Genomic DNA, 57019 nt, shown 5'->3' with positions numbered 1-57019 from the left:
GCGCGGCGGCAGGTCTGCTCGGCGCGCGGGTTGGTGCAGCGCAGCATATACATGTTGGCGGTCGGGCCGCCGAGATCGGAGATCACGCCGGTAAAGCCCGGCACCTTGTCGCGGATCTCTTCGATTTCGCGAACGATCGAATCTTCCGAACGGCTCTGGATGATGCGCCCTTCGTGCTCGGTGATCGAACAGAACGAGCAGCCGCCGTAGCAACCGCGCATGATGTTCACCGAGAAACGGATCATGTCATAGGCCGGAATGCGATCCTGGCCGTAGGACGGATGCGGCACGCGCTGATAAGGCAGCGCGAAGACGCTGTCCATCTCCGGCGTGGTCAGCGGGATCGCCGGCGGGTTGATCCACACGTAGCGGTCACCGTGTTTCTGCATCAGCGCACGGGCGCAGCCCGGGTTGGTTTCATGGTGCAAAATGCGCGAGGTGTGCGCATACAGCACCTTGTCGCCCTTCACTTTCTCGAAGGACGGCAGCAGCACGTAGGTCTTCTCCCACGGCTTCGGCTTGGCGGCGCGCACGGTGACAGGCTTGGCTTCCGGCTCTTTCGGCTTGGCGCCGTCGGCGCACGGCAGATCGTCGCCGTACGGGTTCGGGATAGCTTCGATGCGGCCCGGCTTGTCGAGACGGGTGGAATCCACGCCGCTCCAGCCCGGCAGCGCTTCTTTGCGCATCACCGCGGTATTGCGAATATCGTGGATGTCGCCGATCTTCTCGCCGGCGGCCAGGCGATGCGCCACTTCCACCAGCGGGCGTTCGCCGTTGCCGTAGATCAGCATGTCGGCTTTGGAATCCACCAGCACCGAGCGGCGCACGGTATCAGACCAGTAATCGTAGTGGGCGATGCGGCGCAGGCTGGCTTCGATGCCGCCCAGCACGATCGGCACGTCTTTGTAGGCTTCTTTACAACGCTGGCTGTAAACCAGGGTAGCGCGATCCGGGCGTTTGCCGCCGACGTTGCCGGCGGTGTAAGCATCGTCGTGGCGCAGTTTGCGATCGGCGGTATAGCGGTTGATCATCGAGTCCATGTTGCCGGCGGTGATGCCGAAGAACAGGTTCGGTTTCCCCAACCGCATGAAATCTTCTTTGTTGCTCCAGTCCGGCTGCGCGATGATGCCGACGCGGAAGCCCTGCGCTTCCAGCATGCGGCCGATGATCGCCATGCCGAAGCTCGGGTGATCGACATAGGCGTCGCCGCTGATGATGATCACGTCGCAGCTGTCCCAGCCCAGTTGATCCATCTCTGCTCGCGACATCGGTAAAAACGGCGCGGTGCCAAAACATTCCGCCCAATAAGGCTTATAGGAAAACAGTTCACGATCGGGTTGGATCAGGCTGGTGGTGCTCATTCTGCTGCTCTTTTTACAGGTTAATTAATCGCCGGGCGGCGATTATACGCACTAGCAGCAAAAAGAGCATGGTTATTTCGCTAACCGTTCACTTCGAATTCATAAACGTCGCTGCGACACAAAATATCGCTGAACTCCAGCGCCTCGCCCTGGGCATTGCGGCTGGTCTGGGTGATGTGCAACAACGGCGCGCCGCACGGCACGTTGAGCAGCTCGGCGACCTCGTCGCTGCAGGACACCGCCTTCAGCAGAAAGTGTTTATCTTCAGGCACGATGCCGCGCGATTGCCATAACGCATACAGCGAATGCTCCAACTGCCCCGGTTCGGGCAGGAAACGCGGCGGAATATAGGTGGTTTCCAGCGAGACCGGACTGCCGTTCAGCAAGCGCAAACGCCGCAGTTTGATCACCTCATCCCCCTCCGCCAGCCCCAGCGCCGCCGCGGCCTTGGCCGGCGCGCCGACCCGGGTGCGCAGCAACCATCGGTTACTGACGCTGCTGCCGTGGCGCAGCGCCTGAGCGGTGAAACCGCTGTCCTTATCGAGGGAATAGCCGATGCGCATCGCCACGCGGGTGCCAACGCCCTGCTGCCGCGAAATCAGCCCCTTCTCCTCCAGCAGCTTCATCGCCTTGCTGACGGTGACGCGCGACAGCCCCAGGCCTTCCGCCATCTGCCGTTCCGGCGGCAAAAACGCCTCCGCCGCCAACACCTGCTGCCTGATTGCGGTTTCTATCGCCGTCGCCAGCTGAATATAACGCGGCGCTACCGCCCCCTGCGCCAGATGGCCACGCAGCCAGGCCATAAAATCCGTCATTCGCCCGCCCTCTTACCTATGCCATTTGTCTGGATTTCGTTTTTTATCCTATCGCCGATCCGGCGATAAGCCCCTCACCTTAACTAAAATATCGCTAATGTTTTCAGAGTGGCATCACAATTTTTGCCTAATGGACTTTCATTGGATCTAGATCGCGCGTAATCTGTGCTTATTGATGTTGATACATCAATCGCACCAACACCAGGGACCCACTTTAAAAACAATAAAAAACCCGCTGCCAGCCCTAAAGGATACCCTTGATGGCCGGTAGCGGGGATATACTGTCAGCACAAACGGCCGAGAATAAGCAACGTAGCTAATGGATAGCTTGCTCACTGCTCATAGCCACATCACAGGATCCCCTTGCGGTGGGCGCAACGGATCGATGTCGGCAAATAGAAACGTTCCCGCTTCGCCAAACCCCGCTGCAGACCCACTCTTTGACTACACTCATTGGCGCCGTGCGGCCGACGTGCCTCACCCGATCAGGCGGATACCGCCCTCATTTTGACAGACCCGGCGGTCTCAGCCGCTACACAGTGCGCGGAATCGGCGTCTTCACCGACAACGGAATAGCCGGCGTCAACCGCGCCAACGGAATCGATTTTCAGTCAACTGCGGCGGCCCTCGCGGCCCTGCGCTACAGGGATCATTTGCTATGACCGATATCAATCGCAATGAAGCATGGAAGGTAGAAAGCACCGGTATCGATCGGGTGCCGGACGCGGAACAGACCGGCAAGCCCATCGAGCTGTTTTGGATCTGGTCGGCGGCCAATATCGGCATTCTCGGCGTGGTGTACGGCGCCATTATCGTCGGCTTCGGCTTATCCTTCCTGCAATCGGTACTCGCCGCGCTGGTCGGCGTCGCCAGCTTCGTGCTGGTCGGCCTCACCAGCTTCGCCGGCAAGCGCGGGCGCACCTCTACGCTGACGCTCTCGCGGGTGATTTTCGGCCTGAAGGGCAACGTGGCGCCCACCCTGTTCAGTTGGATCAACCTGATGGGCTGGGAAGCGGTCAATGTGATCACCGGCACCCTGACGCTGGCGGCGCTGTTCGAGGCCTTCGGGTTGGGTAGCAGCCACCTGCTGACCGCGCTCAGCCTGCTGCTGTTCGGCGGGCTCACTGTCGTCGTCAGCCTGCTGGGGCAAAATACCGTGGTCTGGATGCAAAGCTGGTTCAGCCGCATCTTCGGCACCATGACGCTGATCGTGGTGCTCTATATCCTGTTCAACACCGAGTGGAGCCAGGTGCTGGCGCTGCCTTCCGGCAGCTGGTTGACCGGCTTCCTGCCGGCGGTATCGGTGATCGCCGCCGGCACTGGCATCAGTTGGGCGATTGCCGGCGCCGATTACAGCCGCTATCAAAGCCCGAGCTCGTCGAGCAAAAGCATTTTCGCCGCGGTAATGGGCGGCGCCTGTTTGCCGCTGATGCTGCTGATGCTGGCCGGCATCCTGCTTTCCGTGCAGCTGCCCGATCTGGCCAGCGCCGCCAACCCCATCGCGCTGATAGGCTCCGTGCTGCCCGCCTGGATGGCGATCCCTTATCTGCTGGCCGCCACCGCCGGCATCGTCACCATCGCGGTGCTTAGCCTGTATTCCGCCAGCCTTAACCTGCTGACCATCGGCGTGCAGGTCAAACAATGGCTGGCGGTGTCGATCGACGCGGTCGTAGTGCTGGGCATCGCCCTGTATGTGCTGTTCATCTCCGGCGATTTCATGGGGCCGTTCATCTCCTTCCTGGTGTTCTGCGGCGTCTTCCTGGCGGCCTGGGAGGCGATTTTCCTGCTCGATTACCTGTGCCTGCGCCGCCGCCACGGGTATGATGGCAACGCTTTGTACGGCCTGCATGGCCAGAACCGCGGCGTGCGCAAAGCCCCGCTGTTCTGCTGGTTCCTCGGCGCCCTGTGCGGCCTGCTGGTCACCAAAACCGGTTTTATCGACGGCCCGCTGGCCAAAGGCTTGTTCGCCGATTCCAGCCTGGGGCTGTTTGTGTCGTTCGCGGTGAGTCTGATCGCTTACGGTCTGTACCTGACCCAACGCAGAGAACATCAATGAGTGAGTGGGAAGCTGTAACACCTGTCCTGGTTATTGGGGGCGCGGTCGGCGATCTGGTGATGACGCTGCCGCGCCTGCCGACCAGCGGCGAAGATATCGAAGCCCAGCCGCAGGCGCGGCAAATCGGCGGCTGCGCGTTCAACGTGGCGCGCGCGCTGGTGCGCCTGGAAACGCCGGTGATTAACGGCATGCCGGTTGGCAACGGCGAATGGGGCGCGGCTGCCGAAGCCGCCATGGGCGAGCTGGGGCTGGAGGTGCTGTTGCGCCACGGCCAGATGGACAACGGCTGGTGCCTGGCGCTGGTGGAGCCGGACGGCGAACGCACCTTCATCACGGTTTCCGGTTGCGAAAGCCAATGGAATAAAGCGCAGCTGGCGACGCTGCCGCTGACGGAGCACACCCTGATCTACGCCAGCGGCTACGAGCTGGCGGGCGAAAGCGGCGAAGCGCTGCGCGAGTGGCTGACGCGCATGCCGTTTGACCAACCGCGCCTGATCGATCCCGGCCCGCGCATTGCTCAGCTCAGCGAAGATTTCTTCGCCATGCTCAGCGACAGCCACACCCTATTGACGCTCAACCGCGACGAAGTGGCCGCGCTGTGCGGCGCCGGCGACGCCGTGGAGGCCGCGCAGCGCTATGCCGCCGCCCGTAATCTGACGCTGATCTGCCGCCTGGATCGCGACGGCGCATGGATCTGCGACGGCCGCACGCCGCCGCTGCACGTTCCCGCCTATCCGGTAGACGTGGTCGACACCATCGGCGCGGGCGATGCCCACTGCGCCGGTTTACTGACGGGCCTGTCCGCCGGCTGGCCGCTGCCGCAGGCGGTCGATCTGGCCAACCGGGTCGCTGCTTGCGTGGTGGCCAGCCTCGGGGCCGCCAATCCGCCGGACTGGCAGCAGTTGCAACAGCGCTTCCCGCAGGCCTGACGTTTCAGGGCGCAGCCAGGCTGCGCCCCCTGCCTTACTGCGCCGCCACCGCGCTCTCCTGCGGCGAGTGGCGGTAGTTGAAGGTCAACGCGAACACGATCCCCAGCACCAGCGTATACAGCGCAAACACCAGCCAGATGCTCTGCCAGTCTTTCACGCCGTCATGGCTGAAGAAGTCCACCACCTCGCCGCTGGCAAGCGCCCCGAGATAGGCGCCCAACCCGTTCACCATAGTCATGAACAGCCCCTGCGCGCTGGCGCGGATGCGGTGATCGGCCTCTTTCTCGACGAAGATGGCGCCGGAGATATTAAAGAAGTCGAACGCACAGCCGTAGACGATCATCGACAGCAGCAGCAGAACGAAACCAAAGCCGACCGGCGTGCCGTACGCCAGGAACAGGAAACGCAGCGTCCAGGCCGCCATGCTGATCAGCATCACCTGCTTGATGCCGTAACGGCGCAGGAAGAAGGGAATGGTGAGGATAAAGAACACTTCGGAGATCTGCGACAGCGACAGCAGCACCGCCGGATACCGGACGCTGAGGCTGTCCTGATACAGCGGATTGAGCGACAGATCGTGCAGGAACGGGTTGCCGAAGGTATTGGTTATCTGCAGCGCCGCCCCAAGCAACATGGCGAACAGGAAAAACAGCGCCATGCGCCGCTGGCGGAACAGCACCAGCGCATCCAGCCCCAACACGCTCACCCAGCTCTTTGACTCGGCCGCGCGGTTGGTCGGGCAGCGCGGCAGCGTCAGCGAATAGGCGGACAGCAGCAGCGACGCCGCAGAAGCCAGGTACAGCTGCAGATTGCTGAGCTCAATTTGGCTAAAGCCGACCAGCCACATCGCCAGAATGAACCCCACCGTGCCGTACACCCGCACCGGCGGAAAGTCCTTCACCGTGTCAAAGCCGTGCTTCTCGAGGCAAAAATAGGAAATGGCGTTGGAGAGCGCGATGGTCGGCATATAGACCATGGCGTTGAACAGCATCACCCAGAACATCAGCATCGGTTGCTCGACCTGCGCCGCGCAGTACAGCGCCAGCGCCCCGAGCAGGTGGCAAAGCGCATACAGAGAGTTGGCCTTCATCCACCGATCGGCAATGATGCCCGCCAGCCCCGGCATGATCAGCGCAGCGATGCCTTTGGCGCTGTAAACCATCCCCACCTGCATGCCGCTGAAATGCAGCGTGTTAATCATGTAGGAGCCCAGCGTGACCAGCCAGGCACCCCAGATAAAGAACTGCAGGAAAATCATGACTTTCAATCGTGTTTTTATCGCCATCGCCATCACCTTGTTATTATGCTTTCAACGATGATTGATGCGGCAGGCCCCCTGCAGCCCGCCGCCGGTTTGCTTGCGCTATTACAGCGTTTTGAACAGCTCGCGGATCAGGCGCATGAAATCGTCCGCCGCCAGCGCCGCGCAGCTGAGCGTTTGTTCATGGGAGAGCGGCGTATCCGACAGCCCTTCGGCGTAGTTGGTCATCGCGGATACCACCAGCACCTTGAGGCCGCAGTGGCGCGCCGTCAGGACTTCCGGCACGATCGACATCCCCACCACGTCGCAGCCCAGGGTCTGCATCATGCGGATCTCCGCCGGCGTTTCGAAATTCGGCCCGGTGTAGGCGGCGAATACCCCTTCCGCCAGCGGGATGCCCGCGCTTTCGGCCACCGCCGCCAGCTGGGCGCGCAGATCGCGATCGTAGGCGTTTGCCAGGCTGAAGAAGCGCGGCCCGAAGCGCTCGTCGTTGGCGCCGACCAGCGGCGATTCCGGCATGAAGTTGATGTGATCGGTAATGGCCACCAGGCTGCCCGGCGCCACCGAGCGGCGCAGCGAACCAGCGGCGTTGGTCGCCAGCAGGAATTCGCAGCCCAGCAGTTTGAAGGTGCGCACCGCGGTGGTCATCACCTGCATGCCGCGCCCTTCATAGAAATGACCGCGCCCTTTCATGCACAATACCGGTACGCCCTCCAGCTTGCCGGCGACCAGCTGCCCGGCATGGCCGGCGACGCCGCTCACCGGAAAGCCCGGCAGCTCCGCGTAGTCGATGGTGACGGTTTCGGTCATCACCTCCGCCAGGGCGCCAAGCCCGGAGCCGAGAATCAAGGCCGCTTTCGGCTGGAAATCCGGCAGGCGTGCGCGGACGACATCGGCGCAGGTAAAAGCATCTTCTTGATTAAACATCGTATTCTCTCTTTCAGCGGGGGATAATAATCCCCATAGTAGAGAGCGAGGCTCAGCCGAGACCAATACATTCTTGGCGGCCGATTTATTCCATTTACCTATAAGTTGAGCTGCGTCACAAGGAGACGATATCCCGGATGAATCAGCCCCATGCCCTGCCCGATCCCGGCCGGATTAACTTCCGCCTGCTGCACTATTTCCGCGTGGTGGCGGAAGAGATGAACTTCACCCAGGCGGCTCGGCGGCTGAATATGTCACAGCCGCCGCTCAGCAAGCACATCAAGGAGTTGGAGAGCCAGCTCGGCGTGGTGCTGTTCAAACGCACCACCCGCTCCATGACGCTGACGCCGGCCGGCCGCACGCTGCTGCGCAACGTCGAGCGGCTGCTGGATCAGGCCGACAGCGCGCTGCATCAGGTGCAACAGATGGGGCGCGGCGAAGGCGGCCACATGGTGGTCGGCATGGTCGGCACCTCGGCCTGGGGCGGCCTGATCGCGGCGCTGCGGCGGTTCAGCGAGCAAAGCGCCGGCGTCACCTGGTCGTTGAACGAGCTGACGCCCAGCCAGCAAATCGCCGCGCTGCAAAAGCGGCATATCGATATCGGGGTCTGGCGAGAGGCGCAGCAGCAGACGCTGCCGGGGTTGACCTGCCAACGGTTGGCAAGCGAAAGCATCGCCGTGGTGCTGCCGCTCGATCATCCGCTGGCGCAGCAGGAAAACATCCCGCTGGCGGCGCTGCAGAACGATAGCTTCATCGTGCTGCCGCCGCATGAGGCCAGCCTGGGGCTGTATCTGCACAATCTGTGTCTGCAGCAAGGATTCTTGCCGGACGTCGCTTATCAGGTCAACGAGCCGCAAACCCTGCTGGCGCTGGTGGCGGAAGGCTGCGGCATTACGCTGCTGCCGGACAGCTACGGCCGCATTCCGTGGCCCGGCGTCCGCTTTTGCTCGCTGCAACAGGCGCCGCCGGCGGATCTGTATGCGGTTTACCGCGCCGACAGCATCACACCGGTGGTGCAGGCCTTTTTGGAGATGCTGCGGGCGCCGTAAGCGGCCCGCAGCGCAGATTACATCGTCGGCTGCACCATCAGCTGGCCGGCGGTGCCGCGATCGGCCATTTCCAGCGTCTGGCTGTAATACAGGAACGGGAAGTGTTCGGAGGTAGGTTGGTTGAAATACACCAGCAGCTCGACGTCGCCATCGACCCAGACGGTGTCCTTCCAGCCGCGATCTTCCGCCATCGGCTGCGCGCCGTTGACGCGTTTGATCAGGAACTGCACGCCCTGAATATGGAATGACTGCGGCGTATCCGCATGAATGTTCCAGCGTTCCCAGGTGCCTTGCTGCGCCTGCACGTCGATGCGGTTCATATCCCAAATCGCGCCGTTGATGCCAACGCCGCCGTCGCCCAGGCGGAAATCGCGGGTGCGGCTGGCGCTGCCGTCCAACAGCTGATCCGCCAGCAGGCGCATCGGCAGGTTGTCGGTCACCAGCGGCAGCAGGCCGGTCGGGCGCAGCGTCAGCACCTGGGTGGACACCAGAATGCTCGACGGCTCGAACAGGCCGCGCAGGCGATCCATGATGCCCGCCGCTTCACCGGCGGTGATGGTCACCTCGTCGCCCTTCGACATGTCGATCAGCACTTCCCGGCGTTCGCCCGGCGCCAGCGACAGCTGCTGCACCGCGACCGGCGCGGGCAGGAAGCCCTGATCGCTGGCGATCACGTTGAATGGGCGCCCGTCGCTGAGCTGCAGGGTATAGCGGCGCGCGTTGGAGGCGTTAAGCAGGCGCAAACGCACCCAGCCGCGCGACACTTCGACATACGGGTTTTGCACGCCGTTGACCAACAGCGTATCGCCGACGAAGCCGCCCTGCGACGGCGCATCGTATTGCGGCGTGCCGAAGTTATCGAAGCGCTTGTCCTGAATGATCAGCGGGAAATCGTCGACGCCGTAGTGGTTGGGCAGCGGCAGCGCTTTGCTGACGGCATCTTCCACCAGCCACAGCCCGGCCAGCCCGTTGTAAACGTGCGGCGCCATGCGGTTCGGCGTGTTGGCGTGGTACCAGCAGGTGGCTGCCGCCTGACGAATAGGCAGCACCGGCGACCAGTCGACGTTCGGCGACATCATGCGCGGCGCGCCGCCCATCAGCGTGCCCGGCACCTGCAGCCCGCTGACGGTCATCGCCACCGGCTCCTGCAGGCGGTTGCTGTAGATCAGCTTGACGTCGTCGCCGCTGTAAACCCGCACCGTCGGCCCCAAATACATGCCGTTGACGCCCCACACCGCCGCTTTGCGGTTATCCATAAACGCCCAGTGGGCACGCTGCAGGGTCAGGAACAGCGGCTGACCGCGGCGAGACTCCAGCAGCGGCGGAATGGGTAATGGGGTCTGCGTTCCGCTCGCCTCTGCCCTCAGCGGCACGGCGCTCGCGCACAGCGCCAGGCCCGATGCCTGTAAAAACTGACGTCGACTGAGTGACATATTTTCTCCATGAAAAGCAATAACTAAACCGTGTGCAAAACCCAAACGCCCGCCAATCAAGATTAGCAGGCGCTCAGGCGTTAACGGCGCTGAACGCCAATTAAAAACGTATTCTTTGAAGCCGGTAGACTCTTATTTTTTGGCGGCGTTGCGCTGGGCGACTTCGGCGTCCAATTCGGCGATCTTCGCCTCCATCAGCTCGCGGCAATGGGCCGCCAGCTCGCGCACGTTTTCTTTACCGTATTTGCTGGTATCCACCGGCGCCAACATCTCGACGATCACATGACCGTTATTCCAGCGATTAAGATTTATATTACCGCTAGTGGTCGATACGCAGATCGGCACAATCGGCACGCCGGCGGCGATGGCCGCGTGGAACGCACCGGTTTTAAACGGCATCAGCCCGCGACCGCGGCTGCGGGTCCCTTCCGGGAACATCCAGATCGAAATGTCTTTCTTTTTGAACTGCTCCGCCACCTGGGCGATGGTGCCGTGCGCCTTGGCGCGATTATCACGATCTATCAGCAGATTACCGGTCAGCCAATACAGCGGGCCGAAAAACGGGATCCACACCAGACTTTTTTTACCGACGGTCACGGTGCGCGGCTGCACGATATTCGAGGCCGTCACCATGTCGTAGTTATTTTGGTGGTTGGCGATATAGATGCAGTTGCCGTTGTTGGCCGCATCGGCCGGCACGCGGGTTTCAACCTTGATGCCGAACAGCGTCGACAGGCGGCCGAAAAGGTGGCCGAAGGTCGCCACATGGCGGGGATTGCGCGGGCTGAACAAGCAATAAACAGAACCGAAAATACACACCAGAATACAGAAAAGAGTGGCGAGAACGGCACGCAAAATCAATAACATAACAACCTCATTAGCACACTGCCAACGCAGTTTACTTCGCTGCGCAGATTCCTTTACTCATTATTTGCCGGCCAGGCGATAAGCACGCCGATGTCGCCTGCCTTTCTCGCTATTTTCCCGCCAGCCGGCAATACGCACAATAATTTTATGCGCAGAAATGTTAACTATTTGGAAAATAAACGCCAGCAAAAATAAATAAGGCGGCCACAGCATGCTGCGACCGCCCGTTAACGCTAGCGCCAACGCTTACTCTTCGCTGTCGCCGCCCGACGCCCGCACCGGCGCATCCACTTCAACGCGATCGATACGCTGCAGGCCGCGCGGCAGCTGGGTGCCCTTGCGACCGCGCTCTGCACGGAACTTCTGCAGATCTTCCGGCCGCAGCGTCAGCTTGCGTTTGCCGACGTGCAGCGTGACGGACGCCTGCGGCGGCAGCACGAACAGCCAGGCCAGCTTGTCTTCACCGGCCGCCGCCTGGGCTGCCGGAATGGAGACGATCTTGTTGCCTTTGCCCTTCGACAGCTGCGGCAGATCGGCAACCGGGAACATCAGCATGCGCCCGGCGGCGGTGATCGACAGCAGCATGTCGTCTGCGCCGTGGATCTCCATCGGCGGCAGCGCCCTGGCGTTGTCCGGCAGCGTGATCATCACCTTGCCGGCGCGGTTGCGCGCCACCAGATCGTTGAAGGTGCAAACGAAGCCGTAACCGGCATCGGACGCCATCAGCAGCTTCTGATCGTCGGCCGCCATCAGCACCTGCTCAATGGTGGCGCCCGGCGGCGGCGTCAGCTTGCCGGTCAGCGGCTCGCCCTGCCCGCGCGCCGAAGGCAGCGTCATCGGATCGAGCGCGTAGCTGCGCCCGGTGGAGTCGATGAACACCACCGGCTGGTTGCTCTTGCCGCGCGCCGCGCCGCGGAAGCTGTCGCCGGCCTTGTAGCTCAGGCCGGCCGGATCGATGTCGTGGCCCTTGGCGCTGCGCACCCAGCCCATTTCAGACAGCACGATGGTCACCGGCTCGGACGGCACGAAGTCGTGCTCGCTCATCGCCTTGGCTTCCGCACGCTCGGTCAGCGGCGAACGGCGATCGTCGCCGTAGGTCTGCGCGTCGGCCTGGATCTCTTTCTTAATCAGCGTGTTCAGCTTGCGCTCGGACGCCAGTAGCGCCTGCAGCTGATCGCGCTCTTTCGCCAGCTCATCCTGCTCGCCGCGGATCTTGACCTCTTCCAGCTTGGCCAGGTGACGCAGTTTCAGCTCGAGGATCGCTTCCGCCTGGGTGTCGGAGATGCCGAAACGCTGCATCAGCACCGGCTTCGGTTCATCCTCGCTGCGGATGATGTGGATCACCTCGTCGATGTTGAGGAACGCCACCAGCAAACCTTCGAGGATATGCAGGCGTTTCAGCACTTTCTCGAGGCGGTAGTTCAGGCGGCGGCGCACCGTGTCGCGACGGTAGGCCAGCCATTCGGTGAGGATCTCCACCAGCCCTTTGACCTGCGGGCGGTTATCCAGACCGATCATGTTCATGTTGATGCGGTAGCTGCGCTCCAGATCGGTGGTGGCGAACAGGTGGTTCATCACCTGTTCCAGATCGATACGGTTGGAGCGCGGCACGATCACCAGACGCGTCGGGTTTTCGTGGTCGGATTCATCGCGCAGATCTTCGACCATCGGCAGCTTCTTGGCGCGCATCTGGCTGGCGATCTGCTCCAGCACCTTGGCGCCGGACACCTGGTGCGGTAAGGCGGTGATCACCGCGCTGCCGTCTTCTTTCTTCCACACGGCGCGCATGCGCACCGAGCCGCGGCCGCTCTGGTAAATTTTGCGGATTTCATCGCGCGGGGTGATGATCTCGGCTTCAGTCGGGAAGTCCGGCCCCTGCACGAATTCGAGCAGGTCATCGAGCGAGGCGCCCGGCTTGTCGAGCAGCGCCACCGCCGCCGCCGCGACTTCGCGCACGTTGTGCGGCGGAATGTCGGTCGCCATGCCGACGGCGATGCCGGTGGTGCCGTTCAGCAGGATATTCGGCAGGCGCGCCGGCAACATCTTCGGCTCTTGCAACGTGCCGTCAAAGTTCGGGATCCAGTCGACGGTGCCCTGCCCCAGCTCGGCCAGCAGCACTTCGGCATATTTGGAAAGGCGCGATTCGGTATAACGCATCGCCGCAAACGACTTGGGATCGTCCGGCGCCCCCCAGTTCCCCTGGCCGTCCACCAGCGGATAGCGGTACGAGAACGGCTGCGCCATCAGCACCATGGCTTCATAACACGCGCTGTCGCCGTGCGGGTGGTATTTACCCAGCACGTCGCCCACGGTACGGGCGGATTTCTTAAATTTGGCGCTGTTGTTCAGCCCCAGCTCAGACATGGCGTAGATGATGCGGCGTTGTACCGGTTTCAAGCCGTCGCCAATGTACGGCAACGCCCGATCCATGATGACGTACATGGAATAGTTCAGATAGGCGTTTTCAGTGAATGTGTGCAGCGGTAAACGCTCTACACCGTCATGAGTCAGATCACTCATTACTCAATTATCCTCAGACCGTGGCTTGGCAATCCCTGGACGACAATAAGGCATCGCTTGTCGATTCTGCCCGCGATAGTAACCCATCTGCGGGGTGGCTGTCACAGTTGGCGCAAGGATCGCCGGCCGAAGGCGCTGTCGCCGGGGCGTTTAGGCAAAATCCCACCGTGATTGTTGATTAAGAATCAACACTGTTGTGCCTGCCGTCACGTTTTTACTTGCCTGGCCAACGATTACACTCTCGTTCAGCAAGCTGTTTTTGCGCACCGCAGCGGAAAACGGCATCTATCTTAACTCTGACGGGAGCCGCAAAAGATGAGCAATATCCTGATTATCAACGCTAAAAAGCAATTCGGCCATTCCAACGGCGAACTCAACCAAACCCTGAGCGACGTGGCGGAAAGCTTCCTGCGCGATCTGCAGCACGATGTGCAGGTCACGGTGGTCGACGACGGCTATGACATCGAGGCCGAGGTGCAGAAATACCTGTGGGCCGATGCGGTCATCTATCAGATGCCGGGTTGGTGGATGGGCGAGCCGTGGATCCTGAAAAAATACATCGACGAAGTGTTCACCGCCGGCCACGGCAGCCTGTACGCCAGCGATGGCCGCACCCGCTCCGACGCCGGCAAGAAGTACGGTTCCGGCGGCCTGATTCAGGGAAAAAAATACCTGCTGAGCCTGACCTGGAACGCCCCGCTCGAGGCTTTCACCGATCCGAACCAGTTCTTCCACGGCGTCGGCGTCGACGGCGTTTACCTGCACTTCCACAAGGCCAACCAGTTCCTGGGGATGGAAGCCTTGCCAACCTTTATCTGCAATGACGTGATAAAACAACCGGATATCGAAACGGACATCGCACGTTATCGCGAGCATCTGGCGGAAATTTTTGCTTAACTGGCAGCGAAGGGCTTAACCAACGAGGTAATGATGATCACCGTAATCGCAGAAATCAAAGTCAAACCCGGCCACCGCGCCACCGTGTTACAAGCCATTGAAAAACTGGTGCCACTGGTGCTGGCGGAAGAAGGCTGCGGCGAATACACGCCGATGGTAGACAGCCACACCCAGGCCCCCTGGCAGAAACTGTCGCCAGACTCGGTGTTTATGCTGGAAAAATGGCAAAGCCAGGCGCATCTGGAAAAACACCTGCAGATCGACCATATGCTCAAGCACCGCGAGACCATCAAGGACTACGTGCTGGGCACCGAGATCTACGTGCTGGAAAACGCACTGTAATCCCCTCAGAGGCCCTCTGCGGCCTCTGGCGGTTCTCCCTCAAGGCGGGCGCTGACGTAGTCGAGAAAACAGGTGAGGCGCGCCGCCAGCTGGGCGTCGTGGTAATACACCGCGTGGATCGGTTGACGCACGTCCAGCGTCTCCCGCACCAGCAGCGGCACCAGCCTGCCCGCTTCCCGATCGCGTCGCGTCATAAAGTCCGCCAGCTGGACAATGCCCGCCCCACGCAGCGCCAACTCGCGCAGCGTCTCCCCGCTGGAGGCCGAGATCGTCGGTTCGATGGCGAAATGCCGCGCCTGCCGGTGGCGTAGCGGCCACTGGTTCAGCGACTCCGGATAGGTGAATCCCAACAGGCAATGGCGGTGCAGATCTTCCACGCCGCGCGGTTCGCCATGCCGTTGCAGGTAATCCGGGCTGGCGAGAATGCGCAACCGGCTGTTGCCCAGCAGGCGCGCGTGCAGCGTAGAGTCGCGCAGCGCGCCGATGCGGATCGCGATGTCGGCGCGTTTCTCCAGCAGGTCGATATTGCGATCGTCGGTGTCCAGCTCCAGCTCAATCTGCGGATAACGGCGGCGGAACTCCGCCACCATCGGCACCAGCACGTGCGCCATGAAAGGGGCGGCGGCGTTGACCCGCAGCCGACCGGCGGGCAGCCGGCGCCGCAGCGCCATGAGTTCTTCGGCCTGATCTACCGAACGCAGGATTTCGCGCGCAGGCGCCAGGAAGCTCTGCCCTTCTTCGGTCAGGCTCAGGCGACGCGTGGTGCGGCGCAAGAGCGTAGCGTCGAGCTTCGTTTCCAGACGGCTGAGTGCGCGGCTGACGCCGGAGGTGGTTTGGCCGAGCCGATCGGCGGCGGCGGTGACCGAACCGCTGTCGACCACCGCCGTGAACGCCAGCAGCTCTTCGAGGGTGATCTTCACGCGGTTCGCCCCAGGTTGACGGGCGCCGCATGCAACGCCCTGCGGGAAAGCAGGCCCAGCGTTTCACCGGGCCAGGGTCAGGCTCAGACCGCCAGTTCGGCCATGTCGCCCTTGTCTTGCAGCCAGTTGCGGCGATCTTCCGAACGCTTCTTGGCCAACAGCATGTCCATCACCGCCAGCGTCTGATCGACGTCATCCTCTGCCACCGTCAGTTGCACCAGACGGCGAGTGTTCGGATCGAGGGTGGTTTCGCGCAGCTGCAGCGGGTTCATCTCGCCCAGCCCTTTAAAGCGCTGTACGTTCGGCTTGCCCTTCTTGCGCTTCAGCTGTTCCAGCACGCCGGCTTTCTCTTCTTCATCCAGCGCGTAGAACACCTCTTTACCGAGATCGATACGGTATAGCGGCGGCATGGCGACATAGACATGGCCGCCTTTCACCAGCGAACGGAAGTGGCGCACGAACAGCGCGCACAGCAGCGTGGCGATGTGCAGGCCGTCGGAGTCCGCATCCGCCAGGATGCAGATTTTACCGTAGCGCAGCTGGCTGAGATCTTCGCTGTCCGGATCGATGCCGATCGCCACGGAAATGTCGTGCACTTCCTGCGAGGCCAGTACTTCGTCCGAGGAGACTTCCCAGGTATTCAGGATCTTGCCCTTGAGCGGCATGATCGCCTGATATTCACGATCGCGCGCCTGCTTGGCCGATCCGCCCGCCGAGTCCCCTTCCACCAGGAACAGTTCGGTCATGGCCAGATCCTGCGAGGTGCAGTCCGCCAGCTTGCCCGGCAGCGCCGGCCCGCTGGTCAGCTTCTTGCGCACCACTTTCTTGGCGGCGCGCAGACGGCGCTGGGCGCTGGAGATCGCCAGCTCGGCCAGCTGTTCCGCCGCCTGAACGTTCTGGTTCAGCCACAGGCTGAAGGCGTCTTTCACCACGCCGGAAACGAAGGCCGCGCACTGGCGCGACGAGAGACGCTCTTTAGTCTGCCCGGCGAACTGCGGATCCTGCATCTTCACCGACAGCACGTAGGCGCAGCGATCCCAGATATCCTCCGCCGACAGCTTCACGCCGCGCGGCAGAATATTGCGGAATTCGCAGAACTCGCGCATCGCGTCCAGCAGCCCCTGACGCAGGCCGTTGACGTGGGTGCCGCCCTGCATGGTCGGGATCAGGTTGACGTAGCTTTCGGTCAGCAGCTCGCCGCCTTCCGGCAGCCACAGCAGCGCCCAGTCCACCGCTTCGGTATCACCGGCGAAATTGCCGACGAACGGCGCTTCCGGCAGGGTAATCAGGCCGTTGACCGCTTCCATCAGGTAGTCGGTCAGACCGTCCTGGTAGCACCAGCGCTGTTCGGTGTTGTTCACCTTGTCGATGAAATAGATCTCGACGCCGGGGCACAGCACCGCTTTGGCTTTCAGCAGGTGAGTCAGGCGCGATACCGAGAAGCGCGGGCTGTCGAAGAACTGTTCGTCCGGCCAGAAGTGCACGCTGGTGCCGGTATTGCGTTTGCCGCAGGTGCCGGTCACCGTCAGATCTTGCACCTTGTCGCCGTTTTCGAAGGCGATGCCGTAGACGTTGCCGTCGCGGCGCACATTGACTTCCACCCGTTTCGACAGGGCGTTGACCACCGAGATGCCAACGCCGTGCAGGCCGCCGGAGAACTGGTAGTTTTTATTCGAGAATTTACCGCCGGCGTGCAGCCGGCACAGGATCAACTCAACCGCCGGCACGCCCTCTTCCGGGTGGATGTCCACCGGCATGCCGCGGCCGTCGTCGATCACTTCCAGCGACTGATCGGCGTGCAGAATCACGTCGATACGCTTGGCGTGACCAGCCAACGCTTCGTCGACGCTGTTATCGATCACCTCTTGGCCGAGGTGGTTTGGGCGCGTCGTGTCGGTATACATGCCGGGACGACGGCGCACTGGTTCTAGACCGCTGAGTACTTCAATGGCATCAGCGTTATAGCTGGATTGAGTCATCGTTGATTATTTTTTCGTGGTTAAAGGGAGGTGCCGGAACGGTCCGTCAGACCGCGTTTAGCCCTAAAAAATCCACAATCTGGGGGAAGTAGTGCTCGAAACCGACGAAGGCGTGGTTTCCACCCGACTCCACCGTTTGCCGACACGCGGTGTAATACGCCACTGCCTGGCCGTAATCGAGAATTTCATCGCCCGTTTGCTGCAGCAGCCAGATTAAATCCGGCGACTCCAAGGGATCGATCTGCATCACTTTCAGATCGTAAACGTGACGAGACTCTAACACATATTGCTGGCCGGTGTAGGGGTTCTCGTTGGCGCCGAGATAGTCGACCAGCAGCTCAAACGGCTTGACCGCCGGGTTGACCACCACCGCCGGCAGCGAAAAACACTGCGACAGCCAGGTGGCGTAATAGCCGCCGAGCGAAGAGCCGACCAACCCGAGCGTTTGGCCGGCGCGCTCCAGCACCAGATTCTCCAGCATCTCGGCGGCCTCCGCCGGAAAAGCCGGCAGCTGCGGCACCAGCATCTGGATATCGGGATGGTGCTCAGCCAGCCAGGCCTTGAAGGCCACCGCCTTGGCCGACTGCGGCGAGCTGTTGAAACCGTGCAGGTAGAGCAGTGTCGAAGGCATCAGTATCCATCCGAGTCCATATCGGGGCGGAAATCGTCGTTTTCCAGGCGGAACACCTGCGTCTCGACGCGGCCATCCGGCAACAGATCGAGGTAGCGCCAGCCGGGGGAGACGTCGTCGATGGTGAAGTTCGTGCAGTGCGGCTTGAATTGCACGCAGGTCGAGGGCGTCGCCAAAAGGCGCCGGCCCTGCCATTCCAGATCCAGATCCTGGTGAATGTGCCCGCACACTACGGTATTCACTTTCGGATAACGCAGCAAGATCGCACCCAGCATATGCGGGTTGCGCAGGCTGTGCTGATCAAGCCAGGTACAGCCGGAAGGCAGCGGATGATGGTGCAGCAGCAACAGCGTATAGCGCTCGGGGTGAGCCTGCAGGCAGCGCTCCATCCACTCGAGCTGGTATTCGCTCAATTCGCCGTGCGGCACGCCGAACACCTGGCTGTCCAACATCAGCACCTGCCAGTTATCGCCCAGCAGCACCTGTTTGGAAGGCGCGATACCGGCGGCGGCCAACGCGTCGACCATCGCCGGTTGAAAATCGTGGTTACCCGGCAGCCACACGCAGGGGGCCGGCAGTTGCGCGATGCCGGCGGCGAAGTGACGGTACGCCTCCTGCGAATGATCCTGCGCCAAATCTCCCGTGGCGACGATCAAGTCGACATCGCGGCGCTGCGCCTGGATGGCGTCCAGCACCGCGTGATAGCTGCGATAGGTATTGATGCCGAGCAACGTCTCGTGTTCGCCGGCAAAAAGGTGGGTATCTGTTATTTGTAGAATCCTGACCGCGGCCCCACTCGCCACGGGCAGTTTAAACAGGCTTTCCAAATGGTGTCCTTTGTTATTTCAGTCTGTCTAACAAACCGGAACCGCCATCGCTCCATGCGCCAAACAGTAGCGCAGCCAATCAGCAAGAAACTGGTTAATTTGATGCTTTTCGTCGCGTTGATGCAACTTTTTATTAGGATAATCATAACGCGCTTTAAAGCGGTAGATCTGCTGACTGGAACACACTTCCGCAACCATGGCGTCATGGTACAGCCGCACCGTCATCGCGGGCAGGCTCCAGTAGCTGACCGCCGGAAAGATCTGCTCGATCTCCACCAGCGACGTGTAACGCGTGGACTCAACGATGGTCAAACGATAGCCGGCGCCGTTCACCTGATAAGTCACCGTTTCGCCCGCTTCGTCGTTGCGCGGCAACAAGCGGCGCAATTGCGCGAAGTTGGTTTCGCACAATCTCATCATTTCGGGGAAATCAGGGGTATAGCGCTGTTTCATTAGTTGGCCCACTCTTTTCTCAACGATTCATGGTGCAACGCCAGCCATTGCAATGCAATCACTGATGCGGCGTTATCGATCGCGCCCTCCTCCACCCAGCGGTAAGCCTGCTCGCGGCTGACCACGTGGACGCGGATATCCTCATGTTCTTCCGCCAGGCCATGGATGCCTTCGGCGGTGCCGGCGTCTACCTCGCCGACCATGATCGACAGACGTTCGCTGGTGCCCCCCGGGCTGGCCAGATAGCTCAGCACCGGCTTGCAGCGCCCGACCACCACGCCGGCCTCTTCCTGCGCTTCGCGGCGGCACACGTCTTCGACGCTTTCGCCGGTTTCGATCATACCCGCCACCATTTCCAGCAGCCAGGGCGAATTACTGGTATCGACCGCGGCGATGCGCAGTTGTTCAATCAGTACCACTTCGTCGCGCACCGGATCGTAGGGCAGCAGCACCGCCGCATGGCCGCGCTCGAAAATTTCACGCGTGATTTCAGGACTCATTTCACCATTGAACAAGCGATGGCGAAACCGGTATAAATTGAGTGAAAAAAAACCACGATACAGCGTCTCGCGTGCAATAATTTCTACATCTTTTTTATCGAAAGTGACGGGTGACGGCTGCGAACGGTTCATGTGCGAATTCTCCTGCGTAGTATGCCGATAAAATAAACGGTTTTGATGACAGAAACAGTGGGACTCTCCGCCGCGGCTTTATGTTAGGCTGTTTTTCGCCGCCGGATGCGGCACGTTTGTGCGCTCGCATGTAATAGTGGGAAACAATCCGGATTGTCAGCCATAATATCAGCTGCAGCCGACCCGGGCAGTTTGCCAAGGTAAATGGGCGGTCTGAAAGGTAAAAGTTACGCGAGATGGCACATTCAGCCACCTGATGCGTACCGCAGACTCTGCTAGAATCGGCAACTATTTCGTCTATCGTCAGCGCTAACATAGCAATATTGCTGCACAACAAGGAATGCAAATGAAGAAACTGCTCCCCCTTCTTATCGGACTGAGCCTGGGCGGCTTCAGTGCAATGAGCCAGGCAGAGAACCTGCTGCAGGTCTACAAACAGGCCAGGGAAAGTAACCCGGATCTGCGCAAAAGTGCTGCTGACCGCGACGCCGCATTCGAAAAGATCAATGAAGCGCGCAGCCCGCTGCTGCCGCAGCTCGGTTTAGCCGCAGGTTACGATTACACCAACGGTTATCGTGACAGCAACGGCGTTAACAGCAACGTGACCAGCGGTTCGTTGACGCTGACGCAAACTATTTTCGACATGTCGAAATGGCGCCAGCTGACACTGCAGGAAAAGACCGCCGGCATCTCCGACGTCACCTTCCAGACCGCAGAGCAATCGCTGATTCTCAACACCGCCACTGCCTACTTCAACGTGCTGAAAGCGATCGACACGCTGTCCTATACCCAGGCGCAGAAAGATGCGGTATACCGCACGCTGGATCAAACCACCCAACGCTTCAACGTGGGCCTGGTGGCGATCACCGACGTGCAGAACGCCCGCTCGAACTATGACACCGTGCTGGCGGCGGAAGTCTCCGCCCGCAACGATCTGGATAATGCGCTCGAAACGCTGCGCCAGGTGACCGGTGCCTTCTACCCGGAACTGGCCTCGCTGAATACCGATCGCTTCAGTACCCAGCGCCCGGAAGCGGTGAACAACCTGCTGAAAGAAGCGGAAGCACGTAACCTGAGCCTGCTGTCCGCCCGTCTGAGCCAGGATCTGGCGCGCGAGCAAATCCGCGCAGCCCAAACCGGCTATATGCCGACGATTGACGTCAGCGCGTCAACCGGCATCAGCAATACCAAATACAACGGCTCCAACACCGGAGGCGCGAATGCCGCACGCTACAGCGATTCCGATGCGGGCCAAAATAAGGTCGGCATCAGCTTCAACCTGCCGCTGTACAGCGGCGGCGCGACCAATTCCCAGGTGAAACAGGCGCAGTACGGCTTCGTCGGCGCCAGTGAGCAGTTGGAAAGCTCACACCGCAGCGTGGTGCAGACCGTGCGTTCGTCGTTCAACAACGTCAATGCCTCGATCAGCAGCATCAACGCCTACAAACAGGCGGTGATCTCCGCACAGAGCTCGCTGGATGCGATGGAAGCCGGTTATCAGGTCGGTACCCGCACCATCGTCGATGTGCTGGACGCCACCACCACCCTGTATAACGCCAAACGTCAGCTGTCCGACGCGCGTTATACCTATCTGATCAACCAGCTGAACATCAAGTCGGCGCTCGGCACGCTGAACCAGAACGATCTGCTGCTGTTGAATGGCGCGTTGGGTAAACCGGTGTCGACCGCACCTGACGCCGTGGCACCGCAGAACCGCGCTCAGGACGCCTATGCGGACGGTTATCAGGACAATGCGCCAATGCAGCAAACCGCCGCGCCGGCACCAAGCGCCACACGCGCTGCGGCACCGGCCGTCAGCCAACCGGCACGCAACAGCGGCAACCCATTCCGCAACTGATGCGCGCGCGTTGATAAACACGGGGTCCGGCCTGCGCCGCGCCCCGTTTTTTTTGCCCCGATTTCCCCACTTCTGCCCGCCGCCTCACAGCCGTCGCTGCCTCAGGTGGTATCATCGTCACTCTCGTTTTCGCAGTCTGGATGAGGTTCGATGGACAACGATTCACGCTGGCAGCGCTTGATTAACGACGGCGAACTGCCGCCGCCGCTGCGCCCGGCACAGGCGATTTACGCCTCCTGGCTACGCTGCCGCAGCCTGATGCAGCCCGACGTTTGGCAGGCACCGCACCGCGCTCAGGGCGCCACCTTCGAATCGATTTGCCGCCGCAAGAACGACCTGCTGACGCTCGGCCAGGCGGCGCTGGAAGACGCCTGCGAATACATGGAGCCACGGCGTTGCCTGTTGATGATCCTCGACGAGAGCGGCTGCATGCTGTGGCGCTGCGGCGACACCCAGACCTGGGAACTTTTGCAGCCATTGGGGTTCGCCCCCGGCGCTTACTGGGCCGAGGGGCAGATCGGCACCAACGCCCCGGCGCTGGCGGCGACGGAAGGCCACCCGGTGCGGGTGAGCGGCGAGGAGCACGTGCGCCGGGCGCTGCACGGCTGGTCATTCTGCGCGACGCCGGTCTACGACAACAGCGGCCGCCAACGCGGCTCGATCGCGCTGGGCTGCCTGCTGGCCGACTGCGCCGCCGGCGATCTGTCGCTGACGCTGGCCATCGCCCGCGAAATCGGCAATTCGCTGAACGCCGACGGCCTGCTGGCGGAATCCAACCGCCATCTGAATCAGCTTTACGGCCTGCTGGACGGCGTGGACGACGGCGTTATGGCCTGGGATCACCGTGGCTACCTGCAATACATCAACCAGCGCGCCGCCGGCCTGCTGAAGCTGGACGAACAGCAGAGCCAGGGCAAACCGCTGGCGCAGCTGCTGACGCTGCCCGCCCTGCTCAAGCGCGCCATCGCCGACCGGCAGCCGCTGCAACACGTCGAAGTCACCTTCGAAAGTCAGCGGCAGTTTATCGCCGCCTTGCTGACGCTCAAGCCGATTTTCGACGGCGATCGCTGCAGTTTCATCGCCCTGCTGCACCCGCTCGAGCGGCTGCGCCAGTACGTCAGCAGCCAGCTGGGGCGCGTCAGCCACAGCTTTGAGCAGATGCCCTCCGCCTCGCTGGAGATGCGGCGGCTGATCCGTTACGGGCAGCAGGCGGCCAAGGGCCAGCATCCAATCCTGCTGCGCGGAGAGGAAGGGGTCGGCAAAGAGCGGCTCAGCCAGGCTATCCACAACGCCGGCGAACGCGCCGCCGGGCCGTATATCGCCCTCAACTGCCAGCTGTTGCCGCAGGCGCAGGGGTTGCGTGAGCTGCTGGGCAGCGACGCCAGCGAAGAAGAGGCGGGCCAGCTGAGCAAATTCGAATTGGCCAACGGCGGTACGCTGTACCTCGAACAGATCGAATACCTGCCGGCTGAGATGCAGTCGGCGTTGCTGCAGGTGCTGAAAACCGGCGTGGTGATCCGCCTCAATTCCAGCCGGGTGATCCCGGTCGATGTGCGGGTGATCGCCGGCAGCGCCGCCGATCTGCCGCTGCTGGTGCAGCAAAACCGCTTCCGCCGCCAGCTGTTTTACAGCCTGCAAGCTTTCGAGATCCAGATCCCGCCGCTGCGCCAGCGGCTGAGCGATATTCCGCTGCTGGTCAAACACCATCTGCGCGCGCTGGAGCAACACTTTCAGTGTCGCTTTCGGGTGGATGACGAAGTGATGGCCCAGCTGGCGCTCTACCTGTGGCCGGGCAACGATTTGGAACTGAAAGGGGTGGTGGAGCGCGCGGCGATGATCTGCCACGGCCACCACATCCAGTTAGCAGATTTGCCGGCACACCTGCTCGGCCAGCCATCGCTGCTGGAGAGCGATCCGCAGCCCGGCGCGCCGCTGTTGACGCTGACGGACATGGAGCGCCAGGCGATCCTCCGTGCGGCGACCGTCAGCCGTGGTCAGCTGACGGAGATGGCGCAGCTGCTGGGCATCGGCCGCACCACCCTGTGGCGGAAGATCAAACAGCACGGGATCGACATCCGCCAGTTCAAGCTGCGTGCCTAGTGGCTGAGCTGCAACACCCCGCGCGCGGCGTCCAGCATTGCCTTCTGCCCGCTGCGGGTTTTGCTCAGGCAATCCTGCATGCCGACCACCATCGGAATGCCCATCGCCTTCGCCAGAATGGCGCTGTGCGACAGGGCATTGCCACCGCTGAGGCAGATGCCGAGCACCAGCCGCCTGTCGAGCATCACCACTTCTGAAGGCATCAGCTCGTCCATCACCAGTATCGACGGCTCTGCCAGCGCGATGGCCGGCAGCGGCAGCCCCTGCAGGTGGCACAGCGTGCGGCGCAGCATGTCGCGCACGTCCAGTTCACGCGCCCGCATGTAGTCGTCATCCAGTTCGCGGTACTCTTCGGCGATCGCTTCCAGCACCTGCCGCCAGGCCTGTTCGGCGCAGCACAGCTGTTGCGCGATGCGGGTGTAAGCCGCCTGCTGCAGATCCGGATCGTCCAACAGCATGCTGTGGGCGCCGAAGATCGCCGCCTGCGGCTTGCCGATCAGCGTACCGGTACGTTCCGCCAGCCGGTTCAGATCGCTCAGGGTGTGCTGCAGCGCCTCCCGCAGGCGTTGCTGTTCGCCCAACACCTCGTCCGCGCCGATCCGTCGATCGACGGTTGACGGCCAGAAGCTGTGGGCCTGGAACAGCGGCCCGCTGGTGACGCTTTCCGCCACCGGGATACCGTGCAGCGAAGGCTGCTGCCGCTCGGAAACCGTCTCGCCGAAATGTTGTTCCGCCAGCGCTTTGAACGCCGCCAGCGCTTCGTCCGCCTGTGCGCCGTCGGCGATCAGGCGAATGGTGTCGCCGTGGCGCACCTGCAGCAGCGCCAGCTGATTGAGGCTGCGCGGATCGACGCACTGCCCCTGCTTTTCCAGCACCAGCTCGGCCTTGAACGGCGCTAACGTCTCAACCAACCGCGCAGCCGGGCGCGCATGCAGCCCATGCGGGTTTTGCACCGTCCAGGTTGCGCTTTTGCCCTGCGCCAGCGGCAAAGCCGCGCTTTTCGCCGTAGATGTGGCCTCGCCCAGCTGCGCCTGTTTAGCCTGCAGCGCACCCTGCGCCTCCGCCACTACCTGCTCCAGCGAGGCGCCGGAGTTGGCGGCGACCACCGCCGCCAGCGTGCCTTCGACCAGCGGCGCCGCACACAGCCGCACTTTGGCGGCCAAGCCCGGGTCCAGCAAATCGAGCGCAGTTTCCGCGCTGAGCAGCGCACTGCCCAAATCCATCAGCACCAGAACGCCGTCGCCGTCAGCAACCGCTTCAATCGCCTCCATCACTTTGACCGCGTCGGTACCGATCGGGTGTTCCTCGTCATCCACGCCCGCCGCCAGCGCCAGCTTGCAGCCATCGCCGCGCATCATCTGCCGCGCCAACTGCTCAACGCCGCGCGCCAGCAACGCACTATGCGAAACCACCACGATATTAATCATCTCGCCTCCTGCTACAGCTAACTACTGGCGACCTCGGCCAGCGTTTTCATCATCAGCATCACCGAAGTGGCGCCGGGATCCTGGTGGCCGATGCTGCGCTCGCCCAGGTAACTGGCCCGCCCCTTGCGCGCCTGCATCGTGATGGTGCTCTCCACCGCCCGCTCGGCGCTGTCGGCGGCGCGCTGCAGCGCCTCCGCCACGCTCAGGTTCTGCTGCGCGGACTGACCGAGGCTGTCCACCACCGGCCACCAGACGTCGCACATGGTTTTGTCGCCCGGCTCCGCTTTACCGCGCATCACCACGCCTTCCACCCCCTCCTGCATCATCTGATGCAGCTCCACCAAATCCAGGCTTTGCTTGGCGTTCGCCGCCTGCGCCGCGCGGATGAAGAAGGTGCCGAACAGCGGGCCGCTGGCGCCGCCCACGCTCGACAGCAGCGTCATGCCGGTGTTTTTCAGAATGAAGCCGATATCTTTGTCCGCCACCGACGGCAGTTTTTCTACCACCTTGTTAAAACCGCGATTCATGTTCAAACCGTGGTCGGCATCGCCGATCTCGGTATCCAACCGGGTCAGAAAATCGCGCTCCCGGCTGAACACCTCGCCGCAACGCATCAGCCAATCGACAACCTGTTGTTTGGTCAACGCCATGATTCCTCCTCAGCAACCCCAACGCAGCGCAGGCGTTTTCACCGGCGCATCCCACAAGGACAACAGCTCGTCGTCCACGTTCAACAGCGTGATGGACACGCCCTGCATATCGAGCGAGGTGCAATAAGAGCCCACCAGGTTGCGTTCGATAATGATGCCCGCCTCGGCGCAGCGTTCCGCCAATCGATGGTACACGCCATACAGCTCGGACAGCGGCGTGGCGCCCAGGTTGTTGACCAGCGCGATCGCCCGATCGCCGCGCGTCAGCGGCTGCTTAGTCTGCATCTCGTCGCGCCACTCGCCCTGCTGACGATCCCAGACGCGGATCGTGCGCTGATAGTGGCCGTGGTCGATCAGCGTATGGAACATGTCGTCCACCGCCGCGTTGAGCGTGGTAAACGGGCGGCGCGCAATGCCCGGCTCGCCGTGAATGCCGACGCCGAACTCCATTTCGTTCTCCGCCAGGGTGAACGACGGCTTGCCGGCGGCCGGCACGGTGCAAGCCCCCAGCGCGATGCCGATCGAATGCCCGTGGTTATTGATGCGATGCCCCAGCGTCACCACGCTGTCCAGATCGTCGCCGCGCGCCGCGGCGGCGCCCAGCAACTTCTCCATCAGCACGGTGTTGGCTACCCCGCGCCGCCCGGCGGTAAACAAGCTGTCTTTGACCGCCACGTCATCATCCACCAGCACCGTCGCCACCGCGACGCCGCTGTCGTGCAGCAGCTCGGTGGCGGTTTCGAAGTTGAGCACGTCGCCGGTGTAGTTCTTGATCAGCAGCAACACCCCGGCGCCGCCGTCGATCGCCTGGCCGCACTCGTACATTTTATCCGGCGTCGGCGAGGTAAAAATCTCGCCCGGACAGGCGCCGTCGAGCATCCCTTCGCCGACGAAACCGCAGTGCATCGGCTCATGGCCGCTGCCGCCGCCGGACAGGATCGCCACCTTGCCCGCCACCGGCGCGTCGGCGCGGGTCACGAACACCGGATCCGCGTGCACCAACAGCTCGGGATGGGCCTCCGCCAGCCCCTGCAACTGCTCTTCCAACACCGACTCGACCTGATTAATCAGTTTTTTCACGATGGTTTCCTCTGTAAGAACAGGGGCGCGGCGCACCGCGCCCCAAGGGTATCAATGACGCTGCAGCCAGGCGGCGCCCAGCCTATCCGCCGTCAGGATCGCCGCCTGCACGCCCGCTGGGGTGACCTTGAACGGCATGTTGTGAATGGTTTCGCCGGCGGCGCAGCTGGCCTCGGCCACCGCCATGATCTTCGCCGTCGCATCGCCGGTGACGCCCATCTGCGCCAGCGTGATCGGCAGGCCGATGCCATGACAAAACGCCAACACGGTTTCAATCTGCGCCATCGGGCTGTTCTGCAGCACCAGCTGTGCCAGGGTGCCGAACGCCACTTTCTCGCCGTGATACAGGTGGTGGCACTCCTCGAGCACGGTAAAACCGTTGTGAATGGCATGCGCCGCCGCCAGCCCGCTGCTCTCGAAGCCGATGCCGCTCAGATAGGTATTGGCCTCAATGATGCGCTCCACCGCTTCCGTCACCACGCCGGCCTCGACCGCCAGTTTGGCTTTTACCCCTTCCGCCAGCAGCGTGTCATAACACAGCCGCGCCAGGCTGAGCGCCGCCAGCGTCGATTTGCCTCCGGCCATGCTGGTGGCCTGGGCGTCGAAACAGGCCTGGGCTTCGAAATAGGTGGAGAGCGCGTCGCCCATGCCGGCCACCAGCAGGCGCACCGGCGCTTTGGCGATGATGGCGCTGTCCATCACCACCATGTCCGGGTTGCGCGGGTAAATCAGGTATTCGGCGAATTCGCCCTGTTCAGTGTAGAGGACCGACAGCGCGCTGGTCGGCGCATCGGTGGAGGCGATGGTGGGAATAAGCACCACCGGCAGCTGTTGGTAGTGCGCCACGGCCTTGGCGGTGTCGAGCGTCTTGCCGCCGCCGACGCCGATCACGCCGCGGCAGCCGTGAGCCTGCAGCTCATGGCCGAGCCGGTCTATCTCTTTGCGGCAGCATTCGCCGTTGAAGCGGGCCGCGTGATGTTTCACGCCGTGCTGCTGCAGGCTGCCCATCAGGGTGTCGCCCGCCAGCTGCATCACGAAGTCGTCTGCGATCACCAGGTAGTGATCGGCGAGGGATTTGGCATATTCGCCGACGGCGGCCAGCGCATTGGCGCCCTGAATATATTTGCCTGGTGACTGGATGATTCTCAACATAACCGGATCCTTGTAGGGAGTTGGCGATGGTAACGTTCAGATATCAGGTGATGACGCGCCGACTTCGCCGCCGGCTTGTTGTTGTGCTTCGACTATGAGCGCCCGCCGCCCGCCTGGCGAGCCTCGCGATTTTTGTTCCATTATGGAACATCATCATAGCGATAACGTTTCATGATGAAACGCCAACGCGCGTTTTTTCGCCGCGAAAGCGAACTGGCGCACACCCCAACGTATAACTGCGTAAAGAGTCGATTCTGCGGGCGTTTCAGCTTTAATTTTGACCATGTTTCCCCTATCCTTAGCGCCACTACTGGGAAAGGGCGAAAACAGCCCGCATGATGGGATTGATAACGATGAAACGGACAAAAAACATCAACCAAGAGACGTTCCGCAAATCCTGGCGCAGCTACCGTGTCGCGCCCGTGGCTTTGGCGATCAGCGCTGTCTTTATGCTGGCCGGCTGCGAGAAGAGCGATGAAACGGTCTCCCTGTATCAGAATGCCGATGACTGTTCGCGCGCCAATCCTTCGATGAGCGAGCAGTGCACCACCGCCTACAACAACGCCTTGAAAGAAGCGGCGAAAACCGCGCCGAAATACGCTACCCGCGAAGACTGCGTCGCCGAGTTCGGCGAAGCGCAGTGCACCCAGGCGCCGGCTCCGGCGCAGGCCGGCATGGCGGCGGAATCGCAAAGCAGCGGCAGCTTCTGGATGCCGCTGATGGCGGGCTACATGATGGGTCGCCTGATGGGCGGCTCCGGTTTCGCGCAGCAGCCACTGTTCACCTCCAAGAACGCCGCCAGCCCGGCGAACGGCAAGTTTGTCGACGCCAGCGGCAAGAGCTACGGCCCGGCCACCGCCGGCGGCCGCACCATGACGGTGCCGAAAACCGCCATGGCGCCGAAGCCTGCGGTCACCAACACCGTGACCCGCGGCGGCTTCGGCGAGACCGTGGCCAAGCAGACCAGCATGCAGCGCAGCAGCGCCACCTCCAACTCCGGCTCTCGCAGCATGGGCGGTTGATGCATGAAACGTATTGCTATTACCGAGCGCCCGGACTGGCGTGAAAAAGCGACCGAGTTCGGGTTCCGTTTCCACACCATGTACGGCGAGCCCTACTGGTGTGAAGACGCCTATTACCAGTTCACGCTGGCGCAGATTGAAGAGATCGAAAGCGCCACCGCGGAGCTGCACCAGATGTGCCTGCAGGTGGTAGAAAAAGTGGTCGGCAGCGACGAGCTGATGGCCAAGTTCTGCATCCCGAAACACACCTGGGAGTTCGTGCGCAGCTCCTGGCGCACCCACCAGCCGTCGCTGTACTCGCGTCTCGATCTGGCCTACGACGGCGTCAACCCGCCGAAGCTGCTGGAAAACAACGCCGATACGCCAACCTCGCTGTATGAGGCGGCCTTCTTCCAGTGGCTGTGGCTGGAAGACCAGATCAACGCCGGCAAGCTGGATCCGGAGTCGGATCAGTACAACAGCCTGCAGGAGAAGCTGATCGAGCGTTTCGCCGAGCTGAAAGCACATCACGGCTTCGGCCTGTTGCACCTGGCCTGCTGCCAGGACAGCGAAGAAGATCGCGGCACGGTGCAATATCTGCAGGACTGCGCGCAGGAAGCCGGTCTGCCGACCGAGTTCCTGTTCATGGAAGAGATTGGCCTCGGCGAGAAAGGCCAGTTTACCGATCTGCAGGATCAGGTGATCGGCAACCTGTTCAAGCTCTACCCGTGGGAATTCATGCTGCGCGAGATGTTCTCCACCAAGCTCGAAGACGCCGGCGTGCGCTGGCTGGAGCCGGCCTGGAAGAGCATCATCTCCAACAAGGCGCTGCTGCCGCTGCTGTGGGAAATGTTCCCGAACCACCCAAATCTGTTGCCGGCTTATTTCGCGCAAGACGATCATCCGCCGATGGATCATTACGTCACCAAACCGCTGTTCTCACGCGAAGGCGCCAATATCCAGATCGTCGAAAACGGTCAGGAAGTGGCGCGCGTCGATGGGCCATACGGCGAAGAGGGCATGATCGTGCAGCAGTTCCATCCTCTGCCGAAGTTCGAAGACAGCTACACGTTGATCGGCAGCTGGCTGGTGAACGATCAACCTTGCGGCATCGGTCTGCGCGAAGATCGCGAACTGATCACGCAGGATCTGTCGCGCTTCTACCCGCACACCATTCTCGGCTGATCGCCCCGCCGAAGACAAAAACGCCAGTCTCTGACTGGCGTTTTTCTTTACCCCACCTGCACCGACAGCATGCTCAGCGCCCCCATTTCGATACCGTCGATCGGCACGCTGATGGCCTCTTTTCCATCCCAACCGCCAAGCACGTACAGCAACGGCAGATAGTGTTCCGGCGTCGGATTCGACAGCGCCGCCCCCTCATGGCGCATGAAATCCACCAGCGGATGGTTATCACCCCGATAACGCAGGTTATCCCGGACAAAGTTATTGAACGATTCCGCCCACGGGTAGGCGCTGGTATCGCCCTGCCATTTCACCATGCGCAGGTTGTGCACCACGTTGCCGCTGGCGACAATCATCACCCCCTCATCGCGCAGCGCAGCGAGTTTGCGGCCCAGTTCATAGTGATAGGCCGCCGGCTGCGTGCCGTCGACGCTGAGCTGCACCACCGGGATGTCGGCATTGGGATACATCTTGATCAAGACGCCCCAGGTGCCGTGATCCAGCCCCCACTCGCCCAGATCGGCCGTTACCGGCACCGGCGCCAGCATTTGCTGCAGCTGCGCAGCCAGCGCGGGAGAGCCCGGCGCCGGATAACGGGTATCGAACAGCGCCTGCGGGAACCCGCCGAAGTCGTGAATGGTTTTGGGTTTTTCCATCGCGGTAACCGCAGTGCCGCGGGTATACCAATGTGCGGAAACCGCCACGATCGCCTTCGGGCGCGGCAATGACTCACCCAACGCACGCCATGCCCGGGTGTAACGATTGTCTTCCAGCACGTTCATCGGGCTACCGTGGCCAAGAAACAGTGCAGGCATACGAGAGGTGTTCATAGGGAGATCCTTAGTTCAAATTGTGCTATGCCGCTACATTACGCGCTTTGCCGCACCAACACAGCCGGATAACCGTGATGAAGATATTCAATAAATTTGAATTAAAAACGGAGGAATGCGCCGGCAGACAGAAAGATAAAAAATTTATATATTTCAATAGATTAATAACAAACATGAATGTCATGGCATTACTGCCACACAGATCCAATTTGTGAACAATTTATGTATTTTTTGTTAACACAATCTATACACTCCTCCTCTGCCGACGGGTGCCGACAGCCCCGCCGCGCAATGGGAATTACGTCTCACCAAGGAGGAATTCATGTTCAGACTCACACTGGCAACCCGCCTGGCGCTTTCCATGTCCTTATTCGCCGGCTGGACGGCAACCGCCGGCACAGCGGACAACGCGCAGCTGACGCAGCGCGAAGACCCTTACTTTCTTCAGGCGCAAGCTCAGCTGCAACAGCGGCTGAAACAGACGCCAAACACCAACCGCGCCAAAAACGTCATTCTGGTGGTCGGCGACGGCATGGGGTTTTCCACCGTGACCGCCGCCCGCATTTTTGAAGGGCAGCAGCGCGGCGTGGACGGCGAATCCAACGTGCTGGCCTGGGAGGCCTTCCCCTATCTGGCGGCGGCCAAAACCTACTCCGCCGACGCCCAAATCACCGACTCCGCGCCCAGCGCTGTGGCGATGACTACCGGCGTCAAAACCATCAACGATCTGATGGGCCTCAACCATACGGCGACCCTCAACAATTGCGAGGACCAGCAAACCAAGGCCGTCACCACGCTGTGGGAGATGGCCGCAACGCTCGGCATGTCCACCGGCGCCGTGACGACCGCGACCATCACCCACGCCACGCCGGGCGCGACCTATGCCCATATCGCCAACCGCGATTGGGAATCCGACGCAAAAATGCCGGCAGCGGCCCTGGCCGCAGGCTGCCGCGACATCGCGCGCCAACTGGTGGAAATGAAGTACGGCAACGGCCTCAACGTGGCAATGGGCGGCGGGCGCGCCAACTTCCTGCCCGACAGCGTGAGCGATCCGGAATACCCCGGCAAGACAGGCGCCAGAAAGGATGGCCGCGATCTGACGCAGGCCTGGCTACAACGCTATGGCGAGCGAGGGCAATACGTATGGAATCAGGCGCAGTTCGACAAAATCGAGCCGGGTAAGATCGACCACCTGTTGGCCCTGTTTGAGCCGTCGCACATGAACTTCGAGCACGATCGGCGGCAAGACGCGGCGGGAGAACCTTCGCTGGCGGAAATGACCGGCAAGGCCATCGATATTCTGGCCAAGAATCCCGAGGGCTACCTGCTGTTGGTGGAGGGTGGACGCATCGATCACGGCAGCCATAGCGGTAACGCCTACCGCACGCTGAGCGACGCGGTCGCCCTGAACGAAGCGGTGAAAACCATCGTCGACAAGGTCAATCTGGACGAAACCCTGGTAATCGTGACCGGCGATCACAGCCACACACTCACCATCGCCGGCTATGCCAAGCGGGGTAATCCTATCCTCGGTATTTCCGTGGGGGTCAACGGCAAACCGCTGCTGGGCAGCGACGGCAAGCCTTACACCACCGTCGGCTTCGCCAATGGCCCCGGCGGCACGATCCCACTGGCCGAACGCCCGGCATTGACCATGGAGCAGGCCACCGCGCCCGACTTTATTCAGCCGGCGCTGGTCCCGCTGAAAAGCGAGACCCACGGCGGGGAAGATCTCGGCATCTACGCCATCGGCCCCTGGGCCCATCTGTTCCAGGGCACGGTGGAGGAGAACTACACCTTCCACGTGATGAATTACGCCAGCCGCATCGGCGAACGCCTGTCAAAACGGTAGCCACAAAAAAAGCCGCGTTACGCGGCTTTTTTATCGTTGAAAGCGGCCGGCTATCAGCTGGCTTTTTTCTCGTGCGCCTGGCGGTAGGCCACCAGATCTTCGATGGTCAGCACCACCATGTCGTGCTGTTTGGCGAAGGCGATCACTTCCGGCGCGTGCGCCATGCTGCCATCGTCATTGGTCAGTTCACACAGCACGCCGGCAGGTTTGAAACCGGCCATGGAAACCAGATCGATGGTCGCTTCGGTGTGGCCGCGACGGCTCAGCACGCCGCCCGGCTGCGCGCGCAGCGGGAACACGTGGCCCGGACGGTTCAGGTCGCTCGGCTTGGCGCTGTCTGCCACCGCCGCACGGATGGTGGTCAGGCGATCGGAAGCGGAAACCCCGGTGGTCACGCCCTGCGCCGCTTCAATGGTCACGGTGAAGGCGGTCTGGAATTGGCTGGAGTTGTTGGTCACCATCATCGGCAGCTCAAGCTGCTGACGGCGTTCTTCGGTGATGCACAGGCACACGATACCGCTGCCGTGGCGAATGGTCAGCGCCATCTGCTCAACAGTCATGGTTTCCGCGGCGAAGATCATGTCACCTTCGTTTTCACGGTTTTCATCATCGAGCACCATTACGCCGCGCCCGTTGCGCAGTGCGTCAATCGCGCGTTCAACGCGTTCTGTCGGCGTGCCGAAGTCTGAAAGTAGCGTCTGATTCATGGTAAAAAACCTCATTAAAAATTATGGATTACCAGAACCAGGGCGATCTTGAGGAGTAGCTAGCAATAGCTAAAAAAATAACGCAAGCGGGCGCAAGCCCGGCAGATACCGTTACTCTCTCCCATCCGGACTATAACCGTCGGCCCCGGAATTACACCGGATCTGCTGACCTCTAACCGGCCCTGACAGGCTGGCTGAGCGCTCGCGGGCTTTCACCGTAGAAGGTGATTTACCGCCGGTGGGGACTTTCACCCCGCCCTGAGAATAAGCAGGATGACTATAACGCTAATGGGTAGGCAGGGCAATTGGCAAAAGCACAATTCGGCCACGCACGGCGAATGCGCTTAATGGTTTATCCGGCGGGCAACTCGCATTACACTAAGCGGCAGCTATTAAACTCTGAAAGGGATACGCCATGATTGACCCGAAAAAAATCGAACAAATCGCACGCCAGGTTCATGAGTCCATGCCTAAAGGCGTTCGTGAATTCGGGGAAGACGTTGAGAAAAAAATCCGTCAGGTCCTGCAGTCGCAGCTGACCCGCCTGGATTTGGTTAACCGCGAAGAGTTCGACGTACAGACTCAGGTGCTGTTGCGCACCCGCGAGAAGCTGGCGCTGTTGGAACAGCGCATGGCCGAGCTGGAAAGCAAACTGAGCGCGGCACCGGCCGCCAAGCAGGAAGACGAATAAATTCCCGCCAAGGGCGCGCACCGCGCGCCCTTGTTCTTTAGGTCGCCCGGCGTTAGCCGCGCCCGTCTTTGATCGCTTTGATGATGTTGGTGGTCGACAGCCCGTCTTCAAAGTTCAGCACTTTGACATCGCCGCCGTTGGCCCACACTTCCGCACTGCCGGCAATCTCTTCCGGTTTGTAATCACCGCCTTTCACCAGCAGATCCGGCAGAATGTCGGCGATCAAGCGCTGCGGCGTATCCTCTTCGAACGGCACTACCCAATCCACCGCTTCCAGCGCGCCCAGCACGATCATGCGGTTCTCCAGCGCGTTGACCGGGCGTGTTTCCCCTTTCAGGCGCTTGGTCGAGGCGTCGCTGTTCACCGCCACGATCAGGCGATCGCCCAGCTTGCGGGCGTTGGCCAGATAAGAGACGTGGCCGGCATGCAGAATGTCAAAGATGCCGTTGGTCATCACCACTTTCTCGCCGCGCTGGCGCGCCTGCGCCACGGCGTGTTTCAACTGCGCTTCGGTCATCACGCCAAAGCCGGTTTCGGCCCGGCCGCGCACCGCGTTTTCCAGCTCGATGGGCGACACGGTGGAAGTACCGAGCTTGCCCACCACCACGCCGGCGGCGGCGTTGGCCAGGAAACAGGACTCTTCCAGCGAATTGCCGGCGGCCAGCGAGGCGGCCAGCACGCCGATCACGGTGTCGCCGGCGCCGGTCACATCAAACACTTCCTGCGCCTGGGTCGGCAGGTGCAGCGGCTCAACGCCCGGCTGCAGCAGCGTCATGCCGTGTTCGGAACGGGTGACCAACAGCGCCGACAGCTCGAAATCCGCCACCAGCTTCATGCCGCGTTCCACCAGTTCCGCCTCATCCTTGCAGTGGCCCACCACCGCTTCGAACTCGGACAGGTTCGGCGTCAGCAGCGTCGCGCCGCGATAGCGCTCGAAGTCAGAGCCTTTCGGATCGATCAGCACCGGCACCTTGGCGGCGCGCGCCAGTTGGATCATCCCCTGCACTTGGCTGAGCGCGCCCTTGGCGTAATCGGACAGCACCAGCGCGCCAATCTGCGGCAACGCCTGCTGAATGCGCTCCAGCATCGGCTGCGGATCGACGTTGGAGAAGCCTTCTTCGAAGTCGAGACGGATCAGCTGCTGGTTGCGCGACAGCACGCGCAGCTTGGTGATGGTTGGATGGGTCGGCACCGAGACGAAGTCGCAGCGCACGTTGACTTCATTCAGCTTGGCGCTCAGCGCCCGCGCCGCATCGTCGATGCCGGTCAAGCCCACCAGACGGGAAGTGGCACCCAGCGAAGCGATGTTCATCGCCACGTTAGCCGCGCCGCCGGGACGCTCTTCGATGGTATCGACCTTGACCACCGGCACCGGGGCTTCCGGTGAAATGCGGCTGGTCGGCCCGTACCAATAGCGATCCAACATGACGTCACCGACCACCAGCACACCGGCGCGGCGAAAATCAGGCAGCGTAACTTTCATCCGATAACTCCAAAAAAGTACAAAATTTTAGTGGCGCAGATATTACCACAGACCGCCGGAATACCCGCAAAAAGGTATTAATCCAGCCATTTGGCCCAGCTGGCGCGCACCTGCTCGCGCTCGGCGGCGAACAGCCCGCTGCCGACCTTGCCGGAATGCTCCTGCAGCGCCAGATGGTGGATCTCGTCGCGCATGGTGACATAGGCCTGGGTCAGCGCGCGCGCCTCCTCTTCCGGCATGATGTCGTAATTGGCCATCAGCTCGAAGATGCGCACGTTGTCCGACCAACGCGTCAGCCGCGGTTCACCCGGCGCATAGCGTAAGACCAGATATTGGGCGATAAATTCGATGTCGGTAATGCCGCCCTCATCGGTTTTGATATCAAACAGATCGCGCTGCTTGTTGCCGAGATGGTTGCGCATCTTTTCACGCATCTCGCGCACTTCGCGCTTCAGGATCTCCGCATCGCGCGTTTTGCACAGGATCTCGCGCCGGATCGCATCGAACTGCTGATGCAGCGCCGGGTCGCCATGCACGATGCGCGCGCGCACCAGGGCCTGATGTTCCCAGGTCCAGGCTTCGTTTTGCTGGTAATCGGCGAACGCCTCGACGGTGCTGACCAGCATCCCCGCAGCGCCGGAAGGCCGCAGGCGCGCGTCCACCTCATACAGAATGCCGGAGGAGGTGCGGGTGCTGAACAGATGCATCACCCGCTGCGCCAGCCGCAGGTAGAACTGACGGCCGTCGATGCAGCGATCGCCGTCGGTCATCACCTCCGGCGGGCAATCCAGCAGGAATACCAGATCGAGATCGGAACTGTAACCCAGCTCCCAGCCGCCCAGCTTGCCGTAGCCGATCACCGCAAAGCCGCGCCCTTCGCGCTCCTGCAGATGGGTCGGTTGGCCGTAGCGCGCCACCATGTCGCTCCAGGCCTGCTGCACCACCGCGTCGATGATCGCCTCCGCCAGATAAGTCAGGTGGTCGCTCACTTTCATCACCGGCAGCGCGCCGGCGATATCCGCCGCGGCGATGCGCAGCTGCTGCGCCTGCTTGAACTGGCGCAGCGCCTCCAGCTTTTGCTCTTCGTCGTCTTCCGGCACCCGCAGCAGGTACTGGCGCAGCTCGCTGCGGTAGGCGTCCAGCGCCACCGGCTGATACAGCGTGGCCGGATCCAGCAGTTCGTCCAGCAACAGCGGGTAGCGCGACAGCTGGTTGGCAACCATCGGCGACGCGGCGCACAGGCGGATCAGATGGCTGAGCGCCGCGTGATACTCCACCAGCAGCTCGAGGTAGGTGGTGCGGGTGACGATGCTGAGCAGCAGCTGCGCCAGCCGCACCAGCGCGGTCGGCGCATCCTGGCGCGGGCACACCTCAGCCAGCAGGCGCGGCATCAGTTGATCGAGCACGTCGCGGCCGCGCGGGCCGATGGTGCGTTTGTCAACGTCGTGGCGGAAATCGGCGATGGTGCGCAGCATCTGTCGGCGCCCCTCTTCGTCCAGGTGCGGCGTCAGCGGCGCCAGCTCGTTTTCCTCCAGCGCGTCCTGCCACAGGCTGTGGTAGTGCTGATAGTCGGGATCTTCGCCGACATCCGGGCTATCGTCGCCGATCAGGTCATCGAACACCGCCCGCACCGCCTGCATGTGCAACTCCAGCGTCGCCATCAGCGCCGGCCAATCCGCCAGCCCCATGCCGTAGGCCAGCCGCGCCTGATCGAGCGCATCCTGCGGCAGCGTCTGGGTTTGCTGATCGCCGATCGCCTGCAGCAGATTCTCCAGCCGCCGCAGGAACAGGTAGGCGGCGCTCAGCGCCCGCACCTGCTCGGCCTCCAGCAGCCCCAGTTCACCCACCGCCTGCAGCGTCGGCAGCAGCGAACGCCCCTGCAGCGCCGGCTCGCGGCCGCCGCGGATCAGCTGGAATACCTGGGTGATGAATTCGATTTCGCGAATGCCGCCGGCACCCAGCTTGATGTTGTCCTTCAGGCCGCGACGCCGCACTTCACGGGCGATCATGCCCTTCATGTTGCGCAGCGACTGGATGACGCTGAAATCGATATAGCGGCGGAACACGAACGGCCGCAGCGTTTTGCGCAGCTCCTGGCTGTAGGCGTCTTCCGCGCCGCCCATCAGGCGCGCCTTCACCATCGCATAGCGCTCCCAGTCGCGCCCCTGCTCCTGATAGTAATCTTCCAGCGCCGCAAAGCTCATCACCAATGGGCCGCTGTCACCGAACGGCCGTAACCGCATGTCGACGCGATAGACGAAGCCGTCAATGGTCTGCTGATCCAGCGCCTTGATCAGCCGCTGGCCAAGGCGGGTGAAGAACTGGGCATTGTCCAGCTCGCGCCGCCCGCCCTGAGTCTGGCCGTTTTCCGGGTAGGCGAAGATCAGATCGATATCCGACGAGAAATTCAGCTCGCCGCCGCCCAGCTTGCCCATGCCGAGGATCAGCAGCGGCTGCGGTTCACCGGCGGCGTTGCACGGCGTGCCCCACTCGCGGCAACAGGTTTGGTACAGCCAGTCGCGCGCGCTGACGATCAGCGTTTCCGCCAATCCGCTCAGCTGCAGTAACGTTTCTTCGGTCGAACACAGCCCCTGAGCCTGCGCCCAGGCAATGCGCACCAGCGTTTCACGGCGAAACAGACGCAGCGTGCGCATCAGCTGCGCCTCATCGCGCACCTCTTCCAGCTCGTCCTGCAGCCAGGCGGCATAGTGTTGCCACTCGCCGGGCGCCGGTGGTTGTTCGCGCAGCGTCGCCAGCCAGGCCGGCTGAGCAAGCAGCGCGTCGCTGACGAAGTCGCTCGACGCCAGCACCCACTGCTCCTGTTCGCTAAAGGCGCTGTCCGCGCCGTGAACTTCCTGAAAACGCTGCACAACCTGCTGTGCCTGAGCCTGTAACGCGGCTGAAAGTGGCGACATAGTGTATGACCCGTTCTGCGGCCCACGGCTGGCGGGCCGGCTTGATTAACGAAGCGCGCCGTTTAACCAGAATGGCGCATGCGATAAGGCCTGTTTGCGGCTGGCTTCATACCAGCCCTGACGGCGCTCGCTCAGCGCCGCCTGCAGTTCGCGCCAGGCCTCGATATAAGGGCCGGTCTGCTCGTCGGGGTAGGCACCCGACAGCAGGACCAGCGCCGAAATCTGACGCGTCAGGCGCGGCAATTGTTCCTGATATTCATCTTCGTTCAGCGTACGGCTGAAGGCTTCTTTCAGCTCCGCACCGCTGCGCCCCAGCATGATGTCGCTGAAGCGTTTGAAAGAACCGTCCAGCTTGGCCTGCGCTTTGGCATCGATAAACGGCCGCCAGGCGCCGCTCACCAGCCATGATGTGAGCGCCAACTTACATTGCAGGTAGGTGGCGCTGTAGCACAGGGCCTCTGGTTGCGCGGCTTTGTCCGCCAACAGCGGCTCGAGCTCGGTCAGACGGGCGCGCAGATCGGCGCTGGCCTTGCGCGGCACCAAACCGCCGAAGATCACCAGCGCCTGGCGAATCGTTCCGACCGCCTCAATCACCGAAGCGCGCGCCTGCGCGTCGCCGCGCAGCCACAGCTCTTCGTGGTACTGCCAGTGGCCCAGCGCCAGCTCGAAGGCGGCGATCATCCCCTGCTCCACGGTCGCCTTCGCCGCCGGCTTCAGCACCCGCAGCGGGCGCACCTCGCGCGGCGGATTGCCCTGCGCCAGGTGGTAACCACGCGCCGCCTTGCTCAGGCTGCCCTGACGCAGCCCGCCGTGCGCCGCCAGCTCACCGGCCAACGCCAGCAGATCGGCGGTATTGCCGTTCAGCAGCTCCAGCTCTACCTCGCTCAGGGCTTCGCTGAGGTCACCGGCGCGCACCTCGCCCTGGTCCAGGCCAATCTCGATCTCGCTTTGGCCGTAAGTAACCACCCACTTCTCTCGCACGAAATCGGTACGGAACAGCGGCTGCAACGCCTGCTGCAGCGCCGCGATATCGCAATCCTGCGGCCAGATGTCGGCAGGGAACTGCGCCAACGCCAGCTGCGGCTCGGCGATAGCGACATTGTATTCCGGGCGCTGGTGCAGGCCGCCCACCACTTTACCGGCGGTTTTGATGGTCATCTCATAGCGATCGTCGAAACCGCGAATGCGCAGCCCCATGTCGTGACGGCGCAGGACGTTGTCGGCCGTTTCGAAGTAAATGTTGGTCAGCTTTTGCGGCGCGGAATGCTGATGCGGCCAGGCGGCGAGCCATTGTGGCAGAGCGGCCACCGCTTGCGGCGCGGCGATGAATTTCAGTTCAATTTCAACGGTCATAATTCTTTAACACCAATAAGTTACGCATTCGCGTCAGTTTCAGCGCGGCGCGTTCGGCCCGCCGTATGCTGCCCAATGACGCACAGTTGCCATTATCTTACCGCGATTCCCGGCGCCTTAACCCTGCTAACTGTAGAAAAAACCTGTTACGTTATAAAACGCTGCGCAACTCACAGAATCAGCCACAGTAAGATAGTTCTCATTCCGGTTTTGGCGTTGCGTCGTCAGACTGAACGCTCTACTATCGTTCCATAAATTCACCCAGAAACGATGAACTAATGCAGAAATTACGCCTGATTTGCCTTGCCGCGCTGAGCTTCAGCATCACTTGGGCCGCACATGCCGAAGATAAACGCTATATCTCCGATGAGTTAAGCACTTACGTCCATAGCGGCCCAGGTAATCAGTACCGTATTGTCGGCACTCTGAACGCCGGTGAAGAAGTCACCCTGCTGAGCGTCAACGACAGCACCAACTACGGCCAGATCCGCGATCCGAAAGGCCGCACCACCTGGATCCCGCTCGACCAGCTCAGCCAGACGCCAAGCCTGCGCACCCGCGTGCCCGAGCTGGAACAGCAGGTGAAAACCCTGACCGACAAGCTGGCCAACATCGACAACACCTGGAACCAGCGCACCTCGGAAATGCAGGAGAAAGTCGCGGGCAGCGACAGCACCATCAGCAGCCTGCAGAAGGAAAACCAGGATCTGAAAAACCAGCTGGTGGTCGCGCAGAAGAAGGTCAACGCCGTTAACCTGCAGCTCGACGACAAGCAGCGCACCATTATCCTGCAGTGGTTCATGTACGGCGGCGGCGTCGCCGGCGTCGGTTTGCTGCTGGGCCTGCTGTTGCCGCACCTGATCCCGCGCCGCAAGAACAACAACCGCTGGATGAACTGATCTCAGTATCGTTCAGTTTGAGTATGGGCGCCTGCGGGCGCCCTTTTCATTGGTGCCGACATCCCGCGGCCAATTCATGTAATCTGATAGACAGAGCCTTACACGATATTCAGGAGTCAACAGTGCAGATTTATCTGGTCGGCGGCGCCGTTCGCGACAGCCTGCTCGACATTCCGGTGGTCGATCATGATTGGGTGGTGGTGGGCGCCACGCCGGCGGAGCTGCTGGCATTGGGCTATCAGCAGGTCGGCAAAGATTTCCCGGTGTTCCTCAATCCCGATTCTCATGAGGAGTACGCGCTGGCACGCACCGAGCGCAAATCCGGCCAGGGGTACACCGGTTTTACCTGCTATGCCGCGCCGGACGTGACGCTGGAAGAAGATCTGCTGCGGCGCGATCTGACCATCAATGCCATCGCCCGCTCCGCCGAAGGGGAGCTGATTGACCCTTACGGCGGCGTGGCCGATCTGCAGGCGCGCGTGCTGCGCCACGTTTCCGACGCGTTCGGCGAAGATCCGCTGCGCGTACTGCGCGTGGCCCGCTTCGCCGCTCGCTTCGCCCACCTGGGTTTTCACATCGCCGACGAAACGCTCGCGCTGATGCGCCAAATGGCGCACGGCGGTGAACTGGCGGCGCTGACCGCCGAACGTGTCTGGAAGGAAACCGAAAAGGCGCTGCAAAGCCAGAGCCCGCAGGTCTATTTTCAGGTGTTGCGCGACTGCGATGCGCTGGCGGTGCTGTTCCCGGAAATCGACGCGCTGTTCGGCGTACCGGCCCCCGCCAAGTGGCACCCGGAGATCGACACCGGCGTGCACACGCTGATGGCGCTGGCGATTGCCGCCCGCCTCACGCCGGAGGTGGACGTGCGCTTCGCCACCCTGTGCCATGATCTCGGCAAAGGATTGACGCCGAAAGAATTCTGGCCGCATCACCACGGCCACGGCCCGGCGGGCGTGCGGCTGGTCGAAGCCCTGTGCCAGCGGCTGCGGGTGCCCAACCCGGTGCGCGATCTGAGCAAGCTGGTGGCCGAGTACCATGACCTGATCCACACCGTGAACAAGCTGCGGCCGGAAACCCTGCTGAAGCTGTTCGACGCCATCGACGTCTGGCGCAAGCCCCAGAGGCTGGAGCAGATGATCCTGACCAGCGAAGCGGACGCACGCGGCCGCACCGGCTTTGAGGAGAACCCTTATCCACAGGGTGACTATCTGCGCCAGGCGTATCAGGTGGCGAACGCGGTATCTATCAAAGAAGTGGTGGCCAGCGGGCTACAGGGCACCGCGATCCGCGACGAGCTCAAACGCCGCCGCCAGCAGGCGCTGGCCGATTGGAAGCTCAGCCAAACGATTATCAACGATCAGGCATAAAAAAACCCCGCAGAGCGGGGTTTTTTCTTGGCGTCGGGCTTACAGGAATACCATGTAAACCACGGCTGCCACGATAAAGCGGTAGATGGCGAACGGCACGAACGAGATGCGTTTGATCAGCGACAGGAAGGTCTTGATCGCAATCAGCGCCACCACGAAGGCCGTAATGAAACCGACGGCAAACATCGGCAGATCGCCCCAGGTCAGGAAGTGCAGGCTCTTGTACAGATCCAGGCCGCTGGCGCCAATCATCATCGGCACCGCCAGGATGAAGGAGAACTCGGACGCCGCATAGCGGTTCACGCCCACCAGCATACCGCCGGCGATAGTGGAACCCGAACGGGAGAAGCCCGGCCACAGCGCCAGGCACTGGAAGCAGCCGATCATGAACGCCTGGCGGTAGGTGATGTCATCCAGCCCTTCCGCGCTCGGTTTCTTCGGCTTCAGCCATTCCGCCGCCAACAGCAGCAGGCCGCCGACCACCAACGCGTACATCACGTTTTTCGGCGCGAACAGCGACTTGATGAAATCATGGAAGGCCAGGCCCAGCACCACCGCCGGGATCATAGCCAACAGGATGTGCCCCAGCTTCAGCTGGCCACTGGTTTTGCCCTCGTGCTCCACCGGCTTGCCGCCGAAATGGATGCCGATCAGGCCGAACAGCCGGCGCCAGAACATCACGACTACGGCCAGGATCGACCCCAGCTGGATAATGACTTCAAAGGTTTTGGCTTTGTCGCCGGTAAAGCCTAGCCACTCGCCGACGATGATCATATGCCCGGTGGAAGAAACCGGCAGAAATTCGGTTAATCCCTCGACAACCCCAAGAACAAACGCAATAAACAGTGAATGCATGTCTGCCATGTGCTTCGCTCACCCCATAAAATAACGGCTATCACATAAAAAAGCGGCAATGCTTAAAGACAATGCCGCTAAAACAATTCTCAGGATTAAGACCAGGTTAACGGTCTTTCGTTGCAAGCAGATGACATAAAATCATGCGGGACGAGTGCCGCGCTCAATGATCACGCCGACCCGACTGGCATGTGCTACAGCGCCCGGTTTGCTGACCTTAATACGGACCCAGGGGGAATTGAAGCGCTGAAGCAAAATTTCAGATATTTCCTCTGCCACTCGCTCCACCAGCGCAAAACGGTTCGACTCCACGTGCTGGATCACGGCGTCGCTGACGTCGGCATAGCTCAGACAGTCAGTTACGTCGTCGCTGGCGGCGGCCGGCCGGTTATCCCAGCCCATTTCGATATCGAACACCAGCTTCTGACGAATGCCCTGTTCCCACTCATAAACGCCAATGGTGGTAATTACGGTAAGCTCTTCAATAAATACGATATCCATCACGTCATTCTCTGTTTTTGGCCTTGCCGGATACCACTTCCAGCGGAATGTGCGTATTATCCATAGATGTTGCGAGTAAAACGACCATTATTAAACGGAACCGCGTTATGAGTGCTACCGCGCTTGGCATGATTATCTTCGCGTATCTGTGCGGCTCGATTTCCAGCGCGATCCTGGTTTGCCGGATCGCCAGGCTGCCGGATCCGCGTGAACATGGCTCAGGAAATCCCGGGGCGACCAACGTCCTGCGCATCGGCGGCCGGCTGGCGGCAGCGGCGGTGCTGGTATTCGATATTCTGAAAGGGATGTTGCCGGTCTGGCTGGCCTACAAACTCGATGTGCCGCCGCTGTACCTCGGTCTGACGGCGATCGCCGCCTGCCTGGGGCACATCTATCCGGTGTTCTTCCACTTCCGCGGCGGTAAGGGCGTAGCGACGGCGTTTGGCGCCATCGCGCCTATCGGTTGGGATCTGACCGGCCTGATGACCGGCACCTGGCTGCTGACGGTGCTGCTCAGCGGCTACTCTTCGCTCGGCGCCATCGTCAGCGCGCTGATCGCCCCGTTCTACGTCTGGTGGTTCAAACCGCAGTTCACCTTCCCGGTGGCGATGCTCTCCTGCCTGATCCTGATGCGGCATCACGACAATATTCAGCGCCTGTGGCGCGGCCAGGAAGGCAAGATCTGGGGCAAGTTCCGCAAGAAGAAAAACCAGGCAGATGCGGATAACGGCGATCGGCCGAAAGACGAATAACAGAAGGGCCGGATTATCCGGCCCTTTGCTTTATACCGCAGGCAGTTCCGCCAGCGGCCAGCGCGGCCGCACCGAAACGCTCAGTTCCGGGCTGGCGCCGCTCTTCAGGCGCACCATGCCGGCATAGGCGATCATCGCGCCGTTGTCGGTGCAAAATTCCGGGCGGGCATAGAATACTTCCCCACCGCGCTTGTGCATCATCTCCGCCAGCTTGGCGCGCAACGTGCGGTTGGCGCTCACGCCGCCGGCCATCACCAAGCGTTTGAAACCGGTCTGCTCCAGCGCGCGTTTGCACTTGATTGCCAGCGTGTCCACCACCGCATCCTCGAAGGCGCGGGCGATGTCGGCACGCGTCTGATCGTCGTTGCCGTTGGAGCGAATGGTGTTGGCGGCGAAGGTTTTCAGCCCGGAGAAGCTGAAGTCCAGGCCCGGACGATCGGTCATCGGCCGCGGGAAAGTGAAACGCCCCGCCGTGCCCTGCTGCGCCATCTTCGACAGCATCGGCCCGCCGGGGTAATCCAGGCCGAGCAGCTTGGCGGTTTTGTCGAACGCTTCGCCGGCGGCATCGTCGATCGATTCGCCCAGCAGTTCATACTCACCGATGCCGGTGACGCTGATCAGCTGAGTATGGCCGCCGGAGACCAGCAGCGCGACGAACGGGAACGCCGGCGGGTTATCTTCCAGCATCGGCGCCAGCAGGTGGCCTTCCATATGGTGCACCGGCACCGCCGGCACGTTCCAGGCGAACGCCAGCGCGCGCCCCACGGTAGCGCCGACCAGCAGCGCCCCCACCAGGCCCGGCCCGGCGGTGTAGGCCACGCCGTCGATGTCGGCCGGAGTCAGGTTGGCCTCTTTCAGCGCCGCCTGAATCAGCGGCACGGTTTTGCGCACGTGATCGCGCGAGGCCAGTTCCGGCACCACGCCGCCGTAGTCGGCGTGCAGCTTCACCTGGCTGTATAATTGGTTGGCCAACAAACCGGTTTGATCGTCATACACTGCAATTCCGGTTTCATCGCAGGACGTTTCTATACCCAGTACTCGCATTACATTTCCCATCATTCACGTGCGGCCGCCAGTCTACCACATTCCGCCGCATTTACCGCCAGCGCGGCGCATCTTGTCACCGGCTCGCACCTATGTCGATGATTCATCCAGAAAATGCCCAGGCGATTAAACACGAGCATTTTTTTCTGATTAGTCTATAATCAGCGCCCGGTGCAAAATTGCGCACGTTGCGGCAGAGCGACGCGGGTTTCAATTTGCGGTGATGCTTTACAAAGCAGCATCCATTGGAGTAAAATTCCGCACCATTTTGAAAAGGCTGGCGCTTGGCCAGCAACAAACCGAATTTTATTGAGGTGAGAGGCACATGCCGGTAATTAAAGTACGTGAAAACGAGCCATTTGACGTTGCTCTGCGTCGTTTCAAACGCTCTTGCGAAAAAGCAGGTGTTTTAGCTGAAGTTCGTCGTCGTGAGTTTTATGAAAAACCAACTACCGAACGTAAACGCGCTAAAGCTTCTGCTGTGAAACGTCACGCGAAGAAACTGGCTCGCGAAAACGCACGCCGCACTCGTCTGTATTAATTCTTCGGGGGCAACCCCACCGCGTGAATTTCTGATTTTCAAAATCGCGCAGACCGAGTAGTTGCATACGAAGGCCGTGCTTTCCGAAAGGAATGCGCGGCTTGTTCTCGTTTATAGGCTAATGAAGTAAGGGCTTATGGCTGGACGAATTCCGCGCGTATTTATCAATGACTTGCTGGCTCGCACCGACATCGTCGACTTGATCGACGCCCGCGTGAAGCTCAAGAAGCAAGGCAAGAACTACCACGCGTGCTGTCCGTTCCACCACGAAAAGACGCCTTCCTTTACCGTTAATGGCGAAAAGCAGTTTTATCACTGTTTTGGGTGTGGTGCGCACGGCAACGCCGTCGATTTTTTGATGAATTACGACCGACTCGAGTTTGTCGAAACCATCGAAGAGCTGGCGACCATGCACGGGCTGGAAGTGCCTTATGAAGCGGGCACCGGGCCAACCCAGATCGAACGCCATCAGCGCCAGAGCCTGTACCAACTGATGGAGCAGCTCAGCGCGTTCTATCAACAGTCACTGCAGCAGTCCTCCGGGGCACCGGCGCGCAGCTATTTGCAGCAGCGCGGATTAAGTGACGACGTTATTCGCCATTTCGCCATCGGCTTCGCGCCGGCGGGATGGGACAACGCCCTGAAGCGTTTCGGCCGCGACGCCGACTCGCGCCGCGCATTGAACGATGCCGGCATGCTGGTGACTAACGATCAGGGGCGTTCGTACGACCGTTTCCGTGAACGGGTGATGTTCCCCATCCGCGACAAGCGCGGGCGCGTGATCGCCTTCGGCGGCCGCGTATTGGGTGACGGTATGCCGAAGTACCTGAACTCGCCGGAAACCGAAGTTTTCCATAAGGGCCGCCAGCTGTACGGCCTGTATGAAGCACAGCAGAACCACCCTACCCTCCAGCGGCTGCTGGTGGTGGAAGGGTATATGGACGTGGTGGCGTTGGCGCAATTCGGCATCGATTATGCCGTCGCCTCGCTCGGAACCTCGACGACGGCTGAACACATTCAGCTGCTGTTCCGCGCCACCGACAACGTCGTCTGCTGTTACGACGGCGACCGCGCCGGCCGCGAGGCGGCATGGCGGGCGCTGGAAACCGCGCTGCCGTACCTGAACGACGGGCGCCAGCTGCGGTTCATGTTTTTGCCCGACGGCGAAGATCCGGACACCCTGGTGCGCAAGGAAGGCAAAGAAGCCTTCGAACAGCGAATGGAGCAGGCGCAGCCGCTGTCCACGTTCCTGTTCGAAAGTCTGCTGCCGCAGGTGGATCTGAGCAGCCCGGACGGGCGCGCCAAGCTGAGCACGCTGGCGCTGCCGCTGATTACTCAGGTGCCGGGCGAAACGTTGCGCTTGTACCTGCGTCAGGAGCTCGGCAACAAGCTGGGGCTGCTGGACGACAGCCAGCTCGACAAGCTGATGCCCAAGCAGGCGGAAAATGCGAATCCTTATCAGGCGCCCCAGCTAAAACGCACAACCATGCGTATACTGATAGGGTTACTGGTGCAAAATCCGCAGTTGGCTACACTTATCCCTTCGCTTGAAGGGCTGGAGCAGACCAAACAGGCGGGATTGCCGCTGTTCGTCGAACTGGTACAGACCTGTTTGGCGCAGCCGGGCCTGACGACCGGGCAATTGCTGGAGCTGTATCGCGACAACAAATTCAGCCAGCAGCTTGAAACCTTGGCGACATGGAACCATATGATCGTTGAGGACATGGTCGAACAGACCTTTTTGGATACGTTGGCCAGCCTGTACGACTCGGTGCTCGAGCAACGGCTGGAAACGCTGATCGCCCAGGCCAGAACGCGCGGCCTGAGCCCGGAGGAACGTGAAGAAGTCCGTTCTCTCAACCAGGTTTTAGCGAAGAAAAACTGAATACCAAACGGCTTAAGTGCCGATAATTGCGAGGGCAGAGCCCTGCACAGTGCCGCCATAGTGGGCCGCGGCGATAACGAAAACGCCCCAAATGCTATTGTTGGCGGTTTCGCCGACCGACACCAACCTAAATACTCTGAAGTGTGGATACCGTCTTATGGAGCAAAACCCGCAGTCACAGCTGAAGCTACTTGTCACCCGTGGTAAGGAGCAAGGCTATCTGACCTATGCTGAGGTCAATGACCATCTGCCGGAAGATATCGTCGACTCCGATCAGATCGAAGACATCATCCAGATGATTAACGACATGGGCATCCAGGTGATGGAAGAAGCACCGGACGCCGATGACCTGCTGCTCGCCGAAAACTCGAACAGCACGGACGAAGATGCGGAAGAAGCCGCCGCACAGGTTCTGTCCAGCGTGGAATCCGAAATCGGCCGCACCACCGACCCGGTGCGCATGTACATGCGCGAAATGGGTACCGTCGAACTGCTGACGCGCGAAGGCGAAATCGACATCGCCAAGCGCATCGAAGACGGCATCAACCAGGTTCAGTGCTCGGTTGCCGAATACCCGGAAGCCATTACCTACCTGCTTGAGCAGTACGATCGCGTCGAAGCGGGCGAAGCGCGCCTGTCCGATCTGATCACCGGCTTCGTCGATCCTAACGCGGAAGAGGACATCGCCCCAACCGCCACCCACATCGGTTCTGAACTGTCGAGCGAAGAGCAAGACGACGACGAAGAAGATGAAGACGACGAAGACGACGATACCGAAGACGACAACAGCATCGATCCTGAGCTGGCGCGTCAGAAGTTCGCCGAGCTGCGCGATCAGTATGAAGCGACGCGTCTGGTGATCAAGAAGAACGGCCGCAGCCACGCCAGCGCCGCGGACGAGATCCTGAAGCTGTCTGAAGTGTTCAAGCAGTTCCGCCTGGTGCCGAAGCAGTTCGACTTCCTGGTCAACAGCATGCGCACCATGATGGACCGGGTTCGCACCCAGGAACGCATCATCATGAAGCTGTGCGTTGAACAGTGCAAAATGCCGAAGAAAAACTTCGTCACCCTGTTCGCCGGCAACGAAACCAGCGATTCCTGGTTCGAAGCCGCGCTGGCGATGGCCAAGCCATGGTCGGAAAAGCTGAAAGACGTGGCTGAAGACGTGCAGCGCAGCCTGCAGAAACTGCGTCAGATCGAAGAAGAAACCGGCCTGACCATCGAGCAGGTCAAAGACATCAACCGTCGCATGTCGATCGGTGAAGCGAAAGCTCGCCGCGCGAAGAAAGAGATGGTTGAGGCCAACCTGCGTCTGGTTATTTCCATCGCCAAGAAATACACCAACCGCGGCCTGCAGTTCCTGGATCTGATCCAGGAAGGCAACATCGGCCTGATGAAAGCGGTAGACAAGTTCGAATACCGCCGCGGCTACAAGTTCTCGACGTACGCCACCTGGTGGATCCGTCAGGCTATCACCCGCTCCATCGCCGACCAGGCGCGCACCATCCGTATCCCGGTGCATATGATTGAGACCATCAACAAGCTCAACCGTATTTCGCGCCAGATGCTGCAAGAGATGGGCCGCGAGCCGACGCCGGAAGAGCTGGCCGAGCGCATGCTGATGCCGGAAGACAAGATCCGCAAAGTGCTGAAGATCGCCAAAGAGCCAATCTCGATGGAAACGCCGATCGGCGACGACGAAGATTCGCATCTGGGCGACTTCATCGAGGATACCACCCTCGAGCTGCCTCTGGATTCCGCGACCTCGGAAAGCCTGCGTTCCGCCACCCACGACGTGCTGGCCGGCCTGACCGCGCGCGAAGCGAAAGTGCTGCGCATGCGTTTCGGCATCGACATGAACACCGACCACACGCTGGAAGAGGTTGGCAAGCAGTTTGACGTTACCCGTGAGCGTATTCGTCAGATCGAAGCCAAGGCGCTGCGCAAGCTGCGTCACCCAAGCCGCTCCGAAGTGCTGCGCAGCTTCCTGGACGACTAAGTCCGGCGGTTGCACTCAAAACAAAAACCCCGGCCTGCCGGGGTTTTTTTATGCCTCAGAACATGCTGTTGCCGCTGGCGGTCTTCTCCGGCACCGGCTGCGTCACGTCCCAGTGCTCAACGATTTTTCCGGCGCTGTCGAGACGGAAGATATCGACGATCGCCGCAGTTTTACCGGCCTCGCGCCCGCTGACTTCCACATGCAAAATCACATAGTCACCGTCGACGAACGCCTGTTTTACCTCACTGTGCGAGTTGGGGTAACGCGTTTTCAGCAGCTCGACAAATTGACGAAAACCCGCCACGCCGTCTTTGGCGTTGGGGTTATGCTGCTTGTACTGTTCCCCCAAAAACGGCCGCGCCGCCGCAAAATCCTTGTTGTTCAGCCCCTGCCGATAAAACTCCAGCACGTTCTGCTTGTTGCGCGCTTCCTGTGGTGAATGCCCCGCCTGTGCAGCGCCGGTCACCAATAACAGCACCATCACACAGCCTTTCATTATCGATGTCATCGCATACTCCCTTATGTCATTGCAACGCCAGGAACAGCTCGCGATAGCTGGCGGTAAGCTGCTCCAGCGTGGCGCGATTCAATCCGCTGGGGTTGGGCAATACCCACACCTCGGTTTCCCCCAGCATCAGCGCCTGCTTGCCCCAGGGCGCGTTTTTCACCCCGAAGGCGGTGGTAAACGCCTGCTTGCCCAAAATCGCCAGCGCGCGCGGCTGATAGCGCAGGATTTTCTCTTGCAGCGCCTCGCCGCCGCTGCGCAGCTCGTCGCGCGACAGCTCGCTGGCCGCCACCGTCGGGCGCGCCACCAGCGCGGTAATGCCGCAGCCATTATCCTTCAGCTGCTGCCACTGCTCCGGCGCCAGCTGGCTCGCGGTAAAGCCGGCCTGATGGATCACCTTCCAGAAGCGGTTGCTGCCGTTGGCGAAAGGATAGCCCTGATGGGCGGAAGAAAGGCCGGGATTGATGCCGCAAAACACCACCCGCAGGTTGGGCGCCAGAAGTTCCATGAGTATCGTGAGTCCATTGCAGGGATTTACTGCGGTTATCGCAAAATCCGCCAGCAATTACAACAGGCTAGAACTGTGCAGAAAAGCAACATACGGGCGGGTAACAGTAGACCGCCGCTTAAGGATTCCCTATAATCTCGCGGCTTGGCCCCTTAGCTCAGTGGTTAGAGCAGGCGACTCATAATCGCTTGGTCGTTGGTTCAAACCCAACAGGGGCCACCAAATTTTTGTTTTAAAATCATACAAAAAAGCCACTTAACTGAGTGGCTTTTTTGTTTTCAAATTTGGAGTGGCGATATAATGGCGATAGAACAAGCGGTGCAATGTGAATGGATTGACTTACTGCAAAGTAGCTTATCTAGCGGAGCACTGATTCCAGCATCTGCAGTTGTAGCAATTTGCCTTTTTATACTAAGAGAAATTCTCGAGGGACGGCGCAAGTGTAGGGTGAGGAAAAATGAGATTCGTGCTCTGAAACGGATCTTTGCTCGCGAATGTCAGCTAGCTTGGTACAGAGCGGGGCAAATCAAAAAACTATCTGAAATATTCGCGCCATTCGAAAAAGCACCTGAGGATGAATGCCCATTTGAGCTTAAGGTGTTCAAAACTACCGCTGGAAAAATTCGCTATTTGATCTCCAAAAATGGGGCTGAACGCTTAGGTGGAATGCTCCCTGAGCAATCAACTACTACATTTGAAAAATACTTATACGATACATCTAAAATTGATTCTTCTTTTTATGAAAAAGTGAATGCGGCATACACAGCTGTCATTGAAATAAAGCACCTTCATGAATCTTTAATTGATCATCAAGACTCAGCAGAAATAATAGGAATTCAAAATGTTATGCTTGGTTTTTCGAGTTACGCTCTTGAGGAAATTGCCTGGATTGAAAAAGAGATAAAGGCTCTCTACAAGACTTGTACTGGTAAAGAGCTAACTAGTGGTCTTCTGCGATAAAAAGCCCGCCGGATGAACTGTTCTTCATAAAGTTGAACAGTCTTCGTTGCTAGGTCAGTATGTAAGCACACCAGTTTGAGCTCCACACATTTTTGAAATTTCCGGGGGAAGATAAACATAACACTGACTGGAGGAATAAAACAGCACTCGGAATAACTAATCCTTGAAAAATGGAATCTGGAAAATTCCGGTTGATGGCTGGAAAAAGAGTTATCATATGTACGAATAAATAAAACTGAGTAATTCACGCCATGATATAAAAACAGGAAGAAATAAGAGTATAGAGTAAAGATCCTCTATACCCTATTTATTTATATTTTATTCTCTATCTTACTGATAAAAAACTTATAAGGATTAACACCTTTCATTTCCTTCATAACCTCAGCAATAGTTCCAGCAGCACGAACAAAATCATCTTTTGCCTTTGCTATTTCACCTTTATTTGATAATCTTCCAGCTACACCTGGCTTGAGCATAAATATGTATCTAGCAAATAATTTCAACAGATCTTTCCAAAGCATGCACGCAGCTTCCTTATAAACTGTTGTATTAAATCCTATCTGATATGGCGAAAGTATTTTTCCATTGAGTAATGTTTCCAAAAGACCGCTCATAGCATGAACAGTCATGAATGCACTTCCCCTTTCATTCAGAAATGATAATAAGTTTTCTTCATCTTGTTTCAATTGCCCTTGCTTACTGCTTTCCTGAAGCTCAGACTTCAAAAGGTTCGGAGCCTCATTTAAAGAATAAACAAATAATATATGCTGTGCTGAAATAGTCTCATTAAATGCAACTTTATAATGGTCATCCTGCTCCCATATTTGCATTTTATTATGATAACTGTCATAGGGACTTCCGTGCCAAGCCGTTAGTGCTTGCGCTGCGGTATGTGATTCGATTTTATGTTTCTTGTTTGTAAATACATGCCCACGTAAGCCTCCGTCATATTCAGCAACTTTTAATTTTTTAAATTCACTTCTCAGCCGTGTTTGAATATTGTCATTCGCACGAAAATCAGACTGAATAACTTTATTTTGACTATTATTAAACTTAGTTATAGATCTAACTGTATCTTTACTTTCACATTTAATAAACCTAACTCCAACTTCTATATTAGATAAATCTATGTCATGTCCTAATTCACCTAAAGAACCAGTAGTTTGAGCTCCGTTTACAATGCCTATGCCCGTGATGGATTTAATTTTTACGTCGTTATCTAACTCAAAATCATGGACCAACGCTGTGATTCCGTTGTTGAAAACAAAGAAATCATGTGGTGAAGATTGAGCCGAAAGTTGAATTCCAGCATTAATAACCTTATCAGAATCCTTATTGTTAGCCCCCATAAATCCACGCACATTAGGATTATAAAGACCTTCACTTACATAATTCCTATACAGTTCTGCAAGCCACTCCCCATTAACTGTAGTTATAAATGTCTTCCAGGCAGCATCTTGCATCAAGAAGCCCTTTCGGGGTACATCAAACTCAAACTTATCTGCAACAGAGATAGCCTGAGAGGAAGATCTATAGAAACTATCTAGAGTTTCCAAACCTACCTCTCTAAACTGTAATGCAATATTCTTTGCTACTTCACCATATTTATCTAATTGATTTCTGACACCTGCGACGCAAAGCCCCATGTCACTTTGGATTGTTTTATTCTCAGGACAATTGTGGATATACCATACGTGTATAGCCCGAATAGTTCCTTCACGGATCGCTTCCCTTGCATCTAATATATGCGGAGAAACCCCAGCAGGTAAATTAGCCTCATCAGTAGAAAGAATTACTGCCATCGCATGCCCTAAATCAGTACCTTTGTTACCTTTAGCACTTACCCGCAGGTTTTTCGATTGATATGCTTGGCAGACAACGATAATCCCCATATCTCTGTTGACGTAAAGAATATCTATTTTTGCATCACCGCCCCCACCAGTTACAGCAGGCATCAACGTTGCAATCGGATCATCAATCCCAAAGCACAACTCCATCCCAAAAGCTGCGATTTTATTTTCCAAAAATGGATCGAGATCATCACGTTGGTTTAAAGCTTGAATGAATTGACTTTCATCAAAGGACGTGTACGGCATACTGTGTATCTTCCTTATTTACGTTAAATAGCAATAGTAATTAGAGTTTATTATTTACTCATTAATTAATATATAAAACGTGACTTAAATCACAGAATTACGAATGACGATACGAGTGTAGAGAGTGTGTAATTATTGGTAAAAATGCCTACTTACCTAAATAATCATCAAGGTAACATAAAATCATCACTCACCTATAAGTTATTGAGCATCAGTTTAAGTTCTGAAAAATTAGTCAACCTCTATACAAAATATATAAAAAACAATAATATCATCAAGCGATAATTTAAATTAAAATAGTTTGATTGATAATTATTGACTGGTAACACCCCCCCCCAATAGGTGCCACGTACTGTAACAGTTTTTTGTTCAAAAGGATTCTCAGTAATGACTTTGAGAAGGTGCCACAATATGTAAAAGACTTCAATATCGCACCAGACCTGCCGGCCCCAGCAGAAGATATGATGAGATTCGCGCGATTATGAATTACCTTATGAGGATGCAACAACGACCAGCGATTAATAGCTTAATTTTTTCGCTCGCCTCTCACAAGGCTACACAAAGCAATAGTGACAAACACCAGTAACAGGAATATTGCCGCGCTCAGAATTCGTTGCCACCATTCGTCGAACCAGAACAGTGAGCCAAACGCAGCGACAGAAAATATCCCGCCCAAAATCGCTTCCACAAGGTGCGACAATCCTTTACCGAGCTTACTGCCCCAAGACTTTAGATAGCTCATGATTCACACCTTCACAGAACATTTTCGATTTGCTGGTATAGGCAACAAAGGGTTCAAGATACTCCTCCGCCAGAAAGTAGATCATGTCCAAATTTCGTGGCGTGAGCTTATGGTACGTTGAGGGATATTGTTCCCGCAAACGACGCGAAGAAACGGCGGCCTGTTCAATAATTCCTTGTAAAAGAATGATGTTTAGCCCAGCAATGGTGACACCTTTGAATACCCATTTGAAAAGTGTGCTGCCGATAACCTTTTTCAAAATATGGTGTGTGATTTGCTGAACCAGAATGAACTGCGTCCCCATACGTCCTGTAAGATAACCCTCTACATGGTTTAATTTTTGGCTTAGCACGGTTTGTGTTTGCAGATCCATCCGCTGATAGCAGTCACGGATAATCACCGCTATCAGCTCACGTAGCGGGGCTTCGATACCATAGCCGGCACGAACGACCTTGATGAACCGTTCCGTTTCGATTTCATTGCGGCGCTTAAGCTCTCGACCGCCGAGCCCTGCTCCCTGCCATGTCCTACGAGCACTATAGGCAATGCCCCTTGGTAAAGACTCTATTCCCTCAAGAATTCCTTGAGCTACGGCTTTCGCATCCATAACAATCCCTTATCAGCGCCCTGGCCGTACCCTATACTAACTTCGCTTAAAATATCAACACCCCTTTCATCCTAATGAAGGGCGCCCCTCGGCATAATGGCTTTTTTGTTTCCCGCTGCCGTGCCACACTTCCCTCTCGGCATTCCTGATTTATTCCGACTCATAAGGCCCCTGCATGATCGTCAACTGCGACCACGACAACCTTGATGCCTGGCTGGCGCTGCGCTCGGCGCTGTGGCCCACCTGCCCGCGGGAAGAACACCGCGCAGAAATGCGCGAAATATTGGCTTCGCCGCACCACACCGCGTTTATGGCGCGGGGGCTGGACGGCGCTTTCGTTGGCTTTGCCGAGGTCGCGCTGCGCTACGATTATGTCAACGGCTGCGAATCGTCGCCGGTGGCGTTTTTGGAAGGGATTTATACCATCGAACGCGCCCGCCGCCAGGGCTGGGCGGCGCGCCTGATCGCGCAGGTGCAGGAGTGGGCCAAGCAGCAGGGGTGCAGCGAGCTGGCGTCGGATACCGATATCGCCAATCTGGACTCCCAGCGCCTGCATGCGGCGCTGGGCTTTGCAGAAACGGAACGGGTGGTGTTTTACCGAAAAACGCTTGGCTGATCAGGCACCTTGTGTTGCCGCTGATGCACCAACTGCTCGGCGCGCAGCAGCCTCTTCCCCACCAATATTAACCAACCCCCATCCCCATCCAGCGTTTGCCGTGGCACTCTCACCGACACAGCAACCGAATCGGTCGCCCATCAACATAAGGCTATCAAATACAATCACAATTAGCGTAATTGGTTCTATTTTGATTGGATTTGTCGCCTTACTTTATTTTGAAAAACTTATAATGGGGACATCACATACCCGCAGATACCGCTCAATAGAACAGGAGATTGGCATTTATGAAACTGACCAGCCAAAGCTTTAAAGAAGGAGAGTTCATTCCCGGTGAGTTCGCCTTCGCTGTCCCCGATGCCGCCAACCATGTCGCTTTATCGGGAAATCGCAACCCCCATCTGGCCTGGAGTGAAGTGCCTGCAGGCACGCAGTCTTTCGTGATCGTCTGCCATGATCCCGACGTGCCAAGCCGTGGTGATGATGTGAATCAAGAGGGTCGGGTTGTGCCCGCATCGTTGCCGCGCGTTGATTTCTTTCATTGGCTGCTGCTGGATATTCCGGCCAGTACCGTAGAAATTGCGGCGGGTTCTCAATCGGACGGCGTAACGCCGCGTGGCAAAGCCGGGCCAAGCGCCCCCTCAGCCTATCGCCACGGCATCAATGACTATACCGATTGGTTTGCCGCCGACGAGCAGATGAAGGGGGAATACTACGGTTACGATGGCCCATGCCCACCGTGGAACGATACGTTAGTTCATCATTATATTTTCACGGTTTATGCGCTTGCTACCCCCGGTTTGGATGTGCAGGGGCCTTTGACAGGGGCTAATGTGAATGCCGCCCTGGCGGAAGCGCCAGTGTTAGCCCAGGCAAGCCTGACAGGGCTCTACAGCCTGAACCCTAACGTAGCGCCGAGGGTGAAATAACCCCATGAAGGAGCCGAGCATGAACCG

Annotated in this window: 51 protein-coding genes, 1 tRNA gene and 1 riboswitch (2 of these 53 running past the window's edge); of the genes, 22 read left to right on the top strand and 30 right to left on the bottom strand. The window is 59.5% G+C overall.

All coding sequences use genetic code 11. From position 1 onward, the window contains the following. Positions 1-1361: the 5' portion of a YgiQ family radical SAM protein gene (locus tag ACUXAC_RS19530; protein WP_060424780.1), read on the bottom strand. 808 nt of this gene lie to the left of the window's left edge; 1361 of the gene's 2169 nt are visible here — the first part of the coding sequence; the start codon lies at positions 1359-1361; its stop codon lies beyond the left edge, outside the window. A gap of 80 nt (positions 1362-1441) precedes the next feature. Next, complete coding sequence (locus tag ACUXAC_RS19525) at positions 1442-2176, bottom strand: GntR family transcriptional regulator (RefSeq protein ID WP_060424777.1); 735 nt, start codon at positions 2174-2176, stop codon at positions 1442-1444. 658 nt (positions 2177-2834) lie between these two features. Here ACUXAC_RS19525 and ACUXAC_RS19520 point away from each other — a divergent pair. Next, positions 2835-4232: a purine-cytosine permease family protein gene (locus ACUXAC_RS19520; RefSeq protein WP_025304294.1), complete on the top strand. Its 1398-nt coding sequence runs from the start codon at positions 2835-2837 to the stop codon at positions 4230-4232. After that, positions 4229-5161, top strand: a complete 933-nt coding sequence (locus ACUXAC_RS19515; protein ID WP_387444962.1) for a PfkB family carbohydrate kinase — start codon at positions 4229-4231, stop codon at positions 5159-5161. Before ACUXAC_RS19520 ends, ACUXAC_RS19515 begins: the two co-directional genes overlap by 4 nt. A 34-nt stretch (positions 5162-5195) precedes the next feature. Here the strand turns inward: ACUXAC_RS19515 and ACUXAC_RS19510 are convergent, their stop codons facing one another. Continuing rightward, the gene (locus ACUXAC_RS19510; RefSeq protein WP_387444964.1) at positions 5196-6446 is read right to left on the bottom strand and encodes a nucleoside permease; all 1251 of its coding nucleotides are present in this window, start codon (positions 6444-6446) and stop codon (positions 5196-5198) included. Between the two features lie 81 nt (positions 6447-6527). Further along, positions 6528-7349, bottom strand: coding sequence for a xanthosine phosphorylase (xapA, locus tag ACUXAC_RS19505; protein WP_070915369.1), 822 nt, complete (start codon positions 7347-7349; stop codon positions 6528-6530). Positions 7350-7486: 137 nt separating this feature from the next. Here xapA and ACUXAC_RS19500 point away from each other — a divergent pair, with 137 nt between their 5' ends. Continuing rightward, positions 7487-8398 carry a LysR family transcriptional regulator gene (locus tag ACUXAC_RS19500; RefSeq protein ID WP_060419760.1) on the top strand — a complete coding sequence of 304 codons (912 nt, stop codon included), beginning with the start codon at positions 7487-7489 and terminating at the stop codon, positions 8396-8398. Between the two features lie 17 nt (positions 8399-8415). On the opposite strand, the gene ftsP is transcribed toward ACUXAC_RS19500, so the two are convergent. From ftsP to parC, 3 genes are all read right to left on the bottom strand, one after another. Continuing rightward, complete coding sequence (gene ftsP, locus ACUXAC_RS19495; protein WP_049198460.1) at positions 8416-9831, bottom strand: cell division protein FtsP; 1416 nt, start codon at positions 9829-9831, stop codon at positions 8416-8418. Between the two features lie 132 nt (positions 9832-9963). Next, positions 9964-10698, bottom strand: coding sequence for a 1-acylglycerol-3-phosphate O-acyltransferase (locus tag ACUXAC_RS19490; RefSeq protein ID WP_004937266.1), 735 nt, complete (start codon positions 10696-10698; stop codon positions 9964-9966). A 246-nt stretch (positions 10699-10944) separates the two neighbouring features. Further along, positions 10945-13218 carry a DNA topoisomerase IV subunit A gene (parC, locus tag ACUXAC_RS19485; protein WP_025304301.1) on the bottom strand — a complete coding sequence of 758 codons (2274 nt, stop codon included), beginning with the start codon at positions 13216-13218 and terminating at the stop codon, positions 10945-10947. Positions 13219-13533: 315 nt separating this feature from the next. On the opposite strand from parC, the gene ACUXAC_RS19480 reads away from it, so the two are divergent. Together ACUXAC_RS19480 and ACUXAC_RS19475 are read left to right on the top strand one after the other, a co-directional pair. Next, positions 13534-14115 carry an NAD(P)H-dependent oxidoreductase gene (locus ACUXAC_RS19480; RefSeq protein ID WP_038879461.1) on the top strand — a complete coding sequence of 194 codons (582 nt, stop codon included), beginning with the start codon at positions 13534-13536 and terminating at the stop codon, positions 14113-14115. A 33-nt stretch (positions 14116-14148) separates the two neighbouring features. Beyond that, complete coding sequence (locus ACUXAC_RS19475) at positions 14149-14457, top strand: putative quinol monooxygenase (RefSeq protein ID WP_033638602.1); 309 nt, start codon at positions 14149-14151, stop codon at positions 14455-14457. A 5-nt stretch (positions 14458-14462) separates the two neighbouring features. Here the strand turns inward: ACUXAC_RS19475 and ACUXAC_RS19470 are convergent, their stop codons facing one another. The 6 genes from ACUXAC_RS19470 to nudF all read right to left on the bottom strand — a co-directional run bounded on the left by ACUXAC_RS19470 (position 14463) and on the right by nudF (position 19899). After that, a complete protein-coding gene (locus ACUXAC_RS19470; RefSeq protein WP_060424765.1) occupies positions 14463-15377 on the bottom strand; it encodes a LysR substrate-binding domain-containing protein in 915 nt (304 codons plus the stop codon). 83 nt (positions 15378-15460) lie between these two features. Further along, the gene (parE, locus tag ACUXAC_RS19465) at positions 15461-17356 is read right to left on the bottom strand and encodes a DNA topoisomerase IV subunit B (protein WP_025304305.1); all 1896 of its coding nucleotides are present in this window, start codon (positions 17354-17356) and stop codon (positions 15461-15463) included. A gap of 46 nt (positions 17357-17402) precedes the next feature. Beyond that, positions 17403-17987 carry an esterase YqiA gene (gene yqiA, locus ACUXAC_RS19460; RefSeq protein ID WP_038879469.1) on the bottom strand — a complete coding sequence of 195 codons (585 nt, stop codon included), beginning with the start codon at positions 17985-17987 and terminating at the stop codon, positions 17403-17405. After that, positions 17987-18814: a 3',5'-cyclic-AMP phosphodiesterase gene (cpdA, locus tag ACUXAC_RS19455; RefSeq protein WP_004937250.1), complete on the bottom strand. Its 828-nt coding sequence runs from the start codon at positions 18812-18814 to the stop codon at positions 17987-17989. The genes yqiA and cpdA overlap by 1 nt, the downstream gene beginning before the upstream one ends. Before the next feature lie 27 nt (positions 18815-18841). Next, positions 18842-19267, bottom strand: a complete 426-nt coding sequence (locus ACUXAC_RS19450) for a DUF1249 family protein (RefSeq protein ID WP_004937244.1) — start codon at positions 19265-19267, stop codon at positions 18842-18844. Next, on the bottom strand, positions 19267-19899 hold the full coding sequence (gene nudF / locus ACUXAC_RS19445) for an ADP-ribose diphosphatase (protein ID WP_004937242.1): 633 nt from the start codon (positions 19897-19899) through the stop codon (positions 19267-19269). The genes ACUXAC_RS19450 and nudF overlap by 1 nt, the downstream gene beginning before the upstream one ends. A gap of 346 nt (positions 19900-20245) precedes the next feature. Here nudF and hasF point away from each other — a divergent pair, with 346 nt between their 5' ends. Together hasF and dhaR are read left to right on the top strand one after the other, a co-directional pair. Beyond that, positions 20246-21757: a multidrug efflux transporter outer membrane subunit HasF gene (hasF, locus tag ACUXAC_RS19440; RefSeq protein WP_060441012.1), complete on the top strand. Its 1512-nt coding sequence runs from the start codon at positions 20246-20248 to the stop codon at positions 21755-21757. A gap of 150 nt (positions 21758-21907) precedes the next feature. Next, positions 21908-23857, top strand: coding sequence for a dihydroxyacetone kinase operon transcriptional regulator DhaR (dhaR, locus tag ACUXAC_RS19435; RefSeq protein WP_337046831.1), 1950 nt, complete (start codon positions 21908-21910; stop codon positions 23855-23857). Here the strand turns inward: dhaR and dhaM are convergent. The 4 genes from dhaM to ACUXAC_RS19415 are packed head-to-tail and all read right to left on the bottom strand — an operon-like array spanning position 23854 to position 28166. After that, on the bottom strand, positions 23854-25284 hold the full coding sequence (gene dhaM / locus ACUXAC_RS19430) for a dihydroxyacetone kinase phosphoryl donor subunit DhaM (protein ID WP_387444972.1): 1431 nt from the start codon (positions 25282-25284) through the stop codon (positions 23854-23856). The two genes, dhaR and dhaM, sit on opposite strands and share 4 nt — an antisense overlap. Positions 25285-25301: 17 nt before the next feature. Then, positions 25302-25934 carry a dihydroxyacetone kinase subunit DhaL gene (gene dhaL / locus ACUXAC_RS19425; RefSeq protein WP_387444974.1) on the bottom strand — a complete coding sequence of 211 codons (633 nt, stop codon included), beginning with the start codon at positions 25932-25934 and terminating at the stop codon, positions 25302-25304. Between the two features lie 9 nt (positions 25935-25943). Further along, entirely contained in the window at positions 25944-27014 is a 1071-nt protein-coding gene (gene dhaK, locus ACUXAC_RS19420; RefSeq protein WP_060424756.1) for a dihydroxyacetone kinase subunit DhaK, read from the bottom strand. 51 nt (positions 27015-27065) lie between these two features. Further along, positions 27066-28166, bottom strand: coding sequence for a glycerol dehydrogenase (locus ACUXAC_RS19415; RefSeq protein WP_060424753.1), 1101 nt, complete (start codon positions 28164-28166; stop codon positions 27066-27068). Positions 28167-28519: 353 nt separating this feature from the next. On the opposite strand from ACUXAC_RS19415, the gene ACUXAC_RS19410 reads away from it, so the two are divergent. Both ACUXAC_RS19410 and ACUXAC_RS19405 read left to right on the top strand, forming a co-directional pair. Next, complete coding sequence (locus ACUXAC_RS19410; protein ID WP_033644601.1) at positions 28520-29188, top strand: DUF1190 family protein; 669 nt, start codon at positions 28520-28522, stop codon at positions 29186-29188. Between the two features lie 3 nt (positions 29189-29191). Further along, the gene (locus ACUXAC_RS19405; protein ID WP_087763609.1) at positions 29192-30352 is read left to right on the top strand and encodes a glutathionylspermidine synthase family protein; all 1161 of its coding nucleotides are present in this window, start codon (positions 29192-29194) and stop codon (positions 30350-30352) included. Between the two features lie 47 nt (positions 30353-30399). Here ACUXAC_RS19405 and ygiD read toward each other — a convergent pair whose 3' ends face one another. Beyond that, complete coding sequence (gene ygiD, locus ACUXAC_RS19400) at positions 30400-31182, bottom strand: 4,5-DOPA-extradiol-dioxygenase (protein ID WP_033636069.1); 783 nt, start codon at positions 31180-31182, stop codon at positions 30400-30402. A 322-nt stretch (positions 31183-31504) separates the two neighbouring features. Between ygiD and ACUXAC_RS19395 the strand changes: the two genes are divergently transcribed. Continuing rightward, entirely contained in the window at positions 31505-33037 is a 1533-nt protein-coding gene (locus ACUXAC_RS19395; protein ID WP_283439974.1) for an alkaline phosphatase, read from the top strand. A 53-nt stretch (positions 33038-33090) separates the two neighbouring features. Here ACUXAC_RS19395 and ribB read toward each other — a convergent pair whose 3' ends face one another. Further along, positions 33091-33744 carry a 3,4-dihydroxy-2-butanone-4-phosphate synthase gene (gene ribB, locus ACUXAC_RS19390; protein WP_033636071.1) on the bottom strand — a complete coding sequence of 218 codons (654 nt, stop codon included), beginning with the start codon at positions 33742-33744 and terminating at the stop codon, positions 33091-33093. Positions 33745-33853: 109 nt separating this feature from the next. After that, positions 33854-34014, bottom strand: a riboswitch (FMN riboswitch). A gap of 145 nt (positions 34015-34159) precedes the next feature. Here ribB and ubiK point away from each other — a divergent pair. Continuing rightward, complete coding sequence (gene ubiK, locus ACUXAC_RS19385; protein ID WP_004937216.1) at positions 34160-34435, top strand: ubiquinone biosynthesis accessory factor UbiK; 276 nt, start codon at positions 34160-34162, stop codon at positions 34433-34435. Between the two features lie 52 nt (positions 34436-34487). Here the strand turns inward: ubiK and hldE are convergent, their stop codons facing one another. The 3 genes from hldE to ACUXAC_RS19370 form a co-directional block, all read right to left on the bottom strand. Further along, positions 34488-35918 (bottom strand): bifunctional D-glycero-beta-D-manno-heptose-7-phosphate kinase/D-glycero-beta-D-manno-heptose 1-phosphate adenylyltransferase HldE, encoded by a 1431-nt coding sequence (gene hldE / locus ACUXAC_RS19380; RefSeq protein ID WP_019453075.1) that lies wholly within the window; start codon positions 35916-35918, stop codon positions 34488-34490. A gap of 77 nt (positions 35919-35995) precedes the next feature. Then, positions 35996-38833: a bifunctional [glutamate--ammonia ligase]-adenylyl-L-tyrosine phosphorylase/[glutamate--ammonia-ligase] adenylyltransferase gene (glnE, locus tag ACUXAC_RS19375; protein WP_141960302.1), complete on the bottom strand. Its 2838-nt coding sequence runs from the start codon at positions 38831-38833 to the stop codon at positions 35996-35998. Between the two features lie 45 nt (positions 38834-38878). Continuing rightward, positions 38879-40186 carry a CYTH domain-containing protein gene (locus tag ACUXAC_RS19370; RefSeq protein ID WP_060424745.1) on the bottom strand — a complete coding sequence of 436 codons (1308 nt, stop codon included), beginning with the start codon at positions 40184-40186 and terminating at the stop codon, positions 38879-38881. Positions 40187-40464: 278 nt separating this feature from the next. Between ACUXAC_RS19370 and ACUXAC_RS19365 the strand changes: the two genes are divergently transcribed. After that, a complete protein-coding gene (locus tag ACUXAC_RS19365; RefSeq protein ID WP_019453078.1) occupies positions 40465-41085 on the top strand; it encodes a TIGR04211 family SH3 domain-containing protein in 621 nt (206 codons plus the stop codon). 122 nt (positions 41086-41207) lie between these two features. Further along, positions 41208-42452 carry a multifunctional CCA addition/repair protein gene (locus tag ACUXAC_RS19360; RefSeq protein WP_197796853.1) on the top strand — a complete coding sequence of 415 codons (1245 nt, stop codon included), beginning with the start codon at positions 41208-41210 and terminating at the stop codon, positions 42450-42452. A 39-nt stretch (positions 42453-42491) separates the two neighbouring features. On the opposite strand, the gene bacA is transcribed toward ACUXAC_RS19360, so the two are convergent. Further along, positions 42492-43316, bottom strand: a complete 825-nt coding sequence (gene bacA, locus ACUXAC_RS19355) for an undecaprenyl-diphosphate phosphatase (RefSeq protein ID WP_025160107.1) — start codon at positions 43314-43316, stop codon at positions 42492-42494. 132 nt (positions 43317-43448) lie between these two features. Continuing rightward, positions 43449-43808, bottom strand: coding sequence for a bifunctional dihydroneopterin aldolase/7,8-dihydroneopterin epimerase (folB, locus tag ACUXAC_RS19350; RefSeq protein WP_019453081.1), 360 nt, complete (start codon positions 43806-43808; stop codon positions 43449-43451). A 107-nt stretch (positions 43809-43915) separates the two neighbouring features. Between folB and plsY the strand changes: the two genes are divergently transcribed. Beyond that, positions 43916-44560: a glycerol-3-phosphate 1-O-acyltransferase PlsY gene (plsY, locus tag ACUXAC_RS19345; RefSeq protein WP_049198480.1), complete on the top strand. Its 645-nt coding sequence runs from the start codon at positions 43916-43918 to the stop codon at positions 44558-44560. Between the two features lie 30 nt (positions 44561-44590). Here plsY and tsaD read toward each other — a convergent pair whose 3' ends face one another. Then, positions 44591-45604, bottom strand: coding sequence for a tRNA (adenosine(37)-N6)-threonylcarbamoyltransferase complex transferase subunit TsaD (gene tsaD, locus ACUXAC_RS19340; RefSeq protein WP_049198481.1), 1014 nt, complete (start codon positions 45602-45604; stop codon positions 44591-44593). 325 nt (positions 45605-45929) lie between these two features. Between tsaD and rpsU the strand changes: the two genes are divergently transcribed. The 3 genes from rpsU to rpoD all read left to right on the top strand — a co-directional run bounded on the left by rpsU (position 45930) and on the right by rpoD (position 50029). Further along, positions 45930-46145 (top strand): 30S ribosomal protein S21, encoded by a 216-nt coding sequence (rpsU, locus tag ACUXAC_RS19335; protein ID WP_001144069.1) that lies wholly within the window; start codon positions 45930-45932, stop codon positions 46143-46145. Between the two features lie 136 nt (positions 46146-46281). Further along, complete coding sequence (dnaG, locus tag ACUXAC_RS19330; protein ID WP_025304325.1) at positions 46282-48030, top strand: DNA primase; 1749 nt, start codon at positions 46282-46284, stop codon at positions 48028-48030. A gap of 157 nt (positions 48031-48187) precedes the next feature. After that, entirely contained in the window at positions 48188-50029 is a 1842-nt protein-coding gene (gene rpoD, locus ACUXAC_RS19325) for an RNA polymerase sigma factor RpoD (RefSeq protein WP_004937194.1), read from the top strand. A 55-nt stretch (positions 50030-50084) separates the two neighbouring features. Here the strand turns inward: rpoD and ACUXAC_RS19320 are convergent, their stop codons facing one another. Both ACUXAC_RS19320 and mug read right to left on the bottom strand, forming a co-directional pair. Continuing rightward, complete coding sequence (locus ACUXAC_RS19320) at positions 50085-50537, bottom strand: nuclear transport factor 2 family protein (RefSeq protein WP_387444981.1); 453 nt, start codon at positions 50535-50537, stop codon at positions 50085-50087. 16 nt (positions 50538-50553) lie between these two features. After that, positions 50554-51042 carry a G/U mismatch-specific DNA glycosylase gene (gene mug / locus ACUXAC_RS19315; RefSeq protein ID WP_141960308.1) on the bottom strand — a complete coding sequence of 163 codons (489 nt, stop codon included), beginning with the start codon at positions 51040-51042 and terminating at the stop codon, positions 50554-50556. Positions 51043-51188: 146 nt separating this feature from the next. On the opposite strand from mug, the gene ACUXAC_RS19310 reads away from it, so the two are divergent. Continuing rightward, positions 51189-51264: transfer RNA gene (locus tag ACUXAC_RS19310), tRNA-Ile, on the top strand. 78 nt (positions 51265-51342) lie between these two features. Beyond that, on the top strand, positions 51343-52002 hold the full coding sequence (locus tag ACUXAC_RS19305; RefSeq protein ID WP_387444983.1) for a hypothetical protein: 660 nt from the start codon (positions 51343-51345) through the stop codon (positions 52000-52002). 311 nt (positions 52003-52313) lie between these two features. Here ACUXAC_RS19305 and ACUXAC_RS19300 read toward each other — a convergent pair whose 3' ends face one another. The 3 genes from ACUXAC_RS19300 to ACUXAC_RS19290 all read right to left on the bottom strand — a co-directional run bounded on the left by ACUXAC_RS19300 (position 52314) and on the right by ACUXAC_RS19290 (position 55447). Then, positions 52314-54098, bottom strand: coding sequence for an AIPR family protein (locus ACUXAC_RS19300; RefSeq protein WP_454266834.1), 1785 nt, complete (start codon positions 54096-54098; stop codon positions 52314-52316). A 526-nt stretch (positions 54099-54624) separates the two neighbouring features. Further along, positions 54625-54840, bottom strand: a complete 216-nt coding sequence (locus ACUXAC_RS19295) for a hypothetical protein (protein WP_387444987.1) — start codon at positions 54838-54840, stop codon at positions 54625-54627. Then, positions 54812-55447, bottom strand: a complete 636-nt coding sequence (locus ACUXAC_RS19290) for a hypothetical protein (RefSeq protein WP_060660224.1) — start codon at positions 55445-55447, stop codon at positions 54812-54814. Before ACUXAC_RS19290 ends, ACUXAC_RS19295 begins: the two co-directional genes overlap by 29 nt. A 175-nt stretch (positions 55448-55622) precedes the next feature. Between ACUXAC_RS19290 and aac(6') the strand changes: the two genes are divergently transcribed. From aac(6') to ACUXAC_RS19275, 3 genes are all read left to right on the top strand, one after another. Further along, positions 55623-56063: an aminoglycoside 6'-N-acetyltransferase gene (gene aac(6') / locus ACUXAC_RS19285; protein ID WP_033651281.1), complete on the top strand. Its 441-nt coding sequence runs from the start codon at positions 55623-55625 to the stop codon at positions 56061-56063. A 287-nt stretch (positions 56064-56350) separates the two neighbouring features. Continuing rightward, positions 56351-56992, top strand: a complete 642-nt coding sequence (locus ACUXAC_RS19280; protein WP_122016778.1) for a YbhB/YbcL family Raf kinase inhibitor-like protein — start codon at positions 56351-56353, stop codon at positions 56990-56992. 19 nt (positions 56993-57011) lie between these two features. Beyond that, positions 57012-57019, top strand: the 5' end (the start) of a protein-coding gene (locus tag ACUXAC_RS19275) for an AraC family transcriptional regulator (protein WP_342179159.1). Its footprint extends 871 nt past the window's final position; only the first 8 of its 879 coding nucleotides appear in the window; the start codon lies at positions 57012-57014; its stop codon lies beyond the right edge, outside the window.

This window comes from Serratia sp. 121840015-1, assembly GCF_053627655.1.
The sequence above is the reverse complement of the archived record's forward strand: the minus strand, read 5'-3'. Positions and strand labels throughout refer to the sequence as shown.

Bases quoted from the DNA above. Each gene is read 5' to 3' on its own strand.
- ACUXAC_RS19525 (WP_060424777.1), bottom strand. From the start codon at position 2,176: ATGACGGATTTTATGGCCTGGCTGCGTGGCCATCTGGCGCAGGGGGCG.
- ACUXAC_RS19520 (WP_025304294.1), top strand. From the start codon at position 2,835: ATGACCGATATCAATCGCAATGAAGCATGGAAGGTAGAAAGCACCGGT.
- ACUXAC_RS19515 (WP_387444962.1), top strand. From the start codon at position 4,229: ATGAGTGAGTGGGAAGCTGTAACACCTGTCCTGGTTATTGGGGGCGCG.
- ACUXAC_RS19510 (WP_387444964.1), bottom strand. From the start codon at position 6,446: ATGGCGATAAAAACACGATTGAAAGTCATGATTTTCCTGCAGTTCTTT.
- xapA (WP_070915369.1), bottom strand. From the start codon at position 7,349: ATGTTTAATCAAGAAGATGCTTTTACCTGCGCCGATGTCGTCCGCGCA.
- ACUXAC_RS19500 (WP_060419760.1), top strand. From the start codon at position 7,487: ATGAATCAGCCCCATGCCCTGCCCGATCCCGGCCGGATTAACTTCCGC.
- ftsP (WP_049198460.1), bottom strand. From the start codon at position 9,831: ATGTCACTCAGTCGACGTCAGTTTTTACAGGCATCGGGCCTGGCGCTG.
- ACUXAC_RS19490 (WP_004937266.1), bottom strand. From the start codon at position 10,698: ATGTTATTGATTTTGCGTGCCGTTCTCGCCACTCTTTTCTGTATTCTG.
- parC (WP_025304301.1), bottom strand. From the start codon at position 13,218: ATGAGTGATCTGACTCATGACGGTGTAGAGCGTTTACCGCTGCACACA.
- ACUXAC_RS19480 (WP_038879461.1), top strand. From the start codon at position 13,534: ATGAGCAATATCCTGATTATCAACGCTAAAAAGCAATTCGGCCATTCC.
- ACUXAC_RS19475 (WP_033638602.1), top strand. From the start codon at position 14,149: ATGATCACCGTAATCGCAGAAATCAAAGTCAAACCCGGCCACCGCGCC.
- parE (WP_025304305.1), bottom strand. From the start codon at position 17,356: ATGACTCAATCCAGCTATAACGCTGATGCCATTGAAGTACTCAGCGGT.
- yqiA (WP_038879469.1), bottom strand. From the start codon at position 17,987: ATGCCTTCGACACTGCTCTACCTGCACGGTTTCAACAGCTCGCCGCAG.
- ACUXAC_RS19450 (WP_004937244.1), bottom strand. From the start codon at position 19,267: ATGAAACAGCGCTATACCCCTGATTTCCCCGAAATGATGAGATTGTGC.
- nudF (WP_004937242.1), bottom strand. From the start codon at position 19,899: ATGAACCGTTCGCAGCCGTCACCCGTCACTTTCGATAAAAAAGATGTA.
- hasF (WP_060441012.1), top strand. From the start codon at position 20,246: ATGAAGAAACTGCTCCCCCTTCTTATCGGACTGAGCCTGGGCGGCTTC.
- dhaR (WP_337046831.1), top strand. From the start codon at position 21,908: ATGGACAACGATTCACGCTGGCAGCGCTTGATTAACGACGGCGAACTG.
- dhaM (WP_387444972.1), bottom strand. From the start codon at position 25,284: ATGATTAATATCGTGGTGGTTTCGCATAGTGCGTTGCTGGCGCGCGGC.
- dhaL (WP_387444974.1), bottom strand. From the start codon at position 25,934: ATGGCGTTGACCAAACAACAGGTTGTCGATTGGCTGATGCGTTGCGGC.
- ACUXAC_RS19415 (WP_060424753.1), bottom strand. From the start codon at position 28,166: ATGTTGAGAATCATCCAGTCACCAGGCAAATATATTCAGGGCGCCAAT.
- ACUXAC_RS19410 (WP_033644601.1), top strand. From the start codon at position 28,520: ATGAAACGGACAAAAAACATCAACCAAGAGACGTTCCGCAAATCCTGG.
- ACUXAC_RS19405 (WP_087763609.1), top strand. From the start codon at position 29,192: ATGAAACGTATTGCTATTACCGAGCGCCCGGACTGGCGTGAAAAAGCG.
- ygiD (WP_033636069.1), bottom strand. From the start codon at position 31,182: ATGAACACCTCTCGTATGCCTGCACTGTTTCTTGGCCACGGTAGCCCG.
- ACUXAC_RS19395 (WP_283439974.1), top strand. From the start codon at position 31,505: ATGTTCAGACTCACACTGGCAACCCGCCTGGCGCTTTCCATGTCCTTA.
- ribB (WP_033636071.1), bottom strand. From the start codon at position 33,744: ATGAATCAGACGCTACTTTCAGACTTCGGCACGCCGACAGAACGCGTT.
- ubiK (WP_004937216.1), top strand. From the start codon at position 34,160: ATGATTGACCCGAAAAAAATCGAACAAATCGCACGCCAGGTTCATGAG.
- hldE (WP_019453075.1), bottom strand. From the start codon at position 35,918: ATGAAAGTTACGCTGCCTGATTTTCGCCGCGCCGGTGTGCTGGTGGTC.
- glnE (WP_141960302.1), bottom strand. From the start codon at position 38,833: ATGTCGCCACTTTCAGCCGCGTTACAGGCTCAGGCACAGCAGGTTGTG.
- ACUXAC_RS19370 (WP_060424745.1), bottom strand. From the start codon at position 40,186: ATGACCGTTGAAATTGAACTGAAATTCATCGCCGCGCCGCAAGCGGTG.
- ACUXAC_RS19365 (WP_019453078.1), top strand. From the start codon at position 40,465: ATGCAGAAATTACGCCTGATTTGCCTTGCCGCGCTGAGCTTCAGCATC.
- bacA (WP_025160107.1), bottom strand. From the start codon at position 43,316: ATGGCAGACATGCATTCACTGTTTATTGCGTTTGTTCTTGGGGTTGTC.
- folB (WP_019453081.1), bottom strand. From the start codon at position 43,808: ATGGATATCGTATTTATTGAAGAGCTTACCGTAATTACCACCATTGGC.
- plsY (WP_049198480.1), top strand. From the start codon at position 43,916: ATGAGTGCTACCGCGCTTGGCATGATTATCTTCGCGTATCTGTGCGGC.
- tsaD (WP_049198481.1), bottom strand. From the start codon at position 45,604: ATGCGAGTACTGGGTATAGAAACGTCCTGCGATGAAACCGGAATTGCA.
- rpsU (WP_001144069.1), top strand. From the start codon at position 45,930: ATGCCGGTAATTAAAGTACGTGAAAACGAGCCATTTGACGTTGCTCTG.
- dnaG (WP_025304325.1), top strand. From the start codon at position 46,282: ATGGCTGGACGAATTCCGCGCGTATTTATCAATGACTTGCTGGCTCGC.
- rpoD (WP_004937194.1), top strand. From the start codon at position 48,188: ATGGAGCAAAACCCGCAGTCACAGCTGAAGCTACTTGTCACCCGTGGT.
- ACUXAC_RS19320 (WP_387444981.1), bottom strand. From the start codon at position 50,537: ATGACATCGATAATGAAAGGCTGTGTGATGGTGCTGTTATTGGTGACC.
- mug (WP_141960308.1), bottom strand. From the start codon at position 51,042: ATGGAACTTCTGGCGCCCAACCTGCGGGTGGTGTTTTGCGGCATCAAT.
- ACUXAC_RS19305 (WP_387444983.1), top strand. From the start codon at position 51,343: ATGGCGATAGAACAAGCGGTGCAATGTGAATGGATTGACTTACTGCAA.
- ACUXAC_RS19300 (WP_454266834.1), bottom strand. From the start codon at position 54,098: ATGCCGTACACGTCCTTTGATGAAAGTCAATTCATTCAAGCTTTAAAC.
- ACUXAC_RS19295 (WP_387444987.1), bottom strand. From the start codon at position 54,840: ATGAGCTATCTAAAGTCTTGGGGCAGTAAGCTCGGTAAAGGATTGTCG.
- ACUXAC_RS19290 (WP_060660224.1), bottom strand. From the start codon at position 55,447: ATGGATGCGAAAGCCGTAGCTCAAGGAATTCTTGAGGGAATAGAGTCT.
- ACUXAC_RS19280 (WP_122016778.1), top strand. From the start codon at position 56,351: ATGAAACTGACCAGCCAAAGCTTTAAAGAAGGAGAGTTCATTCCCGGT.